Source organism: Funiculus sociatus GB2-C1, assembly GCF_039962115.1.
GTDB classification, from domain to species: domain Bacteria; phylum Cyanobacteriota; class Cyanobacteriia; order Cyanobacteriales; family FACHB-T130; genus Funiculus; species Funiculus sociatus.
In genome coordinates this window covers 1-54,708 of sequence record NZ_JAMPKJ010000041.1, presented here as the reverse complement: position 1 = coordinate 54,708, position 54,708 = coordinate 1, and the positions used below count along the sequence as shown (strand labels likewise).

At 44.6% G+C, this 54,708-nt stretch carries 43 protein-coding genes; 20 read left to right on the top strand and 23 right to left on the bottom strand.

From position 1 onward, the window contains the following. Window positions 1-191: 191 nt before the first annotated feature. Complete coding sequence (locus tag NDI42_RS18425; RefSeq protein WP_190456208.1) at window positions 192-497, bottom strand: hypothetical protein; 306 nt, start codon at window positions 495-497, stop codon at window positions 192-194. A 272-nt stretch (window positions 498-769) separates the two neighbouring features. Between NDI42_RS18425 and NDI42_RS18420 the strand changes: the two genes are divergently transcribed. Beyond that, entirely contained in the window at window positions 770-1,231 is a 462-nt protein-coding gene (locus tag NDI42_RS18420) for a TspO/MBR family protein (protein WP_190456206.1), read from the top strand. Here the strand turns inward: NDI42_RS18420 and NDI42_RS18415 are convergent. After that, entirely contained in the window at window positions 1,212-2,642 is a 1,431-nt protein-coding gene (locus NDI42_RS18415; protein ID WP_190456204.1) for a glycosyltransferase family 4 protein, read from the bottom strand. The two genes, NDI42_RS18420 and NDI42_RS18415, sit on opposite strands and share 20 nt — an antisense overlap. A gap of 446 nt (window positions 2,643-3,088) precedes the next feature. Between NDI42_RS18415 and NDI42_RS18410 the strand changes: the two genes are divergently transcribed. Together NDI42_RS18410 and NDI42_RS18405 are read left to right on the top strand one after the other, a co-directional pair. After that, on the top strand, window positions 3,089-5,383 hold the full coding sequence (locus tag NDI42_RS18410) for a GumC family protein (protein ID WP_190456202.1): 2,295 nt from the start codon (window positions 3,089-3,091) through the stop codon (window positions 5,381-5,383). A gap of 341 nt (window positions 5,384-5,724) precedes the next feature. Continuing rightward, window positions 5,725-7,314 carry a hypothetical protein gene (locus NDI42_RS18405; protein WP_190456200.1) on the top strand — a complete coding sequence of 530 codons (1,590 nt, stop codon included), beginning with the start codon at window positions 5,725-5,727 and terminating at the stop codon, window positions 7,312-7,314. On the opposite strand, the gene NDI42_RS18400 is transcribed toward NDI42_RS18405, so the two are convergent. The 14 genes from NDI42_RS18400 to NDI42_RS18335 all read right to left on the bottom strand — a co-directional run bounded on the left by NDI42_RS18400 (window position 7,281) and on the right by NDI42_RS18335 (window position 22,579). Further along, a complete protein-coding gene (locus tag NDI42_RS18400; RefSeq protein WP_190456198.1) occupies window positions 7,281-7,889 on the bottom strand; it encodes an ElyC/SanA/YdcF family protein in 609 nt (202 codons plus the stop codon). The genes NDI42_RS18405 and NDI42_RS18400 overlap by 34 nt on opposite strands. A gap of 15 nt (window positions 7,890-7,904) precedes the next feature. Then, complete coding sequence (locus NDI42_RS18395; RefSeq protein ID WP_190456196.1) at window positions 7,905-8,753, bottom strand: glycosyltransferase family 2 protein; 849 nt, start codon at window positions 8,751-8,753, stop codon at window positions 7,905-7,907. Between the two features lie 111 nt (window positions 8,754-8,864). Then, complete coding sequence (locus tag NDI42_RS18390) at window positions 8,865-9,692, bottom strand: FkbM family methyltransferase (protein ID WP_190456194.1); 828 nt, start codon at window positions 9,690-9,692, stop codon at window positions 8,865-8,867. A 25-nt stretch (window positions 9,693-9,717) separates the two neighbouring features. Further along, on the bottom strand, window positions 9,718-10,821 hold the full coding sequence (locus tag NDI42_RS18385; RefSeq protein ID WP_190456192.1) for a radical SAM/SPASM domain-containing protein: 1,104 nt from the start codon (window positions 10,819-10,821) through the stop codon (window positions 9,718-9,720). A gap of 11 nt (window positions 10,822-10,832) precedes the next feature. After that, window positions 10,833-12,008 carry a glycosyltransferase gene (locus NDI42_RS18380; RefSeq protein ID WP_190456189.1) on the bottom strand — a complete coding sequence of 392 codons (1,176 nt, stop codon included), beginning with the start codon at window positions 12,006-12,008 and terminating at the stop codon, window positions 10,833-10,835. After that, a complete protein-coding gene (locus NDI42_RS18375; protein ID WP_190456187.1) occupies window positions 12,005-13,543 on the bottom strand; it encodes a hypothetical protein in 1,539 nt (512 codons plus the stop codon). Before NDI42_RS18375 ends, NDI42_RS18380 begins: the two co-directional genes overlap by 4 nt. Window positions 13,544-13,561: 18 nt before the next feature. Beyond that, window positions 13,562-14,698: a glycosyltransferase gene (locus tag NDI42_RS18370; RefSeq protein ID WP_190456185.1), complete on the bottom strand. Its 1,137-nt coding sequence runs from the start codon at window positions 14,696-14,698 to the stop codon at window positions 13,562-13,564. Then, the gene (locus NDI42_RS18365) at window positions 14,695-16,158 is read right to left on the bottom strand and encodes an oligosaccharide flippase family protein (RefSeq protein ID WP_190456184.1); all 1,464 of its coding nucleotides are present in this window, start codon (window positions 16,156-16,158) and stop codon (window positions 14,695-14,697) included. Before NDI42_RS18365 ends, NDI42_RS18370 begins: the two co-directional genes overlap by 4 nt. A gap of 63 nt (window positions 16,159-16,221) precedes the next feature. Continuing rightward, a complete protein-coding gene (locus NDI42_RS18360) occupies window positions 16,222-17,376 on the bottom strand; it encodes a glycosyltransferase family 4 protein (RefSeq protein WP_190456182.1) in 1,155 nt (384 codons plus the stop codon). A gap of 5 nt (window positions 17,377-17,381) precedes the next feature. Further along, window positions 17,382-18,215, bottom strand: a complete 834-nt coding sequence (locus NDI42_RS18355) for a class I SAM-dependent methyltransferase (protein WP_190456179.1) — start codon at window positions 18,213-18,215, stop codon at window positions 17,382-17,384. 12 nt (window positions 18,216-18,227) lie between these two features. Continuing rightward, window positions 18,228-19,112 (bottom strand): class I SAM-dependent methyltransferase, encoded by an 885-nt coding sequence (locus NDI42_RS18350; RefSeq protein ID WP_190456178.1) that lies wholly within the window; start codon window positions 19,110-19,112, stop codon window positions 18,228-18,230. Between the two features lie 59 nt (window positions 19,113-19,171). Then, the gene (locus NDI42_RS18345) at window positions 19,172-20,155 is read right to left on the bottom strand and encodes a glycosyltransferase family 2 protein (protein WP_190456176.1); all 984 of its coding nucleotides are present in this window, start codon (window positions 20,153-20,155) and stop codon (window positions 19,172-19,174) included. 83 nt (window positions 20,156-20,238) lie between these two features. After that, entirely contained in the window at window positions 20,239-20,790 is a 552-nt protein-coding gene (locus NDI42_RS18340) for a hypothetical protein (RefSeq protein ID WP_190456173.1), read from the bottom strand. Between the two features lie 70 nt (window positions 20,791-20,860). Then, the gene (locus NDI42_RS18335; RefSeq protein WP_190456171.1) at window positions 20,861-22,579 is read right to left on the bottom strand and encodes an S-layer homology domain-containing protein; all 1,719 of its coding nucleotides are present in this window, start codon (window positions 22,577-22,579) and stop codon (window positions 20,861-20,863) included. A 216-nt stretch (window positions 22,580-22,795) separates the two neighbouring features. Here NDI42_RS18335 and NDI42_RS18330 point away from each other — a divergent pair, with 216 nt between their 5' ends. Next, the gene (locus NDI42_RS18330) at window positions 22,796-24,286 is read left to right on the top strand and encodes an SLBB domain-containing protein (protein ID WP_190456169.1); all 1,491 of its coding nucleotides are present in this window, start codon (window positions 22,796-22,798) and stop codon (window positions 24,284-24,286) included. Between the two features lie 271 nt (window positions 24,287-24,557). Here the strand turns inward: NDI42_RS18330 and NDI42_RS18325 are convergent, their stop codons facing one another. Beyond that, window positions 24,558-26,711, bottom strand: a complete 2,154-nt coding sequence (locus NDI42_RS18325) for an ArnT family glycosyltransferase (protein ID WP_190456167.1) — start codon at window positions 26,709-26,711, stop codon at window positions 24,558-24,560. A gap of 313 nt (window positions 26,712-27,024) precedes the next feature. Between NDI42_RS18325 and NDI42_RS18320 the strand changes: the two genes are divergently transcribed. Beyond that, complete coding sequence (locus NDI42_RS18320) at window positions 27,025-28,035, top strand: NAD-dependent epimerase (RefSeq protein ID WP_190456165.1); 1,011 nt, start codon at window positions 27,025-27,027, stop codon at window positions 28,033-28,035. A gap of 427 nt (window positions 28,036-28,462) precedes the next feature. On the opposite strand, the gene NDI42_RS18315 is transcribed toward NDI42_RS18320, so the two are convergent. Further along, complete coding sequence (locus tag NDI42_RS18315) at window positions 28,463-30,847, bottom strand: GumC family protein (RefSeq protein WP_190456163.1); 2,385 nt, start codon at window positions 30,845-30,847, stop codon at window positions 28,463-28,465. A gap of 276 nt (window positions 30,848-31,123) precedes the next feature. Continuing rightward, window positions 31,124-32,641: an ArnT family glycosyltransferase gene (locus NDI42_RS18310; protein ID WP_199311206.1), complete on the bottom strand. Its 1,518-nt coding sequence runs from the start codon at window positions 32,639-32,641 to the stop codon at window positions 31,124-31,126. A gap of 310 nt (window positions 32,642-32,951) precedes the next feature. On the opposite strand from NDI42_RS18310, the gene NDI42_RS18305 reads away from it, so the two are divergent. The 3 genes from NDI42_RS18305 (at window position 32,952) to NDI42_RS18295 (ending at window position 44,392) form a co-directional block, all read left to right on the top strand. After that, window positions 32,952-34,484, top strand: a complete 1,533-nt coding sequence (locus tag NDI42_RS18305; RefSeq protein ID WP_199311205.1) for a glycosyltransferase family 39 protein — start codon at window positions 32,952-32,954, stop codon at window positions 34,482-34,484. A gap of 529 nt (window positions 34,485-35,013) precedes the next feature. Further along, a complete protein-coding gene (locus NDI42_RS18300; RefSeq protein WP_190456159.1) occupies window positions 35,014-41,613 on the top strand; it encodes a translocation/assembly module TamB domain-containing protein in 6,600 nt (2,199 codons plus the stop codon). Between the two features lie 304 nt (window positions 41,614-41,917). After that, window positions 41,918-44,392, top strand: a complete 2,475-nt coding sequence (locus NDI42_RS18295) for an ATP-dependent Clp protease ATP-binding subunit (RefSeq protein ID WP_190456157.1) — start codon at window positions 41,918-41,920, stop codon at window positions 44,390-44,392. A 77-nt stretch (window positions 44,393-44,469) separates the two neighbouring features. Here the strand turns inward: NDI42_RS18295 and NDI42_RS18290 are convergent, their stop codons facing one another. After that, window positions 44,470-44,850 (bottom strand): helix-turn-helix domain-containing protein, encoded by a 381-nt coding sequence (locus NDI42_RS18290; RefSeq protein ID WP_199311204.1) that lies wholly within the window; start codon window positions 44,848-44,850, stop codon window positions 44,470-44,472. Between the two features lie 13 nt (window positions 44,851-44,863). Next, window positions 44,864-45,166, bottom strand: a complete 303-nt coding sequence (locus tag NDI42_RS18285) for a type II toxin-antitoxin system HigB family toxin (RefSeq protein WP_190456153.1) — start codon at window positions 45,164-45,166, stop codon at window positions 44,864-44,866. Window positions 45,167-45,384: 218 nt separating this feature from the next. On the opposite strand from NDI42_RS18285, the gene NDI42_RS18280 reads away from it, so the two are divergent. The 3 genes from NDI42_RS18280 (at window position 45,385) to NDI42_RS18270 (ending at window position 46,674) form a co-directional block, all read left to right on the top strand. Further along, window positions 45,385-45,915, top strand: a complete 531-nt coding sequence (locus tag NDI42_RS18280; RefSeq protein WP_277876842.1) for a methylated-DNA--[protein]-cysteine S-methyltransferase — start codon at window positions 45,385-45,387, stop codon at window positions 45,913-45,915. A gap of 119 nt (window positions 45,916-46,034) precedes the next feature. Next, window positions 46,035-46,250, top strand: coding sequence for a hypothetical protein (locus NDI42_RS18275; protein ID WP_190456151.1), 216 nt, complete (start codon window positions 46,035-46,037; stop codon window positions 46,248-46,250). Next, window positions 46,243-46,674, top strand: a complete 432-nt coding sequence (locus NDI42_RS18270; RefSeq protein WP_190456149.1) for an aspartyl protease family protein — start codon at window positions 46,243-46,245, stop codon at window positions 46,672-46,674. Before NDI42_RS18275 ends, NDI42_RS18270 begins: the two co-directional genes overlap by 8 nt. 203 nt (window positions 46,675-46,877) lie before the next feature. On the opposite strand, the gene NDI42_RS18265 is transcribed toward NDI42_RS18270, so the two are convergent. Beyond that, window positions 46,878-47,177, bottom strand: a complete 300-nt coding sequence (locus NDI42_RS18265) for a P-II family nitrogen regulator (protein WP_190419294.1) — start codon at window positions 47,175-47,177, stop codon at window positions 46,878-46,880. A gap of 301 nt (window positions 47,178-47,478) precedes the next feature. Here NDI42_RS18265 and NDI42_RS18260 point away from each other — a divergent pair, with 301 nt between their 5' ends. The 9 genes from NDI42_RS18260 (at window position 47,479) to NDI42_RS18220 (ending at window position 53,991) form a co-directional block, all read left to right on the top strand. Continuing rightward, complete coding sequence (locus NDI42_RS18260; protein ID WP_190456147.1) at window positions 47,479-49,734, top strand: FdhF/YdeP family oxidoreductase; 2,256 nt, start codon at window positions 47,479-47,481, stop codon at window positions 49,732-49,734. Between the two features lie 245 nt (window positions 49,735-49,979). After that, the gene (locus NDI42_RS18255; protein WP_190456145.1) at window positions 49,980-50,675 is read left to right on the top strand and encodes a PASTA domain-containing protein; all 696 of its coding nucleotides are present in this window, start codon (window positions 49,980-49,982) and stop codon (window positions 50,673-50,675) included. Window positions 50,676-50,863: 188 nt separating this feature from the next. Next, a complete protein-coding gene (locus NDI42_RS18250; RefSeq protein ID WP_199311203.1) occupies window positions 50,864-51,673 on the top strand; it encodes a hypothetical protein in 810 nt (269 codons plus the stop codon). A gap of 72 nt (window positions 51,674-51,745) precedes the next feature. Then, window positions 51,746-51,907, top strand: a complete 162-nt coding sequence (locus NDI42_RS18245) for a hypothetical protein (protein WP_190456143.1) — start codon at window positions 51,746-51,748, stop codon at window positions 51,905-51,907. A 45-nt stretch (window positions 51,908-51,952) separates the two neighbouring features. Next, on the top strand, window positions 51,953-52,168 hold the full coding sequence (locus NDI42_RS18240; protein ID WP_431191436.1) for a DUF6887 family protein: 216 nt from the start codon (window positions 51,953-51,955) through the stop codon (window positions 52,166-52,168). A 201-nt stretch (window positions 52,169-52,369) separates the two neighbouring features. Beyond that, window positions 52,370-52,594, top strand: coding sequence for a DUF433 domain-containing protein (locus tag NDI42_RS18235; protein WP_190416124.1), 225 nt, complete (start codon window positions 52,370-52,372; stop codon window positions 52,592-52,594). Continuing rightward, on the top strand, window positions 52,591-52,929 hold the full coding sequence (locus NDI42_RS18230) for a DUF5615 family PIN-like protein (protein WP_190456139.1): 339 nt from the start codon (window positions 52,591-52,593) through the stop codon (window positions 52,927-52,929). The genes NDI42_RS18235 and NDI42_RS18230 overlap by 4 nt, the downstream gene beginning before the upstream one ends. 310 nt (window positions 52,930-53,239) lie before the next feature. Continuing rightward, window positions 53,240-53,872: a glutathione S-transferase N-terminal domain-containing protein gene (locus NDI42_RS18225; protein ID WP_190456210.1), complete on the top strand. Its 633-nt coding sequence runs from the start codon at window positions 53,240-53,242 to the stop codon at window positions 53,870-53,872. Further along, window positions 53,863-53,991, top strand: coding sequence for a hypothetical protein (locus tag NDI42_RS18220; RefSeq protein WP_348231449.1), 129 nt, complete (start codon window positions 53,863-53,865; stop codon window positions 53,989-53,991). The genes NDI42_RS18225 and NDI42_RS18220 overlap by 10 nt, the downstream gene beginning before the upstream one ends. A 330-nt stretch (window positions 53,992-54,321) precedes the next feature. Here NDI42_RS18220 and NDI42_RS18215 read toward each other — a convergent pair whose 3' ends face one another. Beyond that, window positions 54,322-54,573: a catalase-related domain-containing protein gene (locus NDI42_RS18215; protein WP_190456137.1), complete on the bottom strand. Its 252-nt coding sequence runs from the start codon at window positions 54,571-54,573 to the stop codon at window positions 54,322-54,324. Window positions 54,574-54,708 lie beyond the last annotated feature (135 nt).

Here is a 54,708-nt window from a genome sequence, read left to right as displayed (position 1 = left end):
GTATTTCATCAGATATTCTTATGAATCAGACTGCGTGATCGCTCACCCGTTTTTTGCGAGCGCCTTTGTTTAGACCCCATATTACCTCAGCATCGACTTTTGCAAGAGGTCTACAGAAGCGATCGCATTCTCCACTACGACATCACAGAAGTGATCGCATTCTCCACCACGACATCACAGAAGCGATCGCACTAATCCCGTCCTCGTCCGAGTTCTTCAATCAAGTCACGAATAGCATTTTGATTATTTTGAGCCACAATCGCCGCCGCCTCAGCAGCTTGAGCCGCACGCTGTGAAGCAAAGACAGCTTCCCTAGCAGTTTGGCTAAGTTCTGTAATTGCTCTGGCTTGTTCAGCCAAAACATTGACAAATTGCTGAATGGTCTGCTGTTGACGTTCAGCTGTCTGAGCTTGACGTTCAGCTGTCTGAGCTTGTTGCTCAATGACTGTTAACAGCCGCTCTAAGCGAATTTCAATTCGGTCTAGTTGGACGGTCATAGTGTTTTTTGTAGCTACTTTGACTGTAGCACCCAAAGGCTTGTGTCAAAAGTAGTTCTAGCGCGTTAAGATAGCGGCGCGGATGCGCCAGAGCCATAGCGTTGGAACTATGCTCCCTAAAGAAAGCAAAAACAGCAGATTGGGCTTGTGTAGCTGCGACAACAGTCATCAGCAAGCTTAGATTCTGACTAGCGGGTGATTACAATTAGCTTCTCAACTTGACAAAATCGCTACAGATGGCTAGCAGGTTTGGTGTTGCGAAGGGTAGGGGCATGATTAAATCTTGGATGGTGATTGGAGGCGTAACTTTTTTAGTTGCTGGCTTGAGCAACTTAATTACGCCAAATGATGTTAAGTGGTTCAAACGTCTGCAAAGACCGAGATGGTTAACTTTTGAGGCGGCTATTCCTTTGATTTGGATAGTAGTTTTTATTTGTGGTGCTTGGTCAGCTTATGTTGTCTGGGAACGCACCAAAAATTGGTGGCTAATGGGCTTCTACGTGTTACTAGAATTAGTTACAGTTGCCTACAACCCGCTGATGTTGAGGCTCCGCAGTCTCAAAGTCGGCACCATCGTAGGCGGAATTGGTTTCATATTAAGTTTGATTTTGGCACTGACTGTATTACGAATCTCGGCTGTTGCATCTGTGTTGTTAATTCCCTATTTACTCTGGAGTCCGATAGGAACTTACACTACTTGGGTATTGGCTAAACTCAATCCTGATGATGCTTAGAAACTTTTACAACGCCTCCTGACTGGTTCTTGACAAAGCGAGATGAATTGTATCGGCGCAGCCATTTAAAACTAGGTGAACTGAGTGGTTCCATTGGTTCCTTGACTGCCTCTTGCAAGATTTTTGAGTATTGCTGGGCAATAATCTCAGGGGTAAAGTTTGACTCCAGATATTGACGCCCAGCCTGTCCCATCCGAGTCTGCAATTGCGGGGAAGTTGCTAAACAACGAATAAACTTAGCTAGACCACTAGCATCCCCATTGTTGAAGGCAGCACCACAATTAGCTTCAGTCATCAACTGGCGGAGATAGGAGTGTTGTTCGCTAATTACAGCAATGGGACGCCCGGCTGCTAAAGCGGCGTAGAACTTACTGGGGACAACTAATCCTTCCATGCCTGCGCTAATGCTGACTAAGGATAAGTCGCAAGCTGTGAGGGAGTAGGGTAAATTCTGCTTGCTTTGGTATGGCAAGAAGCGACAATTGCTTAAGCCGAGGGTGCTGATTTTATTGATGCAAGTTTGGCGCTTGGCACCGTTGCCAATGAAAACAAACTGAATGGGTTCATTTTCCAGCAGGCTAGCTGCTTCTAAAATTGTCTCCATGTCGTGACAGCGCCCCATGTTACCGGAGTAGAGGACGGTGAAAGTGTCAACTAGATTAAATTCTTGGGCGAACCAATTATCTTGCTTGGCAATGGGTACAATCCAGCCTGGATCTGCCCAGTTATGGATTACGGAAATCTTATTAGTAACTTCTGGGCATTTGGCGACTACTCGCTCTTTCATTGAAGGGCTGAGGACAATAATTCTTTTAGCATTTTTCCAAACACAACTGTTGAGAAAATTCCAAAATCGAACTAATAGGTTTTGGGCAGGAACGACATTGAGTTCGACAGCAACATCGGGATATAGGTCGTAGAGGAGACAAACGTAGGGTAAACCAAAGCATAAGTTAGCTAAGTAGCCGAGAATTGGCAAGAAAGGGGGGGCTGTGGTGAGGAGCAAAATATCGCCGCGACTGCCAGTTTTTATCAGGTGGAGTCCGGATCGCAGGCAGAATAAGAGTCCATTGACGGCTTTACCGCGAATTCGCTGGGGCCAGATCCGAGCAGTGCGCGATCGCTTAACTAAAAGTCGCTCCGATCGCTCAATTGGTGGTGCCGTTTGCTTTCGGAAGGCGTACCCTGGCTGTCCGGTAAAGATTTGCACTGGCAAACCTAAGGAACCCAAGTTAACTGCTAGTTCTTCAATCAGCTGCCCCGTCGCTGCGTAGTCTGGCGGATAATATTGGGTAATGATAGACAGTCTTACGGGCAGGTTAGAAGGAATTAGCGCTTCTGGCTTCAAAGACTGGGTTTCTGGGAACCCGCCCCTACTAATATGCTGTTTTGGAATCTTCCCGTTGCTCATGCAGCCTCGCTGACTTCGTAGGGATAATGTGTAATGGATGTTACTACCGTGTAGAGTTTACCGATAAATTCGGTAGCTGGATAAACAGGTGAAACCGACTCATAACAAGGAATTTTCTAATTTTTGAAATTTACCCACCGTGTAGATACTAAAAAAACTACAGATTTGCCTATAATTATCCGGATCGCATCCAGAATAATCTGGTAAAGACTGATTAGAGACTTCCTGGGTGAACACTGTCGCCCATCTAAGGGAGGAACCTTTATCACTTTTTTACAGCTGATCCCTAAAATATAATCGCAGCAATCTAGTCATGGATTTTATCCTGATAGGCTAGCACAGTGCTGTATCTAGAATTCAGGAGCCACAAGGGAGCCACAATTGGTGAATTGGGCTGGCATTAGGCACTCCTGACTCCTGAATTCTTTACTCGGCATTTTTAAGCTATGGGTTCCGATGGAGATTTTCAGCCGTTGCTGCCACAAAGTACAGGGAACCACAGGAGCGCCATAAAACCGCCCTACGGCGGCGGCGTTCCCCGTTCTACTGGGTTTAACGAGGCTGACGAAGATAAACTGGATCTTCGTCAGCTATTGGCTGTTGTCAGGCGTCGGGCGATCGTGATTACGGGGGTAGCGATCGCTGTAACTTCTGGAGCTGTATCTTGGGTTTTGAGTCGCACTCCCAAGTACGAAGGCAGGTTTCAGCTGTTGGTAGGCTCCGTCACTGGTGAAGATAAGTTTGATGAATTGAACCAAAGTCTAGGCAAAAATGTCAGCATTCAAACTCCCAGCATAGATTACGCTACTCAAATTCAGGTCTTATGGAGTCCCCAAGTAATTTCTCCAATCGTTGAGAAAATTAAAGAGCGATATCCAGAGATTGATTACAGTACGCTGGTGCAAAAACTGGCGATTAATCGGCTGTCTGAAACCAAAATTTTAGAAGTCAGCTACCAGGATTCAGACCCGCAAAAAATTCAATTTATTCTAGAAAAAGTTGCTGATGGCTATGTTGACTACAGTCTCTCTCAGCAGCAAAATAGCCTGCAACAAGGCATTAAATTTGTTGAAAAGCAGCTAGAAAAACAATATGAGCGAGTAGACAAACTTCAGGAAAAACTCCAGGAGTTTCGCCAAAAATACAACCTCATCGATCCGGAAACTCAGGGGCAACTGCTAACTAATCGCGTTAGCGGCATTGTGCAGCAGCGACAGGAAACCCAAAGCAGACTCGGCGAAACGCGATCGCTTTACTCAACTTTGCAAAAACAATTAGGGTTAGAACCGAATCAGGCGTTGGCGATGGCGGCGCTTTCGGAAGCACCCCGCTATCAGCAGTTACTCAATCAACTTTCTGAGGTAGAAAGTAAAATTGCTGCTGAGTCAGCGCGGTTCACGCAAGAAAGCCCTAACATTCAAAAACTGCTGGAACAGCGGGAAAATTTGCTGCCTTTGTTACGACAAGAAGCGGTAGGGGTATTGGGAAGCAATTCTTCTGGTGTGGTTTTAGATGCCGAGAGTGCATCCCCAAATTCGATTCGCCTGTCTCTAACTAAGGAGATGGTGGAGGCGGCTAATCAGATTCGGGTGCTCGAAAGGCGTCAGGAAGCGATCGCTCTTGCCGAAAATCAGATGAGTCAACAGCTAAAACAACTAGCTGTCACTGCTCGTTATTACACAGATTTACAGCGAGAGCTACAGGTCGCAACAGAAAGCTTGAACCGCTTTCTCGGTGTCCGGGAAACCCTACAGATTGAGGCGGCGCGAAAAAATCTTCCTTGGCAAAAGCTTTCTGAACCTAAACAGCCTCAAGAGCCGATTTCACCTAATGCGCCACGCAGTATTTTGCTAGGTGCGGTTGCTGGGTTACTAGCAGGAATGGGAGCGGCGTTGTTAATCGAAAAGTTGGACAACGTGTTTCACTCTCCCGATGAGTTGAAAGATAGCACTGGATTACCGATTTTGGGGCTGATTCCTTTCAATAAACAACTCGCTAATAGTCAGCAGTCAGTTGTTAGTGGTCAGTCGTCAGTCGTGAAGGGACAACTGGCACACTACAATGCTTCTCCGTTTTTGGAAGCGTTCCGCTCTCTTCATGCGAATATTTATTTTCTCAGCCCGGATAAGCCACTGCGATCGCTAGTTATTAGTTCCTCGGTTCCAGCAGAAGGAAAATCAACTCTTTCAACGCACCTGGCGCAAGCCGCAGCTGCTATGGGTCAGCGGGTTTTACTGGTGGATGCGGATCTCAGGCTACCGCAAGTTCATAAATTGACGGATTTGCCTAATGTCTGGGGACTCAGCCATGTCATTTCCACAGACATGAATGTAGATGATATTATCCAGCGATCGCCCTTAGAAGACAATCTCTTTGTGTTAACTGCTGGTCAAATTCCCCCAGACCCCACCAGGCTGCTTTCATCCAAAAAAATGCAGAATTTAATCCAGCGTTTTGAAGAAGCTTTTGACCTGGTTATTTACGACACACCACCACTTTTAGGACTTGCAGACACCAAACTTTTATCTCCTCATACCGATGGTATTGTCCTGGTTGTGGGATTGGGCCGCACAGACCGAGCGGTGCTAAGGCAAGTTTTAGATGGATTAAAAACTTCTCATGCTCCTGTCTTGGGTTTGGTGGCGAATGGAGTTAAAGGGTATACCACTAGCTCCTATGATTACTATCACCGTTACTACACTAAAGTTCCTGGGAAACCCCAGCCTGTGAACAATAGCTGATACTAATTCATTGTGTTTATTTCTCGTTCCCAGTCTCTGACTGGGAATGTTTTTATGAGGTAGAGCCTCTTATTACCTTTGAAATTTATATCCTATGGGGGAGGCTCTGCCTCCCAAACAGCGTTCCTAGTTTTAGGTTAAAAACGAGGATATATTAATTTTCCCGTTCCATCTGTAGGTTGGGTGAGGTTCCAAGGGCCCAACCTACACAAGTTTTGGACTTTTAACTCTAACTAATTCCATTTTTTACAATTTATTGCTGAAACGGTATGATATAGGCGCACTCTACCTGCATTGGGGCGGTACTTCGCCCACTATCAAGACCTGTAGGCTTTTAAAATATGAACTTAGTAATTTTCATACTTACTAGCTTTATTGTCATTTCCATAGCTTTTGGGTTATGGATTTTCAAACGATTATCTAATTGGAAATTGCTAGATAGATGTGTTGCGGCTTTTACTCCAATATTATTCACCATACTTGGGGGCTTAATTCTAAACTCCATACTGTCACAGCCTTTTTGGGATTGGAATGCTAGCCGTCTCACCCCAAGCTTTGCAATAATTCACGGATACAAATTATATTATGAAGCCGACAATGGCCCTGTACTAAGTACGGTATATAATCCTTTAACAGCCTTTGCCTACTTACCTGCTACCCTGGCAAATTCTCCAACTTGGGCAGTTATTTCAGCAGTATTTATTAGTAGTTGTTTTTTCTTATTGCCTATACTTTGGCTACACCTGGGCAAAAATATTAAAAATCCTAAAAGTTTAGTTTACTCGCTTTGCTGTTTTATTATTTTTTCTTTCTTTACCTTCGCATTGCCATCCTTGAGTTACTCAGCTTTTACAGTCCATGCAGATGCGCCTGCACTAGGTCTTAGCGCTGCGGCTTGTGCCGTTCTCTACTATCGCCAGCCCAAAAATAGTAATCTAAGTTTGCTGCTATCTTCTCTATTGGCAGTTTTAGCAGTTGGCACAAAACAGACTGTTGTGCCGCTTCCATTTGCCTTGGCAACTTATATTTTGCTTGTTGATGGTCGCCATAATTTCAAACGTTATGTTATTTATCTAGGTGTTTTTGGGGCATTGTTAGCAACAATATTCTTGGTTATTTTTCAACCTGAGCCTTTATTGTTCAATATAATTACAATCCCTAAACAATATCCTTGGAAAGAAAATATTATAGTTGCTATATCAAGATCGGGGTTTGGACTAATAAAGGAGTGGATATTACCTGGAGCTATAATATTATTCTTAACATACAAACAAAAAATATTTCAAATAAACAATTTTAGTGATATTAAACGTTACTTAAGTGATAATCGCTGGTCAATGTTACTGATGGTCAGCTTATACATGATGCCGCTTTCGGTGCTAAATAGAGCTAAGTTAGGGGGAGATGTTAATGCTTATAGCCTTACAACTTACTTTCTCTGTGCTGCTAGTAGCTTGATGTTACTGAAGTCGGTTGTAGATGCAGATACTAAAAAGTTGCAACAATTTTCAAAATTATTAGTTGCAGCACTATGCCTAGCATTTATTTTCACTAAATCTCTAAATGTTAAAAATCTTGATTATCAATTTAGTAATTTATTAAATAATCCGCAAGAAGTAGCATACAATTATTCAAAAAAACACCCAGGAGAAGGTTATTTTCCCTGGAACCCATTATCAACTCTGATGGCAGAGGGGAAGCTTTATCATTTCGCGTTTGGATTATTGGATAGAGAACGAGCTGGATTTAAAGTAAACGAGGAACATTTTCGGCGTTATATTCCTGCTCAAATTAAGTTAATAGCTTTTCCAAAAACCGCACAGGATAAAGATACGTTGAAGTATTTACCTGAATTTTCGCAGCAAATTATTGTTGACGAATTGCCTGGATGGAATGTTTATACTAGAGAGCGATCGCTTGCCAATAAATGAATTAAAGTTCTCGCGCTAGCACCAGTGCGACCTGTAAACAGCCAAAGAATAGCACGACCAAAATCCCGGAGGATGTGCAACCAAGTTTCGGGGGGATTTTTGGTGGGAATAGAGACAGGGGTGAACGCAATACCTTGACTACCAAAAACGATGGTAGCGATCGCAATGGCGCGACGCATATGAAAATCGGAAGTAACCAGATAAACGTGTTGAATATTTCGACTTTTGAAGTCAGCAACTAAAGAGGTAAAATTAGTCACAGTATCAACTGCACGGCGGTCGAGATTTACGCGCTCATCGGAAATTCCGGCTTCTCGAAAAATTTTGCTAGCTATATCTGGACGAGTGCCGGAACTCACCCAGATTTCCAGTGTAGGATGGTTTTGGGCAAATTGAGCAGTGAATTTTTCTCGATTTGGCCCGCCGCCGAGGGTAAAGATAGCTTGAGGTATGGGTGTTTGAGAGAAAGCGATCGCTATTCGCACCGGAATAATCCCAATTAGCAGTACGATCAAGGTAGAGATTGCTAAACACAAAAAACGGTATTTTTTGCGCTTGTGATGAAAAATATTCATCAATATACTCAAGAGTTAGGCGCTGGGCACTTCTTTTTTTCGTAACTCATAAATTTTGGCATCGACTAAGAAGCGATACCAAAAACCTTGTAGAAAATGAAAGATTAAACCTTCCAAACCATCTAGAAAACCTAAGCCAATAATGTAGCGCATTAGAAAGTAGAGAAAGGCGCGTAAGAAAAGTGGCGATCGCGTGTAGAGGTTTTTCTTGATCCAGCGCCGCCCAATAGCTTGAGAATATTGACTGCTTTTTAACAAATCGTCTTCTTTTTCTGCTACCAAGCTCACCATATCTTTTACTTCCCGATCTGCATAGCGGTTGTGCTTGTCTATCCAGAAGCTCAAGCCTTTTTTGTTTTCGTCAATGATATCGTGCTGAAATTTAGCAATTTTCCCCTGTTTAAGAACAATATGTTCATCCATCCATCGCTGTTCGCAAACGCCAAAATCTGTGCGCCAAATTCGCAGCAACCAAGTCGGATAATAACCGCCATGACGTATCCAACGCCCCATGAAAAACACGCGGCGTTTCACTTGATATCCGGTTATTTTCTCATCTGTATAAGGTAAGATTTGTTTTAATTCTTCAACTAATTCTGGTGTTAGGCGCTCATCAGCATCAAGGCGCATAATCCAGGGAGTTTTTATGGGTAGATTCTGTAAAGCCCAGTTGATTTGAGCTGCATGATTCTCGAAAGGATGCTCGAAGACTTGACAACCTGATTGTTTAGCGATTTCCACTGTGCGATCGCTACTTCCAGAATCAACCACAAAAACTTCTGCACCCAGCTTTTCTAAACTAGCTAAACAATGTGGTAGATTTGCCTGTTCATTTTTCGTGAGAACAATTAACGAAAGCAACATTACCCTGGTTACTGAATTGGTAGATGAAAGCAGAAAAAAATAGAATTTTATTATCTTTCCAGGCATTCTCCGGGCTTACGCTAGGGAACGAGAAACTGGAGAGAATTTAATTCATTTGTAAGCAACCAGATGAGAATAATCTAACCAAAATGTACGAGTAAACCCACATTCTTGAAGATAACGTTCAATTCTAGCGGGAGCTTCAGGCATTCCCCGCGATTCCAGCACAGAAAAATGGATTTCACAAACTACAGTTTTACAATTTGGATGTCGTAAAGTTTCATTTAATCCCGCTAAAACTTCCTCTTCTGCACCCTCCACATCTACTTTAATAGCTGTGGGTACATCAATTTGTTCTTGTTTGCGAAGTTCGTCGCCAGGAATTACATCTACATCTACGGTTGTAGTTGTGCTAACTTCATTTTGAGGGATGACAAGACTATGGGTACCAGAACTGGCGTGCTGAGAAACGCTTAATTTTAGACGAGCGCGATCGCGTCCTAATGCTATCGGAAAAATTCGCACATTTGATAGATTATTAACAGTTACATTTTGCTGCAATCTATTGCCAGCTCTTTCCTCTGGTTCAAAGGCAAAAACTCTCCCACTTTCACCCACAGCTTTTGCTAAAAGTACGCTATACAAGCCGATATTAGCGCCTATATCCCAGTAAGAATCTCCACTGATAACGCGGTTTAACAGGGTTTCGATAATGCGATAATCCTCCTGAAATGAGAGGACGCGAGAATATTCTATGATATCAGCAACCAGCAAATTTGCTGTATATTCTCCTACTTTAACTTCTAATTTTTCTGGCTTTTTTCTTTGATATTCAGCATTACGCAACTGGCTTTTGATAGTTCGCGGCAAAACAAGCAACTTTGTTAAACCTAGATGACGCAGCCAAGAACGTATTGGACTTAGATAAAGTATTTTCAAAACCCTAATCTCCCTACAACTGTAATCAATAATGAAGACGTTCGTGATAACTAGAGTCAATTTTTTCTCCTTTGACTCTAGCTTCATTTTCAGAACCAAATCGTCTTCCTTTGGAACTGCGATAAAAATCTAAATTTCGGTAAGCTGTGCAAGCAGAACAGGTGGGGTTAAGATTACCATCTTTTTCAAACTGGTCAATTAATTTCTGGCGTTGGTATCCTGTCCAAATTTCTCCTAAAGATTCGTTCATAATGTTACCAATACTTAAATCTTCAATAGCATCCATCGCAGCGGCACAGTAGCAAGCCATCACCACGCCTTCAGGCAAAACTATAGGGCCATCATATAGATTTTTGCACGGTTGTGTCTTTTTGTCGGTCGCAACTTGCCGCATTTTCATAGTGCCAAGCAAGTCGGATTCTTTGATTTTGCCGCCAAAATCGTAGAAAGACCAGGTAAAGTCAATTTCCGGTTTATACTTTAAGATAGGTTGAAAGTCGGGATCTTTCATCACTTCTACTAAAGGGCGATCGCTTCTGAGTCCGATGGTAATATCTAATGGTATCCCTAGTCTTTCACGAGTTTCTAGCAAAGCTAGAACGTTGTCTCGCATTCGCTGATAACTATTATTACGATATACCCGTTGATACATTTCTTCTTGAAAGCCAGCGGTACTAATGAAAATCCCATTGATGCCGCTTCGCACTACTTCTTCTATGCCAAATCTATCTAGTAAAATTCCGTTGGTAATCAGGCGAATATCCCTAATTTTTGGCTCTTTTCTAAATGTATATACTCGGTTGAGGAAGTTGGGATCTAGTAGGGAATCTCCCACAATAGGCGTGAGGAAAATATCACCACCTCCTAGCTCGATATAATCGGCAAGTGCTTTATTAAAGACTTGCTCTGACATAATTGATTTAGCCCTTTCTTGGTACTGATACCCACAAAAAACGCATTTAGCATTACAAATATTTGTGAGTTCAAAGTTTAAGGATGGAGGACGGGTGTCAAGTTGTGACAGGGTTTTTTCTAAATCATAGAAATGACCGATGAATTCATCAATTTTATAATTAATGATTTTTGATATTTTTTTTAATTGAATTAGATTAAAGGAATTTATTTTCATAAATTTAGCTGTTATTTAGGTGGAAGAATGTCAGTATAAATTTCAACCATTTTCGTAGCGATACGTTCCCAAGTATATTGCTCGGCAATCAATTTACGAGCGCGATCGCCCATTTCTTTAGCTTGTTGAGGGCAATTGAGGAAATCTTGCACAAACTGCGCGATCGCTTCCACATCCAGTTCTGCTACATAACCAAGTTGATACTGTTTTACTACAGAAGCGAGAGCAACGCCAGAGGTAGCGAGAACTGGCTTCCCCGCCGCCATTGCTTCTAAAACCGCAATGCCAAAGTTTTCCGAGTAGGAAGTCAGCGCAAATAAATCCGCGCCTTGCAGAAACAAGTCTTTCATTTCACCAGACACGAAGCCAGCGCGATAAGTGCGATCGCGAATTCCCGCCGAAACTAAAAGGGTATCAATTGTAGCCTCGTACTCAGGAGAACCACTCCCCGCTACTACGAAAGTAAAGCGACGATTTGCCACTTTTCCCAATGCAGGAATTAGATAATCCAAACCTTTTTTCGGATGCAAGCGAGATAAAAATAAGATGACTGGTTCATCTTCCGAAACCTTCAGCACTTGCCGCAATTTATAACCCGCTTCCGGTATTGGAGGAGGCGTAAATAAGCCATTTTGTAAAACAAAACTGGTTGACTTAAGATTTAGTTTAGAGGTTTCTTTCTGCTCCTGTTCAGATGTGAAGTGAACAGCTCGACTACAGTTTAAATTAGCACGTTGAATTAATGTTATATAAATTTGTTTTTTGAAAGTCCTTTGTTGCAAAGCCCACTCACCGAGTTGTCCCTGCGGTCGTATAATATAAGGAATATGCTTGATGCGCGCGATCGCCATCGCTAACGTAGACACATAAGAAAACATTCCATAGACGTGTATAATATTGTACTCAGCTATATGTCGCCACAACCAAGTTGTTAGCTGACTGGAAAAAACAAAGCCTCGCACTGAAGCAATGGGTGGCGAAAAGCGAGGAAAAAACCAAACAGGAACTTGCTCGTATTCTATACACTTCTGCAATGGGACATCCAGCAAATCGCAGCCATTGTCGTTAGTCGTAACAATCTCAGCCTTTACACCTTGCTCTTGTAAGGCTTTTGCCATTTCTAAGATTGCCCGACTTGCTCCACCATGCACGGGAGCAATTGAAGGTATAACGTGGAGAACTTTCACTGTGTTTTTTTCTGCCCAAGGGAAAGTAGAAAGTAAAACGAAGTGCCTATAATTGTATACCGAATCCCGTTGGCTAAACTGTTAGATAAAGGTAAATCTACGAAAAGGAATTGAATAGCAATGGGAAGATAAATCGCCCATCCATAGAAGAATACATTCGTCCTGATTCTTTTCTGGGGAGATTCATAGATTATTCCCAGCAGCACTCCAACTGCTAAGGCAAAAATTCCACAGGCAATTAATCCACCAATATATTCAAAATTATAATACCATTCAGCAGCTTGGCTAATAGCAATCCCAGTTCTAGACTCTAAAGTTCTATTAAAAAATATAGATGCAAAAAAAACTACTTTTCTAGTAATTTCGCCTTTTTCTGGCAAAATAAACGAAGGTACTAAACTATACAAAGCAGCTATTATCGTGGCTCCTTTCGCAGGTTCTAATTGATTAATAATGATATCAATTGAACGGGCGGCGGTGCGGAATCCATCTGTTCGACTAGATAAAAAACCTACAGAACTGGTAAGATATTCTCCTAAAGTTAAATAATTTTTTGACAGATATTCAGGAATAGTTTCGACCACAAATGGCAAAGCATCCCATAGGCTCAAAGAACGCAGATAAAAAGCATCTAAAGAGCGAATAGCCCGTGTTAGTGGAGCAATAATTAGAGCTGTTGCCATAGTAAACAAAAAGATTTGTAAGAAGGATATCGCTCTACTCACCCATAAAACTAACAAGAGGTTGGTTGTAACTGAAAGTAATGCCAGCTTAGAACCAGAAATTAAGGCAAATAAATACTGTTCGCCAAACATTATGGCAGCTATAGTCAGGCGGGATAAAGTACGGTGTTGAGGCGAGCAAGCCAGAATCAAGCAGTACATCTGGGCCGCAAAAGTTGTGGTAATTGCCAAGTAATTAATCAATGTTCCCCAAACAGAGAGCTTCACATATGCGACCGTACTAAAACTGATATAAGCTCCCGTGGCTATCTGAAAGAGACGGATAGGAATCGTAAATCCTAGATATAAAGCTAATGCTCGATTTATATTGGTAGTAGAAATCGGTAAGGGAAGACCTTTTTTTGTGAAAGTATTTTCACTAAACTTTAACCCCAAATCAAAGGCGAGCAGAGTTACTAAAGTGAAGAAAAATAAATAAGTAGCTGTGTGGTTGGCAATACCTGAATTCCTCACATACATGATGTCAAATCTATCTTTCTGACCGTAGTAACCACCAAAAGCAAATAAAAGTGTGGGAATTCCGTAGTAGATTAAAATGATGGCTCTGTAAAGTAATGGAGGTTGAAAAAGGTCGAGGGTCGGAAGAGGCTGACGCACGAAAGGCCAGAGACATAGAATAAATATTCCTATCCCATTCCCAAAAACCATTAAGCGATCGCCACTAGGAATGGAGCCTGAGAAAAACACTCCCGCAAGTAAAGCCACTGCAAACAACACCAGTGGCGCAATAATTAAATAAGTTTGTCCGAGCTGACGAGATTTAAGTTGCGATCGCGAGTGTTGAGATGGCATAAAAAATTAGTTTAATTGCTACTGGTTAATAGCTTCAGGTAAAGCCAAACGCAAATAAGCTTCGGCAATCTTGTCTACAGAAAAATCAGCGGCTCGTTGTTGACGCATAACTTTGTTTTCAGATTCATCTGCTTCCCAAACTCGTTGGATAGCAGCAGCCATACCATCTACATCTCCTAACTTTACTAATTCCCCTACTTTACCTTGCTGCAAAATTTCTTCTGGGCCAAAAGGGCAATTCATAGATACTACGGGAACGCCTACGGCTAAAGCTTCTGCAACTACAATTCCAAAACCTTCGTAGCGAGAAGATAGTACAAAACACCGAGAGCGTTTCATCCAGCGAAACGGGTTAGTATCAAACCCAACTAAATGCACTCTATCTTCCAAGCTGAGATTTTTGGCTAATTGAGTTAAAGATTCGCGTTCTGGGCCATCTCCTACTAATACTAAATGTATGTCTTGAGGTAGTTGGATTAAAGCTTGAATTAGCCAGTCAAAACCTTTTTGATTGTGATACCGTCCTACGCCAACAATATAGTCAAACTTTACCCAATCTGGTAAAGGAATTTTACTTTGAGCATCAATAGTTTTTAAATCTAGCGGGTTGTAAATGGTTTGCACTTTGAGGTTTTTTGAGAGTCCGCGCAACTCCTCTGCTACACCCTCCGACGCAGCTACTATAGCAGTAGCTTGGGGATAAAACCAGCGCCGCAACCAGCTTACCCTAAGATAATTTTTTCGAGAAAAAGGTAGTGCATTTCCTATGGTAGTTTGTTCGCTAACAATCAGGCGGGTTGTAGTCTGAGGCTGTAGGGTTTTTGCTGCCAGTAAAACAGTATTGCTATTAAATAAAATGGAGATAATCGCATCCATCCGCATCTCACTATTTTTCAAATAGGGAGCAAGTCGAACTGCTTTATTGATAAATGAACCCGTCCTACGCAGGAAGTTTGGGTGATAAACTGTTATTCCTAGCGATTGAACTTTTACGGCTGGATCGATATAGTAATTTGTGGCTTCTTTTTGAAAGAGAAACAGAACAACTTTTATATGCGGATATGCTTGAGCAATTTGGTTGGCAAGTAAAACAGCAACTTGCTGTCCTCCACCAATATCCAAAGTAGGGATGTAGATGCCTAAACGATATTTCATTTGCTACGACTCCCCCAAAGTCGCGATTTTTCTTCTGCATTAAGGATTGACAAGATACCTAAAACAGCGATCACTATCAAGAGAAACAACGTTACCACCCAACTAATCAAAGTTGGCAGATGTAACTGTTCCACTCCATACGCTAAGCTCACACTGGCGACACTCCACAAACACAAAATACCAATTTGCCGCTGCAAAAGTGTTTCGAGTCCTTGCCAGATAGTAGCAAGCATTATTGATAGCTGGAGTCCACTAGCTATCAATAAACCAGAGACGAAAGCCATACCTTTCCACTGCGGGATAAACCCAAATGTAAAGCCGATAAAAACAACTTTTTGAGTTACTGCTGCTACAGCGATCGCTGTCGTATTACCAGCAGTTAAACTGTAAAGATTAACACTCTCTACCACCACAGTCAGCGCCGCCCACCAACTCAAACCCATCACTAGGGGTAATGCTCCTAGATACTCTTTGCCAAACAGCACTCCGATCAAACTTTGTGCTGTAAGATTCAACAGCATCGCCAGTGTAAGGGCAAGTATCCAATTACTCCGCAAATGTAGCGATCGCAACCGCTGAAAATCTTCGCTTTGAGTACCGTGCGCTTCCGATAAAATAGATACAGCCACAGGCGCGATCGCTCCCGGCAAAAAACCTACAATTTGACTTAGAGACTGCCCGATCCTCAGTTCCCCTAGCGTTTCCACTCCCGCCACACGCCCAATTTCTCCCATCATTGGCAAAGACACCAAACCAATTAAAGCGCTCCCAGCGTAAAATGGCACGCCAAATCGCAAAATCTGATAACTTTCTTGCCTGAAATTTTTTAAATTCAGCAAAATGTGATGTTGCTGGATGCTGCGGCGGAAGTAAAAAAATGCGACACTTGCTTGCAACCAAGAACCCACCATTAAACCGACAAAAGCACCAGCCAAACCATAATGCCACGCCAAAACAGGAGATAATAGCAATCGCGACAAAGCGCCAGCGGTTGTGGAGAGAGAGTGATCCTTAAAATTGTGGAGACTCAACAGCCCCGTCATCATAATAGAACTGATGCCCTCTGCAAACAGCGTCAGCGCCGCATAACCAAACCATGCGGCTGCATCTTGGTTCAGTAGCCAATACCCCGCCAAAGGGAGGCGCAACAGCCATACAGCCGCCGTCAAAATCGTAAAACTCAGCCCCATCAAAACGCTACCCACACCTAGCAAACGCCCAGTAGCCACAGGATCGGTGCGGTATATTTGCGCCCCATTGCGGTGCATGGCGATATCAACTCCCAACCGCCCTAAAATACTGCCGCTTTGCACCAGGAAAAACACCAGACTGTAAATTCCCAGTTGATTAGCACCCAGCAACCGCGCTAAGGGAACCAGCACCAAGACACCAGATAGGCGCACTACGACGCTGGCAATGCTTAACAGCAGACTTCCTTTGACGAACGCAACAATTGACAATAACTTTACCCAATGCGGTTCATTTCCTGGTTCCCTAGCGTAAGCCTGGAGAACGAGAAAGTGCTACTTCGCAGCCAAAGCATGAGCGTAAGCAGCAATCATTTTCTCGCCGTAGTCATCCCAAGATAAAGTTTGCTTAGCTTGTTTTAAGGCATTATCGCCCATATGCGATCGCTGTTGAGGATTCTCATAGAAAAACAAGATTTTCTCTTTGAGTGCTTCCACATCTCGAATTGGTATACAAAAACCATCTATCCCATCTCTGACAATATCCTCACCTCCTGTATTAGTAGTATGAATTACAGGCAAGCCGCAAGCCATCGCTTGCGGCTGCACCATTGCTAAGCCTTCCTCAATGGAAGCTAGACAGAATACAGAGCATTGAGAATAAAACCATGCCAGTCGGTTTTGAGGTTGCTTGCCTTTTAGAAGAATGCGATCGCTCTCATATTTCGCAAAAAAAGGCTTCATTTCTGGTGCCACCGTACCCACGAGCCACAACTCGGCATCTGGTAAATTTAGCTCGTAGAAAGCTTGTAATAAATAATGTACGCCTTTACGCAGCGTAATTCCTCCACAGTGTATTACTCGAAATACATTATCTTTTTTGGGTAGTGGATAAAACTCTTTTAAAGAAGTACCGTATGGAACATGAATCAACTTATTTTCTGGTACACCTCGTTCTAAAAACGTGCGCTTTACAAATAAGCTAGGAATGGCAATTTTATCTGCTTCTGCATATTCTTGTAACTCGCGCTCGTACAGCGCTGGATGAATATTAGGAAAATTTATTTTCCACCGTTCGTATTCCTCCTGTAATATTTGCCTCTGGTATTCTCTATGGCTGCTACCTTGATCGACTATGGTTAAAGCTCCTAATTTTTTTGCTTTCCTTAAAGAGTAAAGACACAAACTCGACCAACCCACAAACACATCAGAATCCGATGATATATAATCCTGGACTTTCTTATCAAAATTATCGCGAAACCTGAAGGGCAAATTGTTGCCATCTCTTAAAGTATTGGGTACTCGCCGCCAAGCACGAATCATTATTTCCAAGTACCACAAAGAACAAATTAAAGCACTGTCAATTCCATACTTTGTTATTTCAAAAGTTGGATAAGTAGAAATTAATCTCTTTAAATAACACCTCTTTTGCAGTTTCTGTGCCAGGTAAAAGGCATGGAAACGTCCAAATACAGAGATAGTCACTTTCATAACTGCTAACCTGACTTTTTCGCCGTCAAGATAATAACATTTTGCGAACTTTGCTCTACCTTATGTTCTGGGAACAAGTCCCATGAATCATAAAACCCTGTAATTTGAAAACCATATTTTGGTAGATTTTTTTTAAAAAATTTGCTTGAAAATCCTAGAGGATGTATTGCACCAATGAGAGAGAGAACCTGTTCGCCAAACTGTGCATAATCAAAATTTGGCACTTCAATTATTATGATCCCATCTTTTTTTAGAACCTGGTATAGATCTTTAAATATAGTTGACAAATTTGTAAAATGCTCTAACACATGCGAGGTGTAAACAATATCAAATACTTCTCCGTTCAATTCTCTAATATTTTTTACAATATTGATACCCAGGTATTCGGCACCAAACTGACGACGCGGTTCGCTTATTTCTACTCCTGTAACCTCAAAATCTTGTTGGGTAGCTTGGTACGAAAAATAACCCCAAGACGAACCTATCTCTAGTAATTTTCCACCTGGCTTTAAATATTTAATTGCTTTAATTCTGTCTCCGAAATACTTATCTGAAGATGCAAAACCATTACTTTTTAGGATCTTTAACTCCTCATAGCTAGGGTACGATGTAGTAGAACCATTTCCCGAATAGAAGCGATCGTACAAATTAGAAACGAGCATAGATTCATAAATTGGATCTGTAAAGCAAAGTCCACAATTATCACATTGCTTAATTTTAATTACGGAGTATTTCTTGGCAATTGTGCTTAAACTATTTAACTGGCAATGGGGACAAGTTTTTTGCTTTTTTACCAACGATTGTAAAAGGAATTCTATTCTAGGTAGTAAATTACTCATTTTTATTTATTGCTAAAATGGTTTATCCAGAATAACCAAGTGAGTTTTCAGCGAGAAATCCTCAACTAACAAGTGAGGATTTTTCTCTATTACCTTTTTAAATATCGGTTTAGATTTTACCAACTCCGCCTCTCTACTAAATTCAACAATTAAAGCTTTTAGTTGAAACCCTGCTTCTTCGTATAATTCAAAATACTCCTGACTAGAAAGTTTACTAAATAAATCCAATTCTATATACCTACCGCCATTTTGCAGCTCATATGCAGCATCTCGCAAATATGCACGATAGTAATTTTGGTAGGCTGCTGGCTCCAATATCAAATGATTGTAGCCGTTTTCAAGTCCACCTCGACCGGAAAAGTGGTCACCACCTAAACAATACCAGAGAGGCCCATAGCCAGCGTACATTATCCCTCCTACGCGGAGCAATTTGTACAAGGTTTTTACTACATTTTTAATATCCCGGCAGTGTTCAAAGACGGCATCGCTGCAAATAATGTCAAACTTTCCTAGTACAGTTTTTTCAAGTTTAGCAATATCTGTTTGAATAAAATCGACTTGCGTTGGCAACCCAGCTTTTTTAACATATTCTTGAACCTGTTGCCAGCTACTTGTAAAATTGTATAGGTCTACGCCTACAATTTCTTTGGGTTTAAAGCGTAAATAAGAACCAAAATCCCATGCAGTACCGCAACCAATCACAAGTATGCGCGAGTTTTGCAAAGGCATGTATCGGTTAACCCACAGCCGTCTTGCTAGGGTGGACATTCCCTTTTCTGGAAGCACTAAATCAATTGGATAAGGTTGATGAACAAATTTCTTGCCGTATAGTATTTTATAAAGGGATCGTCTAATTAAAGTGTCGGCAATATCTCTGAGGCGATCGCGTACTCCCAACCCAATATCCGGATCGAACTGAAAATCTGCTGGCGACAAGTCAGTAGTATCAAGCATAATTAATCATGAACAGGCGCAGTAGCAATGAGTTGAGATGGTCTTTTGAAGATAATATCAACTACACTAAAACCTTTCTGCCTATATAGTTTGAAGAACATTGCTAAGTCTAACCATTCTTGACGCGATCGCAACCACTTCTCATACAAAACATATTTGGCATAATGGGCTAAATCTTGCCATCCATGATTAAAATGCACCCACAACCAAAAAACTTGACAAAAAACAGGAATTACTGTTCCGACAACAACTATTCGCCGCAGATGCTTAAACAAGCAACGCAGCAACAGCGCCACCCAAGACTTGTCATAAACAAAGTATAAAGTTCGCAGAGAGGCACGTCCCCGCAGTTGACTTGTAATTTCTGCTGCATCTTCAGGTGTCACTGTGCTAACTTTCAAATTATAGTCAAAACAGATTTTTGCTCCTGTTCGTTCTAAATCGCGGACAAACTTAACATCTTCACCCGCTAAAATTGGCAAAATGTATCCATCCGGGAAGCCATTAGTTTTCAAAAAAGCTTCGCGACGGACAGAAAAACCTTCTGTCCAACCACCTTTTCCGGTGTAGTAAGTTAAGTGCATTGCGTAACGATAGCGTGGGTATGGATGCTGAATATTAGTAACAACTAATTCCACTCCCAAAGCATCGCAATTTTCGTGAGTGTATTTTTGTTTTACTTGTTCACAAAAATTATGTGGCAAGCTGACATCAGCATTTAGAATTACCACTACATCAGATGTGGCACGCTGTACGCCTACATTACGTGCAGAAGATCGCCCTAAAGCGCGATCGCGGTGAATTAATTTTACCCGCTCCCCAAAAGTATCAGCAACTAAGCGATCAGTTCCATCGGATGAGTCATCTACAACGATAACTTCCGTAAACGGAGAACTTTGATTAAAAATGGTTTTGAGCGTATTGACCAAATCTTGTCCCTCGTTATACGAGGGAATTACTATGCCAATACTTAGCTCTTGCGACATGATTAATTACGTGTCCAAGATGGGCTGAAAACTAATTAAGTTAATAGTTAAGAGTTACTAACTCCCAACTATTAACTCGCTTGTTAGGTACCTGAAGCATTAACTAAAGCTTCTAAAACTGCTCGGATAGTCAGCAATTCGTCTGGACGACCGTTCAAAAACTCACCACCACTGCCATTTATCAAAGCATTATAAGCGGCAATTGCTGCCCTCAGCTCACCTGCATTGACCGTACCATTTGATGTTAGTCCTTGCAAGCTGGCAAGCAGATTTCTCACCAGCGCTGGATTGCTGCCTCCAGAAGCATTACCTAGAGTGGTGATAATCTGGCTAGCGTTAGTTGAAACATTTCCACTACCAGTTAATACACTCCCTAAGCTGCTATTTGCTAGCTGAGAATTAATTGAGTCAGCTGCTCGATTAACAGCATCGGAATTTCTAAATGATATTCTGCCAGATGCTCCGCCTCCGCTGGGGATGAAAGCGCCGTTAACAATGTCGCTAGTCGTGGGAATTGGCCCAGTAATATCGGAAGCGTTGCCCACTTGAGCATGAGCTTTTGTGTTTGCCAGCACAAGAGACAAGCCCACAGCCAAACTCAGACCAAGATGTAAAGAAAAACGTTTGAGAACCATACAATTTTTCCCAGTTCTATAAATGAAATACCTACTACACATTGCCTAAGGCAAAAGTTTTTTTTGCCTTTTAGAAGGTGATGCCATAACCTACACCCAGAATAAACCTTCCTCCACCACTACCAGCATTACCCGTCACATCGGCAACACCTGGGGTGATGATCAGCGGTATATTCGGGAATGGAGCGATAGAAGCACCCAAATTCAAATCTTGACCACTCCATTCTGCAATAAGGGAGATGGGTTGAGCCACCCGCACGCCGACGCTACCAAACGGATTCACAGAATCTCTGCCAGCCCTAATATCAGCGAGGGAACGGAAGCGACCGCCGCCCAAGCCCACAGAAGCGGTGACAGAAGGGGTAAAGCCGGATGTTGTCCGAGATGCTAGTGGGAAAACTTTACTGACGACACCATAAACGGTGCTGTAGCCGGGGTCGGGATTTCCAAAGGTATCGAAATTTTCAACTCCTACAGCAACTGCTAAGTCCTCGCCAAACAGACGGTGAACTTTGAAGCTAATGCCGCCATCCTCGAAGCTATCATCGCCGAACAGGTCATAAATTGAGACTGTGCCTTCTACACCAACGGCTTTTCTGGCATCACCAAGACCAATACCAGCTGCAATCACCCCGTCATCCTGATTAGTGCCACGGGTTCTTTCTTGGTAGCCTGCGCCGATATATGCCTGTCCCCGGTCAGCGCCGAAACCTGTGGGTGTACCAATACTGGAGTTACCGCCAATTAAGCGCCGTAGTTCTTCTACTATAGATGGTTCGGGAAGTCGATACTGCTGTCTGAGGGCTGCAACTTGTTCGGCGGTAAGTGGGGGTGTTGATGCTACTGGTGGTTCGTAGCCGACAATGTAACGAGTAGCTACGTTGGTTGCGGGTAGCGGCTGCAATTGCCCCGCGTTAACTAACGCCTGGTAGATAAACGCTGCTACGTCGGCACGAGTTGCTACCTGATTAGGATTAAGCAGAGCAACGTTGGGAAAATTGACAACAAGTTGATTTTCGGTGGCAGCTGCGATCGCAATCCGCGCATAGTCAGGTATGCTGGCAGCATCCTGATAAAAGGTATTTAAAGCTACGTTTTGCGTCGGTTGAAGGTTAAGCCCGGTCGCCAATGAGACTAAAGCTTGGACGCGAGGGATACTTTGATTGGGAAGGAAAACTCGATTAGGATACCCTTCCAAAAATCCAGTCCGGTATGCTTCCTGAATTGCCGTATAAGCCCAGAAATTCGGAGGTACATCTACAAAATCCACTGCTTGGCGAGTGGCAGATGTTTGGAACGCCTTCCGGATCATGGCGGCGAACTGAGCGCGGGTAACGGGTTCATTCGGGCGGAAGGTGCCATCGGGAAAGCCGACGATAACTTCTCTGGCTGCCAGTTCTTCAATAAAAGCTTGCGCCCAGTTTCCCTGAACATCAGGGAAGCTGCTTACTGCTTGAGCCACTCTCGCTGGGGCTTTAATCACCGGGCGTTGCTGTACGCTCTTTCTCTGCCGCGCCGAATTGGATCTGGTGGCGGTTCCTCCAGCAGGCGGGTTCGTTGGTGGACGCAGAGCATCAGCCCCCATAATGGTTTCCATGAGTGCTTCCCCAGTGGCTCCGCTCCCTCTGGGGTTTGATGCCACTATCCTAGAATTTGCTGCCGGGGAAGCCCAACTGTTTACCGCGTAGATTCCCCCACTGCCCACAAAGAAACTCATTAAGATGGGTACTCTGTACCACAGCTTCCTGTTTATTTGATTTAAACGACCCCTACCCTTTGCTGGTGTCATGACCTTACCACTCCTCTACTTGCCGCAATTTCTATTGTCACCTCAAAGTTACACGACTTTGAGAAAATTACGGTTGTCATTCAACTATATATTGCAACTTTTTTGGGATTCTATCCGTCATAGGCGTGACTTTGTGTAACGAAACTCAATAGTTTTTGAATACATAGTGCTAACGTAAGCGCAAAAAAACAATCTGACATAGGCGGTAATTTTTCTATGACTGGTGCTAGTTTTCGTCGATTTCTGCTTCGACCGATTGCGGGTTTCTCTGTGGTAGCGATCGCTTCCACGAACGCTTCCCTTCCGGTAATGGCTCAACTTCCTAATCTCCAGCCGCCTCCCGCTCCGCCAACACAAAACGTTCCAAATGTCAATCGAGCGCCGACAGAAACAGCTTACACATTGGGAGGGGGCGATCGCATTCGTCTGGATATTTTTGACGTTCCCGAATACAGCGGCGAATATCAGGTTTTAGTCGATGGCACCCTCAACCTGCCAATCGTCGGCAGCGTAGAAGTTGAGGGACTGACAATCAGACAAGCAAGCGATAGAATTTCTAACCTTTATGCTCGCTTTGTCAGACGCCCCGTACTCACCGTGAGTCTGCTCTTGCCCCGTCCCGTCAAACTCAGCGTCGCCGGAGAAGTCACTCGTCCCGGTTCCTACACCGTTCCCCTAACTGAAGGTAGAACATTTCCCACAGTTACTCAGGCACTTCAGCTGGCTGGAGGCATTACCCAAGTAGCAAACGTCCGTTCTGTACAGATCCGCCGCCGGGGCGCCCCTGGAAGCCAGCAACAGTTCAACGTCGATCTTTTTGATTTACTCAGGAACGGCGACCTGAGTCAAGACATCTCTCTGCGCGATGGCGATACAATTTTTATCCCCACAACCACGACTCTCAATAGCGCCGAAAACCGTCTACTAGCTGATGCCACCTTTGCATCCCAGCCAAACGTACCGCTGAAAATTATTGTTGTCGGTGAAGTATTGCGTCCCGGCCCCTATACGGTTACGTCAGGAAACGTCGTTCAGAATCCCGCCGGAGTCACTGGACCCAGCGCCCTTCCCGGTGGAGCCGGAAATGTTGTAGGCGATCGCCCCACAGTCACGCGGGCAATTCAACTCGCTGGCGGTATTACACCCTCAGCTGACATTCGCCGCGTCGAAATCCGCCGCCCCACCAGAACAGGTGCCGAACAGTTGATCGCCGTAGACCTCTGGCAACTATTACAAGGCGGGGATCTGGCTCAAGATGCAATTTTGCAAGAGGGAGATACTATTGCAATTCCCACAGCCACTAACATAGACCCAGCAGAAGCACCCCAAATAGCAGCAGCTAGTTTTTCTCCTAATCTCATTAGAGTGAATGTGGTCGGGGAAGTCGCCCGACCTGGGTCTGTGGAGGTGCCACCCAACACCCCTTTAAATCAAGCGCTGCTGGCAGCTGGCGGGTTCAACAATCGCGCCCGCAAGAGCCGGGTTGATCTGATTCGCCTCAACCCCAACGGCACCGTCTCTAAACGAACGGTGGATATAAATTTGGCTCAGGGGATCAACGATCAAAGCAATCCCATTCTGCGGAATAACGATGTAGTTGTTGTAAACCGCTCCGGTCTTGCTAGTGTCTCAGATACTCTAGGCACGATTTTAAGTCCGGTTGGGAGTATTTTCACTTTCTTTAACTTTTTCAGGATCTTTCAGTAAAAACGTGAATTTACCCGAATTCACTTTTTTGATGCAATACATTTGATCCCCCAATCCCCTTAAAAAGGGCAGGGTGGTTTCATACAACCCTTAGAAAATATCGGAAATTGCGAGATTTTGTAGGGGCATGGCAATACCATGCCCCTACCACTAAACAAAATCAACGTTACAGAATTTTCTTTTAATAAATGAAACCACCCTGCAATCCGCCTTTTTAAGCGGGAGTTTGGAGGTTCATGGCACTAACGGAAAAGTATTGCCGTGGGGAGTGTCAATTTACGACCTCGACTTCGCCAATAACTGCCTGGGTTCCTGGGGAATTTCCTGTCGCATCGCGTACTGGCAAGGCTTGTTTGTTGCTATCGGAGAACCACCCCACTTCAAGGCGGTAACGCTGGGGTGGCGTACCGGGGGGTAGTGTTAGCTTGTGGACATCGCGCAATAGTGAGCCTGAGGGTGTTTGAGCTTGGGAAAGATAGCCGTCCAGTGGTTTTCCCTCGCGAGTAGCGATTGGGGCAACGCGATCGCGCAAACTAATATTAATCGTCAAATCTGGCGGCAATGGTGTCAGAAATTCCCAATAAAATGTTACTAAAACCTCTTGACTTAAAGAAGATTTTGATGTTTTAAGATCATAACCGCGCAGGCGTACTTGTTCCCCGAAATACAAGTCGAGAGGAAACTGGATGCGTTTTAAATCTTCAGCTAAGGGAACCGCACCAGGATAGATTTTTGCATAGTCAATATCGTGCAGCCGCACGGTATGTAAAGGTTGCTGCGCCCCAAAGTAAGCTAGCATCTTTGGATCTGGCAACTGACGCTGGAATTGGTTGTAGTACAAGACCACGCGATTAGCCTTTGTCCAAGGCTGTTCAGGTTCGACGAATTTGTATATTGAGATAGTTTGACCTTGAAAATATGCCCCAAAAGCCCTCCCTGACCAACTAGCTGCTACGATTTGTTTAGCGTTAGGTAACTGGTTCAACCATTTAGCGGCAAGGTCAAGACCCTCGCCTTGACCAATCATAAATATATCTTTGGCAACCCGCGAACCACCGAATAACGGGTTATAGTAGCTCAAGTAATAAGGGCAGTAGGGTACAAGGAAGATTAGTTGCAATAAAAACAGCGCGATCGCACTCGTTACGCCTCGATTAATCTTACCCGCGCCAAACCGCAGCCAACGGGCAATTTCTAACCAGCCAACCGCAGCCAAGATCGCCAGCACTGGCAAGAAAAGATTAATGTAACGGTCGATCTTACTATCGCTAGCCGAGAGGATAAGTAGGACACACAAGGGTACTAATGCAAGTGCAATAACTTCCTGCTGGCAAAACTTTTCGGCTAACCTCTGCACGCCAGTCTTTACCACGGGGTTTTTCCCCGCTAGGCGTTGGTCTAACCTCTCCCCCAAATCCGGTTCCCCCAAGAGGGTTAGGTCTGGCTTATCTCTACCACGTCGCAGCCTGGGTATCACCAACACTGCACCCACAGCCAGTAACCCCACTTGCAACACTGGGGAGAGACGATAAGCCAGCACTAGCGGATAAAAAATAACTCCCGGCGAATCAGTAATCTGTCCTAAAAAGAAAAGAAGACCTCTAGCGGACTCATTCAACACGCCTTTGTAAATCTGACTCACAACATAGGAGGGTGACACCCACATTGCAGGCCAAATCGCAATAATTGTAACTAAGATGCTGCCTCCCCACCACCGGAGATCCGCAAATCGACGCTTCCAACCTTTTTGAGGAATTCGCCAAACTCCGAACTCACTCAGTACTACCCAGATAGTAATAGCAGGCAAGAGAAACAGCGCAGTTACTTTTGTAACCGTCGCCAACCCCATGAACGCACCAGAGAGAATGAGTAATTTGCGATCGCGCCGGACATCCCCCCGCAGATAAAGCAGAAACAATAGCAACGCCAAAACGCTAAAGTCAGCCATTAGCGCATCGGTGGTGAGGTAGCGCTGATAAGCTAAAAAGAACGGTTCTAGTAGCAGTAAACTTAGGGTACACAGCGCTACAGATCGCCCCAAAAGCCTTTTGGTGAGTACATATAGGTACACCATACAACCGGAAGCGATCGCTGCCTGTAGCAGGCGAGGCAGCACGTAAAAGGCTATGGGAAACTGAACGGTATCCAAACAAGCATCTAAATTTGCTGGCTGATCTAAACCTGGAAACAGCCTGTGCAGCTGACAATTGAATAACATACTAATGCCAATCAGCCACATATTGGTTACGCCCGGATGATGACGAAGATATGTGCCAGTTAAGTCTCCCTCCAACAAGTGCTTGATAAAGGTGCTGCCGCGAGTCATCCACAACACTTCGTCCGAATTAATGGGAACGGTAATTGCTACAACACGCAGCGCTAGCGAAACCAGAAATATGCCGAGCCAAAGTGGGGGAAATTTCATTTTTGTCAAGTGTATATAAAAAACTAATGAATAATGACTAGCTCTGAGTTTCCCGGTGCAAAAGAATCTGTGGGACTTGCGGAACAGCTTAATAACCGATATGGTCAAGGAGCTTTATCAGTTTGACATTGTACAAGACCGCGCAAGAGCGCGATCGCGTATGATTAGGCAGTTCAAAGTAACTATGGCATCCACTGGGGTTTTTGGGATAGATTAATTAGCTTGGACATCCTCGTGTTGGTGATCTATTCCCACTACCAGGAAATAAACCCGCAGAGATTGTTACTCTCAAAACAGCTAGTAAAGACAAAATATGAGCAAAATTCTTGTTACTGGTGCCGCTGGTTTTATTGGCTTTTTTTTGTGCAAACAGTTGCTAGATCAAGGAGAAGAAGTCATTGGTCTCGACAATCTCAATGATTATTATGATGTCACTTTAAAGCAGGCTCGCTTGGCTCAATTTACGGACAAAAATAATTTTCTGTTTTACCAACTGGATTTAGCTAATCGTCAGGGTATGGCGCAATTATTTGCCGATATTAAACCAGATCGAGTGTTGCACATGGCAGCTCAGGCGGGTGTACGTTACTCGCTCACAAATCCCCATGCCTATGTTGATTGTAATCTGGTGGGGTTTATGAATATCTTAGAAGGTTGTCGGTATTCGGGAGTCAAACATTTAGTATATGCCTCTTCTAGCTCTGTGTATGGCTCTAATAAGAAAATGCCTTTTTCGGTGCATGACAATGTAGACCATCCAGTGAGTTTATATGCAGCAACTAAAAAGGCAAATGAATTGATGGCTCACACCTACAGTCATTTGTATAGTTTACCTACCACTGGACTGCGCTTCTTTACGGTCTATGGGCCTTGGGGTCGTCCAGATATGGCGCTGTTTTTGTTTACTAAAGCCATTTTAGAAGGTCGCGCGATTGATGTTTTCAATTATGGGAAAATGCGGCGCGATTTCACCTATATTGATGATATTACGGAAGGAGTTTTGCGGGTATCTGATAATATTCCCTCACCAAATCCTGACTGGTCGGGATACGATTCAGATCCGGGAATAAGTGCCGCCCCCTACAAAATTTACAATATTGGCAACAATAAGCCTGTTGTATTAGGATATTTCATTGAGGTTTTGGAAGATTGTCTTGGTACTAAAGCTGTAAAAAATTTGTTGCCAATGGAACCGGGTGATGTTCCAGAAACTTATGCCAATATTGATGATTTGCAAAAAGATGTTGGCTTTAAACCCTCAACTTCTATTGAGGTGGGAATTCCCCGTTTTGTTGAGTGGTATCGTTCTTTTTACGGTGCTTAGTCATGATTCGTTTTCTCGTTCCCAGCCTCGTAGTCTGGGAGCGAAAGGTGGATAGATTGCTGCTTCCTGTTTATTGAAAATGGTGCAAAATGTTCGTAATAACTCACATTTTACGCCTCGTAAAATTAAGTGATATATAGCAGTTTTAAATAGATAATGGTGAGTAGAGGCATTCTATAGAACGTCTCGGAAGAAGAAATTTTGACGATTAATAAAGGAATTTCTATACCTATAGGTTAACAACAAATCAGGCGGACTTCTTACCCATGAGTTGACTCATGTACAAGCATGAAGGTAGTTCAATACCAGAGGCGCGAGGCTGACAGACTGATAGAGTCACGCACCTACAATGCTGGGCAACTAGCAAACAAACTTGAGTGCCACACCAATTATTAGGGTGGGCATTTCCCACCCTAATAACTAATGATTAATTACTGCGGACGTTAAATCGTTTCTGCAAGAGTTTTTTGGCATTTTCTACGTCCGAATTTTCAGAAGTGTAGTAGCGGGTGTAGTAATAGTAAGAACCGCTGGTTCCTCTCCTGACACCATTAGCTACCATACCCAACACAGGGGCGCTGGAAATTTTCAACGCATCTATGGCTTGCAGTAGCACGGAACGGTCTGTTTTACCCAGTCTGGCAACCATGATCACGCCATTGGTATGTACAGCCAAAAGTCTGCCATCTGCTAAACCCAGAATAGGCGGCGTGTCATAGATAACCAGGTCAAAAACGGCGTTTAACTGCTCCATTAAATACTGCATTCGCTTAGAGGAAAGCAGCCTGGTGGGATCTGGCGGGATTTGTCCTGCTGTGAGTACGTACAGGTTATCCCAAGAAGGTAATCGCTGAATGGCTTCTCTGGGGGTTAAACCAGTCGCTATGACATTGCTGAGTCCCTGGTTATTTTCTAAACCCAGAACGTGATGAACTTGGGGACGGCGCAAATCTGCATCCACTAGCAGGACTCGCTGACCCATTGCGGCGGCGGCTTGCGCTAGGTGGACGGAAACGGTAGATTTCCCGTCTGCGGGGGAGGCTGAGCTAACTACTAGGGAGTGAATGGGGGTATCAGAACCGAGAAAGCGAACATTCGTATGCAGGGAGCGGAAGGCTTCTAAGAAGGGTGAAGCGTTGTACCAGCTAGCTTTGCGGTTGTTGGCTCGCTCTCTTGCGGTGGTTTCCCTGGCTTGGTTCTGCGCTTTGGTGTGACTACTTTCACCTTGCGTTAAGTTGACTAACTCGACTATTGGCTTGAATAGCTTAAGTTCTTTTTGATGTGGAATAAGTCCGAGAAGTGGCAAGCGGGTGCTGTCTTTGAGTTCTTCAGGGGAGTGGAATACGTTGTCTAGTCGTTCTGCGAGGATGGCGGCTGCTAGCCCTAACATTAAACCAGCGATCGCTCCCAGAATTATATTCCGCTTCGGCTTGGGAAAGATTGGTTGTTCTGGCTTCTGGGGTTTGGAGATCAGCTGCCAAGGTAGAGATTTTTGCGCTGCTTCAATCTGGAGGGTTTCTTTGACACCGAGAAATCGGTTTAAACTCTCGGTGGCTACGTTGAGTTCTCGCTGTAAATCCGTGTATTGACGGGCAATTACAGGCAATAATCTTACTTGTTGATTTAAGATATTTTCGGCTCGTGCGATCGCTTGATAGCGCACCTGCAAAACCTGCATTTGGTTAGCCGCATCAACATATTGCTGAGTTAGTTCTAGGCGAATTGAATTTGGAGAAGCAAGGGAAGGTTCATTAGTAACAGCGGTAGTTCCCAGCACCGCCGCCGCCTCTTTTTGCAATAAAGGCAGCAAATTTTGCCGTTGGTTTTGTAGTGCCTGAATATTGGGGCTTTCTGGCAAAAACCGCGCTGATTCGGTGGCGAGTTTGGTTTCTACTTCCTGTAACTTTTTGAGTAAGTCTTGGTAGCGCGGTGCTTCTGAGAGTGCAGCAGTTGCGATCGCTTGTTGTGGTGGTATGCCTAACTGTTTTTGTAGCGCTGCATACAGCGAACTTGCTTCATTTTGTTTTACACGAGTATCTAATTTCTGTTCCTCTATCTCAGTTACTTGCTGAGCCAGTTGTTTTGCTTGTTCTTCCGGATCGAGGATATTGTAACGTTGGCGAAATGTTTGCAGTTGTCCCTGGAGTTTGTCCACTCTTTCCCGCAAAGCAGGCAATTGACCTTCTACAAACTTAATTCCCTGGTTGAGGTTGCTTTGTCTCTCTTGCAGCGAGTACCTGAGATAAACTTTCGCTAGTTCAAATAAGACATACTTAATTTTGTCCGGATCGGTATCGCGGTAACGGACTTCTAAAATTTTCGTTTTTTCCAGCTGGATAATATTGAGTCGGTTTTCCACAACCAGCGACTCATAGCTGACGTCGGGATAGCGTTTTTTTAGAAATTCGACAATCCCCGCCATTCGTTCCGAACTAAGTAAAACTTTAATTTGGGTTTCGTAATCTAAACTAGACTCTTGTAGATCTTGAGCGACACCAGGCACTTGAGTTAATTTACTTAGCTTATTTTCAGCTGTAACTGGTTCTACCAGTAGCTGGAAGCTGCCTTCATACTTGGGTGTCTGGCTGTATGTCCACGCCCCGACACCGGATGTCACTGCGATCGCCACCCCCAAAATCACCAAGGCGCGGCGACGCACCACCATCAACAGTTGACGCACATTCAATTCCTCGCGATCGCCTTGCGGAAACTGAGTTTCCTCGTTTAGCGACAAACGCGATAAATCGGTGTCTTTACGTTGCTTGCCATTCCCGTTAGACGATGACGGTTGAGAATATTGACCCGCTTCCATCTAGACCCCTGCCCTATCAGTATGCTTTTTTGACCCGACCACCAGGTAAATTTCTGGTTCTTGCCTAATTTTGCACTATGAAAGCCCAATATGCTACACGTCAGCAGTCATATTGTTATACGATGTTGCATTCCTACAGATAATCCTCACACCCGCCACCTACCCCTAATATGTAGGTTCGCCGTTCGGTACTCAACCCAGCGAAGCAGTAAACTGGATGAATTGTTTGGTTTCTACGAACTTCTCTGTTTTGCTAAACTAAGTTTCCTCACCACCCTACTGTCTCATCTTTTCCAGCTCATTTCTTGATAAACGATAAATTTTTGCTACTATCCTTCCATTATTTGAGAAAGTTTTTACTGGTTCATATTGCTCCCAATAACTCGGCTTTTTTCCTAGTATTTTTTCATTCCTAGTTTGGGGATTTTTGATGTGTATTAGATAAGTATATCCCGACAAGTTATTAACTTCAGCTTCTAATTCTACATTTTTAAATTCTGTAGGTACATAATATCTAACAATACTTTTCTTCTCATTCGTTAAGTAATATCCCCGCTCATTTACTGTTTTCATATATGTCCCAATTTCTTCCCAATGCCTATAATAGGGAAAGGCAAATGCACTTTGTTTATGCTTTTTCGGAAGTTCTATCATCAAGAAGTTTTTATCTTCCCAAGCATACTCTTTACTGTGATCTACAAACATTACATGAGCAAGTAAAAAAAGTAACAAACACATTACCACTTTTATCGACAAAAATTTAAAATTAACTTTAGATTTTCTGTTAACTAAAAACTCTAATCTCTCCAATCCATAGGCGATTAAAATACAAAAAGGTAATATATATGTATAAATATGTGTTCCCGGTTGGCTAACTAATACTTCCATAGCGACAAAAGGGAACAAAAACCAAACTATAACTGAAAATGTCTTTTTTATCTTAGACAGAGACAAAGCGCCTAATATGGCATATAGGTATATGACAAAGATTGGATTGTAAATCTTGAATGTACTTGTTGAATCTTCTGGTCTGGTGCTTATTCTATTCGCCCAATATTCTTTAGTAGATTCGGATACCGATAGGAAAAAAGGTACATAAAAACTAGCTATTATTCCTACCAATATAAGTAAACTAAAACTCAAATGTTTAAATTTAACTTCTTTTGACAATATACTTTTATCTGTATACCAGCTATAGAGAACGTAACAAACAAAGGGCGCTATAAAAATTCCATCGAAATGTGCAAGGATAGAAAATCCCCAAAAAGTTATTCCTAAATATAAACCGGAAACTTTCCACTTCTCATTTTCGATATACAGAGATAAAAAATATAAAGCTAAAATTGAAAATAAAATTACCAAAGATTGGTATTGAACTATCCTGGCAAAAGCAACAAACAAACCGTTAGTTGCCATAAAGAACGCCGAGTACAAAGCGATTTTTTGTCCAAAATGGAGTTCAACGAGCTTATAAAAAAAATATACAGCGAGTATTCCTGCTACAGCAAAAGGTAGCCTAACAAAAAACTCATTATCATAATTAGGGTTAAATATTTTAATAATATACGTAACCAAAAATTGTATTGGGCCCTTCCTTTGGCTAAACAAAAATTCAGATATTCCTTGCCCTGCTTCGGGTCGGTACAATGCCTTAATCTCGTCGCCTTGATAATCTGAATATCCTAAATTGATTACTCTTAACCAGAGGGTAGCAAAGATTAGATAAATTAAAGGAAAATCCTTTATAAGCTTTCTCATCTCACCTATACCACTTAAATTTTTAACTTGATTCATGTAATAATAAGATGTTTTTTTATCCGTGACAAGCTAATAACGTCGTTCTTCATCCCGCATTAGTCTGAAAACCCTCGAATCACAACTCTGGGTTCTGGTGGGTTATTGCTGGAGGATTGCTCTTCTCACTCGTGCTGTATGTCCCGTTCTTAGAATTTGTCTGCGGCTCAAATTCAACGAGTGAAGTTTACAACCGCAGATTTAAGCAGTCAAGATGCCAAACAACGCCTGAGCGAGTATAGTATCAATCAAGTGTGTCTTTTCTTTAAGTATGCCCAAGCTTAAAACAATTTTTATTAACGTCTTCATAATGTTTCTTTATATTGGCTTTGTTCTCGCCATCAGACCAGTGAGAGAAACCTTTGAATTTGACTATGATGAGGGACTAAACTTAATTAAAGCGCTTTTATACTCGAAAGGCTTTTCTCTTTATACGCAAATTTGGAGCGATCAACCGCCTCTTTTAACGGTTACTTTATCACATTGGTTCAGTTTATTTGGATATTCAGTTTTTGCGGCACGCTTGCTAATTTTGCTTTTTTCGGCATTATTAGTTTGGTCATTTTATCAAATTATCCGCTACTCTCTGGGGATGATACCAGCTCTCGTAGCGACGCTGTTATTATTGACTTCCTGGTTATTTGTTAGGCTCAGTATTGCTGTGATGATTGGCATTCCCACTTTGTCCCTGGCGATGTTTTCTATTTATTTCCTGGCCCTCTATAAACGCCACCCTCGTAAAATATTTATTATTTTATCAGGAAGCTTGTTTGCTTTATCTTTACAAACGAAACTTTTTACTGTCTTTCTTATCCCTCTGATGCTGCTCTATTTGTGCGATTTTAAAATTATAGATTGTAATGCAAATAATAATCCAGAGGGTAAGGTTTCTTCCAACCCCCTACCGACCAAGAGAGGGGTGTTCAATTTCTCTCTATCTCCTATAAGCGAAGAAGGTCGGGTAGTTAAGCCTGTCTTGTCCAAATATAACTTCTGGTATTCGCCTTTGCTTTGGCTAGGTACTCTTTTAGGAGTTTACGTTACTATTGGCATCTTGTGTAACTCATTAAATTATGAGCAGCTATTTCAAGCTCATTTAGGAGAAAAAACAAAAGCTGGATTTAAAATTTTTAATAATATTGATTATTTGCGCTTCTTAATGATTCAAGACTTGGATTCTCTATTTCTAGCTTTGATAGGTGTTTGGGGAATTTTTATAAATAAACAAAGAGAAGGATTTTTGCCTTTAGCGTGGCTGGGGACAGCTATTTTACTTCTTTTAAACCATAAACCAGTTTGGGATCATCACTACACTTTGTTGGCAATTCCGATTACCTGGCTGGCTGCCTATGGAGTTGCTTTAATTATTGATTTTTTCCCCGCCGGCTGGAACTCTAATCTCAAGTCACTGAAAATAAAAAAGCTGATTTTACCAGGAATTGCAACAGCAATTCTAATTTTGTCAATGATTGCAATTCCTGCTAAGCCTAAAGGCAAACCACCCAAAAATTTTGAAGTTATGAATTTGGTGTTAAAATATAAAGATTCTACTCAATGGCTATTCACAGATCGTCCAATATACGCATTTTATGCAGGGTTACCTGTGCCGCCCGAAATTGCGGTAATATCAGAAAAACGATTTAATTCAGGAAATTTGACCAACGACGATTTACTGACGATATTACAAAAATATCGTCCAGAGCAGATTGTGTTTGCCAGGTGGACAGAGAGATTCAAAAGTGACGGAAAAATCAGCGCTTATATTAAAGAAAATTACTCAAAAACATATGAAGATGAGAAAGGCACTGTGGAACACTATGTATTAAAAGAATTTTCCAGGTAAGATGGGCGCGATCGCTTGCATCTGGCTTCACGTTTTGGTAGCCTGCACTACATCATAAAAATTTACCGAATTAACGCTTGTGGCGCTCGTTGCCCACGCTACCAATAAACTGAAACTACCTAAATTAGAAGATTGTGACTATATTGCGTTCAATCCAAAATCACGCGATGTTTTGGGAAGAACGGGAGGTTGGGGGAAGAACCAGTAATGGTTCAACTCCCTCATCAATCTCCCCAAAAATCACTTCAAAATCCAAAATCCAAAATCCAAAATTGTTATGGCTGATGCTGAAACATATTTGCAGCGAGCAAGTCTGTTTGATTATGCACTGAGTGTAAGATTTTAATGTCACCTACCAAAGTGCAGGCACATCAGTAGACTGATTAATATCACCACTCAAGGTTGTTAGTGCCTAGTGTAAAAAAGAGTAAAACTTGACTCTCACACACGACAAGCCGATAAAATTCATCTCGATAAGTCTGTCAATCAGCCCTAAAGATGCGATCCTTGCCAACTAAGCAAGACTTCTATGACTAACTCCCCAAATCCGGGTAATGAACCAGCTACTACGTCCAATCGACGTGTATGGCTGCTATTGTTAAGCCGTACTGGCATTGCCCTTGGCCTTTTTTTGCTTGTTGGAATTGCCGGCGGCGTTTGGTGGGCGTGGGTTTTTGTCCATCAGCGGCTAGCACCGATAGTACAAGAAAATCTCAGTCAGACGCTGAACCGACCCGTACAACTAGGGCAAGTCGAAGGCTTTTCCCCCAACAGTCTGCGGTTCGGTTCCTCCTCAATACCAGCGACACCTACAGACCCGGATCGCGCTTCGGTAGAGGGGGTAAAAGTAGTATTTGACCCATTAGCGTTGCTCTTTAACCGCACCTTAAAGCTAGACATCACCCTCGTCAAGCCAGATGTCTATATTGAACAAGACGAAAAAGGGCGTTGGGTATCAACGCAACTGGAGTCAAAAGACGCCAGTGGGCCGATTACAACCGAGTTGCAAAGCATACGGGTGCAAAACGCGGACGTATTGCTGTTGCCAAGACAAAAAAAACGCCAGGGAAAGCAGGGGACAAATGCCCAATCTGCAACCCAACAGCGTACACCTCAAAACACACTCCCTGATGTCGGGCAGCTGGTTCCCACGGGAAAGAAGGGGGCAGAAGCGATCGCATTTACTCAAGTCAACGGCGGTGCTAATTTTCTTGACCAAAACCAGCGAATTCGCTTTAATGCCAGTGGTCTACCCGTTGTACCAGTTGCACCACAACAGCAGCCTAATACAACTGCTACCCCCGTACTCGGCAACTTCAAAATTTCCGGCGAATACCGCCCCCCAACTGGACAAACAAACCTGCTAGTTCAAGGGCAGAACCTAAGCGCAGTTGATGTAGATCGCTTAGTCAAACTACCCTTAGATTTACAAGCCGGGCTTCTTGATGGCAACCTAGAAATCCAACTGCGGGATGAACAGCGACCAACATTTAAAGGAACCGCTGGATTAAAAGACGTAACAGCACAAGTTGGCACCGTCCCCCGACCATTCACCAATGCCAACGGCATCCTGAGATTTAACGGGTATCAGATTGGACTGGAGAATGTAACTACACTTTACGGTCAGGTTCCCGCTGTTGCCAATGGAATTATCGATACCAAAACTGACGGTGGTTACAACATCGCAGCCCAAACAAAACCAGTCACTTTAACCAAAGCCCTAGATACCTTAAAAGTAAACTCCCCAGTACCAGTAAGCGGAGAAGTACGCGCCGACTTACAACTCATAGGGTCACTGGAAAAGCCAATCCTGTCGGGAACCGCTGTCACCACAAAACCAACCGAACAGTTACCCCTAAAAATAGACAAAGTAAACTTTCAAGGACTAAGCGGTCAGTTTCAACTAGCGGGTTCAGCTCTCTCCATTACAGACATCCGTGCATTGCCAAGTGTCGGCGGTAAGCTGACTGGTAACGGTCGCATCAAGCTGGGTGAAAAAGGCGGACTCGTGTTTGATGTTCTCGCGCAGCAAGTTCCAGGGGATGCCGTTGCCCAAATTTACGGAGTCAAACCAACAAACATCCAAATTGGCACCGTAACTGCCAAGTCACAAGTTTTTGGCACCCCCGGCAACCTGCAAACAGTGGTGCAATTTCAAGCACCACAAGCCACCTACCCAGGAAGCGGAGAAGTCATCGTTACCAAAGACACCACCTTCTTCCGCAACACCACACTTAACGTGGGAGGAGGCATAGTCAAAGCCAAAGGTCAGCTTAACAACGGTCGCTGGCAAGCTTCCGGTATTGCTAATGATGTCCAACTAGCGCGTCTAGCAGAAGTACCGCCGCAATTGCAGTCTGCACAGATAGATGGCACGTTTAATTTATCGGGAAATTTAGGTTCCTCCGCAACCAATACCATTGACGGCACCGCACAGGGTAGAGTAAATATTGCTGGTGGCACCGTCACAGCATCAAACGTGAAGGTAAACAACGGTCGTTGGCAAGCTTCCGGGCAAGCTTCTGGCGTACAGTTAGCAAAGCTATTTCCCCAACTCCCCCCGCAATTTCAAGGGCAGCTAAATAACGGTTCCTTCAACCTCGCCGGGAATTTGGAAAATGTTAGCGCCCAAACTATAAGCGGCACAGCTTCTGGACGTTTAAATGTGGGTGGTGGCACCGTCAACGCCGCCAATGTGCAGCTAAACAACGGTCGCTGGCAAGCGTCTGGACAAGCTTCTGGCGTACAGTTAGCAAAGCTATTTCCCCAACTCCCCCCACAATTCCAAGGGCAGTTAAATAACGGTTCCTTCAACCTCGCCGGAAATTTAGAAAATGTCAGCGCCGAAACTATTCGCGGCACAGCTTCTGGACGTTTGAATTTAGGTGCGGGAAGTGTCACCGCCACGAATGTGCAACTAAACAACGGTCGCTGGCAAGCATCTGGACAAGCAACTGATGTGCAGTTAGCAAGACTATTTCCCCAAATTCCGCCGCAATTTCAAGGTCGCCTAAGAAATGGTTCCTTTAATCTGTCAGGAAGCCTGGAAAATGTCAGCCCCGAAACTATCAGCGCTACAGCTTCTGGACGTTTAAATTTAGGTGGTGGCACCGTCAACGCCGCCAATGTACAACTAAATAACGGTCGCTGGCAAGCGTCGGGCGAAGCGTCTGGCGTAGAACTTGCAAGAGTCTTTCCCCAACTTCCATCCCAATTCCAAGGGCAGCTAAATAACGGTTCCTTTAATCTGTCAGGAAGTCTGGCAAATGCTAGCCCAGAAACCATCAGCGGTACAGCTTCTGGACGTTTGAATTTAGGTGGTGGCACTGTCAACGCCGCCAATGTGCAACTAAATAACGGTCGCTGGCAAGCGTCGGGCGAAGCGTCTAATGTGCAGTTGGCAAGACTGTTTCCCCAATTCCAAGGCAAGTTAAATAACGGTTCCTTCAACTTGTCGGGCAGTTTGGCGGCTTCGGGCGCGGAAAGTATTACAGGCAAAGCTTCTGGAAGCTTGAATTTGGGCGGTGGCACTGTTAATGCTGCCAATGTGCAACTAAATAACGGTCGCTGGCAAGCGTCGGGCGAAGCATCTAATGTCCAACTGGCAGAGGTGTTTCCTCAACTGCCGTCGCAATTCCAAGGCAGGTTAAATAACGGTTCCTTCAACTTGTCGGGCAGTTTGGCGGCTTCGGGTGCGGAAAGTATCACTGGCACTGCTTCTGGAAGCTTGAATTTGGGCGGTGGCACGGTTAACGCTGCCAATGTGCAACTAAATAACGGTCGCTGGCAAGCTTCTGGACAGGCGGATGGTGTCCAGCTGGCGAGGGTGTTTCCCCAACTGCCGTCGCAATTCCAGGGGCAGCTGAATAATGGTTCCTTCAATTTGTCTGGCAGTCTAACGGCTTTCACTCCTGCAAGCCTTACGGGGACAGCTTCTGGAAGCCTCAACGTTGGCGGTGGCACCATCACTGCTTCTAATATCCAACTGCAAGACGGTCGCTGGCAGGGGACAATTGCTGCTAATGATGTGGCGCTGGAAGAACTTGCAGAAGCCTTACCAGCTTCGTCACCGATACCGGATGTGCGGGGACGTGTAAGTGGGACTTTAAATGCTTCTGGTTCGCTTGTATCCTCCAATCCTGCGTCCATACAAGCAACCGGACAGGTGCGCGTGGAGGATTTGGTTGCTAATGAGCTGGATTTTGATCCAGTTCTCACCGGGCAAGTTAATTTGGTGCCGGGACAGCGTAGTAGTTTTGAGTTGACAGGCAATCAAAATGACCAAATTTCGTTAGTGCTGTCGCCAAACTATCAACCTTTATCGTTTTTGCTGAAGCGTGACGATGTGGTGGCGCAAGGGGACAGGCGGGGCGATTTGTTTGTGCTAGACGTGCAGAATGTACCCCTGGCGTTGTTGAAGGATTTGGCTCCTAAGAATGTTTTGGCACGGTTGCCAGCTGCGATCGCATCTCAACCCGTCGGAGGCAAACTATCGGGAGATATTACCATCAATCTCGAAAACTCTAGCGTAGTCGGGAATGATATCGCGATCGCGCAACCAGTCTTCGGCACCTTTAAAGGCACAGAACTAACCATAGACAGTTTCAGTTATGCCAACGGCAGTGGCACTCTCACCAAAGCCAACTTTACCCAAGGCGAAAGCGAATACTCGCTTGGCGCTAACTTTAACCAAACCCCCAGAGGGCCAGAATTTAAACTTGCCCTCAATGTCGAGCAAGGCAAAATCCAAGATGTACTCCCTTTCCTCCAAATCTTTGATTTACAAGACCTCGCCAGGGGAGGACAACCGCCCACCTATGCCAGAGCCGCCGCTGTCAAACCCCAGCCCGTCGGCTTACCAAATGCCACTCTGCAAAACCAACTGCGCCTATTTTCTGAAATAGAAGCCATACTTGCGGCACAGCAGGAGGAAAGAAACTCTTCTGGAATACCAGAACTAGCAGACCTCACAGGCAACTTCTTCACCGCCGAACCAATCATCATCACAGCTTCCCCCCAAGAAGGGATAGAGGCACGCTTTAACTTGGTCGGGACTGACTGGAAGTGGGGTAAAGAAGAGGAACCAAGTCGTCTCTACAAGGCGGATCAAATCGTTGCCAAAGGCAGCTTCCAAGACGGCGTTCTCACCCTCCTGCCCCTGCGAGTAGAATCTGACAAAACTCTGGTGGCCTTCAACGGCATAATTGGGGGAGACGAACAAAGTGGTCTGTTGCGCGTCGCGAATCTACCCGTTTCACCTTTGCGGCGTTTTGTCAACGTGCCAGTTGATATCGAGGGCGAACTGAATGGAACAGCAGCCATAGCAGGCACCATCACCAATCCCCAAGCTAAAGGCGAACTTAGACTAGCGGACGCAAGACTCAACCAAACCGAAGTCGAAACCGCACGGGGTAGTTTCCAATACAGCAATGCTCGCCTTACCTTCAGCAGCACTATTGACACTGCTCAAGCAGCTGCCGGGACGACCTTGACCGACAATATCACAAGTCCGCAAGCATCCGTAGTAACCCCGCCCCCTTCTGGTTTCCAGTGCTATCGCCAATCAAGTGCGATCGCTAGTTCCCAATCCCCAACCGCAACTCAAATTAGCGGCAGCATTCCCTTTTACAACTTGCCATTCTCTTCCGTCACCCCAGACAACAACTGCATCAGCCTGGATGTGAACGTAAAAAATGAGGGACTTTCCCTGCTGAACTTGCTTAGCCGTTCTGCCGTTTCTTGGAAAGATGGGACTGGACAGGTACAACTCAGAGTTGACGGTGCAGTTGACCCTACCACAGGCAAAATCAACCAACGCCAACTTGTAGCAGCCGGAAGCGCGACAGTCAAGAATGCAACTATCGAAGCGCAAGCCTTATCTGAACCGCTTACTGATGTCAACGGCACAGTCCGGTTTGACTTTAACCGCCTCAACGTAGTGGATCAGCTGCGGGGTAATTTTAGCGGCGGGCAAGTGGTCGTCTCCGGTTCCATTCCCCTCTCAGACGCAGCACAAGGAACAAATGGTGAACAAATCAACGTTAACCTCGAAAAACTAGCCTTGAATTTGAAGGGATTATACAATGGCGGTGTCAACGGCAACGTCCAGATTTCCGGATCGGCGTTGAGTCCACAAATTAGCGGTCAAGTGCTGCTTGCTGATGGTCGAGTGCTGTTAGGAGAAACAAGAGGCGGAGGCGGAAACGGGGCGGCTTCTGCACCGAATGGGGGCGCTGCAACTGAAGCCACCCAACCTCTAAACCCAGGATTCAATAATCTGCTGATAAACCTGGGCGAAGGTGTGGAAATCTCCCGCCCACCGCTTTTGGCTTTTTTGGCAGAGGGTGACTTGAGACTCAATGGGACGCTGGATGACATTGAGCCGAGTGGAACGATTCGACTAAAGCGCGGTCAGGTAAATCTGTTTACCACTCAGTTTAGGTTGGCTTCCGGCTACGAACATACGGCTGTGTTTGTCCCCGGTCAGGGACTAGATCCCAACTTAGATGTGCGTCTGGTGGCATCAGTTCCAGAAGTGACGCGCAGCCGAATTGCTACTATCAGCAACACGGGTATTACTAGCAACGAGATTAGCGATGTTCCGGCTACCAATCTGGGCGCTTTGGGGACTGTTCGCATCCAAGCCAGAGTAACGGGAGCTGCGAGTGAATTGGCAGATAACCTCGATCCTACAAGTAATCAGCCGAGTAACCTGGAACTGACAAGTAATCCGTCCCGCAGCGAAACTGAAATTGTTGCTTTGTTGGGTGGCAGTTTTGTGGATACGCTAGGGGGGGACGCTACTTTGGGACTGGCGAATTTGGCTGGTTCGGCGCTTTTGACACCTTTCCAGAATGTGGTGGGGGATGCTTTGGGATTGAGTGAGTTTCGCTTGTTCCCGACGCAGGTTACTGATGATAAGTCGCGTACTTCTACACTGGGCTTGGCGGCAGAGGTGGGGGTTGATATCACGCCTAAGCTTTCTGGTTCTGTCTCGAAGGTTTTGACGAATAGTCAGGCTCCCCAGTTTAACGTCCGCTACCGGGTGAATGATGAGATTCTGCTGCGGGGCGGTACGGATTTGTCTGGCGACCACCGGGGAGTGGTGGAGTATGAGAAACGCTTCTAGAAGTTATTTCTTGTTCCCAGTCTCCGGCTGGGAACGCATTCCGGGAGTCTAGAGCCTCCCGGAATACGTCAATTAAGATGAGGCAGAGCCTCTAAATAGGCATTCTCAGGCTGCTGGCTGGGAACGAGAATGTCTTCCTTAATCCTCACAGGGGGGCAACTACTGCTTAGTTCTTACGGTTGTTACCACTGCGATCGCATCCTTCGTAACGATACATTATGAATACGAAGTACATAAAAGTTTATGCCTGGGGAAACATTCATTTCCCTGAAGCAGAAAACAGCTCGGTAGAGGATTACCCGCCATGTTTGAACTCTTCACTACAGAAGCCGTTAGAGTAGTCATGTTAGCCCAGGAAGAAACACGTCGCCTGGGACACAGCCTCGTGGGAACCGAGCAAATCCTTCTTGGTTTGATTGCAGAAGGCACGGGAGTAGCTGCTAAAGTGTTGACTGACGCTGGTGTCACTCTTCCAAAAGCACGCAACGAGGTTGTAAAAATTATTGGTCGGGGATCTCGCTTTGTACCAGCTGAAATTCCCTTCACCCCCAAGGCGAACCGCATTTTTGAGCAATCTCTGCAAGAATCTAAGTCTCTGGGACACAACTACATTGGCACAGAACACCTCTTGCTAGGACTGATTCAAGAGGGTGAAGGCGTTGCTGCAAAGGTTTTGGCAAATCTGGGAGTAGATTCCTCGAACCTCCGCACCGCCGTAATTCAGATGCTGGGAGAAGTGGCAGCTGTTCCCGCTGGCGCACGACAAGAGCGCTCGTCTTCCAAGCGTTCCACCCAGACAGCGACATTAGACGAGTTTGGCACTAATCTTACCAAATTAGCCGCAGAAGGTAAACTCGATCCAGTCGTTGGTCGGGAAAAGGAAATTCAACGTGCTATCCAGATTTTAGGTCGCCGCACCAAGAATAATCCAGTATTGATCGGGGAGCCGGGAGTTGGTAAAACTGCGATCGCTGAAGGTTTAGCGCAGCGTATCGTTAATAAAGATATTCCCGATACCCTGGAAGATAAGCAAGTCATCAGCCTAGATATGGGGACGCTTGTCGCTGGAACCAAATTCCGGGGCGAATTTGAAGAACGTCTCAAGAAAATCATTGAGGAAATTCGCGCCTCTGGAAATATCATCTTGGTAGTTGACGAAGTTCACACCTTGATTGGTACTGGTTCGGCTGAAGGTGGCATGGATGCTGCTAATATCATGAAACCTGCTTTGGCGCGTGGTCAGTTGCAGTGCATGGGGATGACGACTCTGGATGAGTACCGCCAGCATATCGAACGGGATGCAGCTTTGGAGCGTCGCTTCCAACCGATTATGGTAGGTGCACCCAGCGTGAGTGAAACTATCGAGATTTTAATTGGTCTGCGCGATCGCTACGAGCAGCACCACAAGGTTAAAATCTCTAATGAAGCTCTAGTTGCAGCCGCTCAGCTGAGCGATCGCTACATCTCAGATCGTTACTTACCAGATAAGGCAATTGACCTGGTTGATGAGGCTGGTTCTCGCGTCCGTCTGCGAAATACTAAACCTTCTGCAAATGGGGAACTCAAGCGCGAACTGCGTCAAGTTACCACAGCAAAAGAGGAAGCAGTCAAGGCGCAAGATTTTGACAAAGCGGGAGTATTGCGCGATCGCGAGTTGGAACTTGAGGCACAATTGAAAGCAACCAAAGACAACAAAAAGTCTGAGGTTATCGCCGCAAACGCCCCTGTTGTTGACGAGGAAGATATCGCTCAAATCGTTGCTTCATGGACTGGCGTACCTGTCAACAAACTCACTGAATCCGAGTCTGAGTTGCTGCTGCACTTGGAAGACACTCTGCACCAGCGTCTCATCGGTCAAGAGGAAGCTGTCACCGCCGCCTCGAAAGCCATTCGCCGCGCACGAGTTGGTCTAAAAGATCCGAATCGTCCCATCGCCAGCTTTATTTTCTCAGGGCCTACCGGAGTTGGTAAGACGGAATTAGCGAAAGCTTTAGCAGCTTACTTCTTCGGTTCTGAAGAAGCCATGATTCGACTCGATATGTCAGAATTCATGGAAAGCCACACCGTCTCTAAGCTGATTGGTTCGCCTCCCGGCTACGTGGGATACGACGAAGGCGGTCAGTTAACCGAAGCTGTGCGTCGCAAGCCTTACACGGTGGTACTATTCGACGAAATCGAAAAAGCTCACCCTGATGTCTTCAATATGTTGCTGCAACTCTTGGATGATGGTCGCTTGACTGATTCCCAAGGACGTACAGTAGACTTCAAAAACACTTTGATCATCATGACCTCGAACATCGGTTCTAGAATCATTGAGAAAGGCGGCGGCGGTCTAGGCTTCGAGTTCTCTGACAACCAAGCCGAGTCTAACTATAATCGGGTTCGCGCTTTAGTGAATGAAGACCTCAAGCAACACTTCCGTCCGGAGTTCCTGAACCGTCTCGACGAGATCATTGTCTTCCGTCAGTTGAGTAAGGAAGAGGTGAAGCAGATTGCAGACATTATGATTCGCGAAATTTCCAGTCGCTTGACCGAACAAGGAATTACTCTGGAAGTAAGCGATCGCTTCAAAGAGCGCGTAGTAGCAGAAGGCTATAGTCCTGCTTATGGTGCGAGAAGTCTCCGCCGTTCCATCATGCGACTCTTAGAAGACAACTTAGCTGAAGCCATGCTATCTGGTCAAATCAAAGATGGAGATACCGCCATCCTTGACGTTGACGATGACAATCAGATTCAGGTAGTCAAATCTGAACAGCGAGAGTTACTTCCTGTAAGCTAACCTCACCAGTTACGCGATTGATTAGCTAAGATTTAACACTTTTATCCCCTGGTATTTCTGCCAGGGGATTTTTTTATTCAGACGCCTTTACTTAAAAAAACGGCTGGCGAAATATGGAAAAAATCAGCCAACTTTTGAATATGTTCTACCGTTAGCTGGCGCTTGCCGTTCAGCACTGCCGAAACAATAGACTCAGTTTTAAAAATTGGAACTAAATCTTTTTGTCGAAGATTCAATTCAACCATGAGTGCTTTAATTAGCTCTATACCCTGAAGAGTGGGTAGAGGATGATGAAGTTCTTCGTAATCGTGGACTAAGCTACCTAACACATTGAGATAGTCCTGTTCGTCTGGTGTTAGATTACCGCGATCTATTAAAGAATCTATCACCTGTTGCGTAGCAATAAAATCCTCTTCTGTCGCGATGGGACGCGGAGGGAAAGCCTTGAGTAGTGACATATACTCGCTAGTGCTACGTGTACCAGGGGTCGTTTTTCCAGTCTTGTGTGTCGTATTCTGCATGAGTAAGAATATTGCGAATAAAGACTTTTTTGTATTTATAGTCAACCAAAGTAATCAGGCGATAGTTATTACCACCGATGTTAAAAATGGTCAGATTTCCAACTTGATCGGCTGAAGGGAATATTTCTCTAAGGTCTACAAAATTTTCCCACTGAGCCGCTTTTGTCCGGTCGTACCACAACTGAAGGCTCGTTTGAGAATTGGGGTGTTTCTCCCAAAACTCGTTGAGTCTTTTGTAGGTGATAATGTGCATAATAGCCTTTTTACAGGCTCATATTAGCAATTTGCGAAGTGGATGTCAAATAAACTGGCGTGGCGATCGCATGAATGGAATGGGTTGCTGATGAGCGATACCTTCGGTAGGCTTCGTCAACGCATTCCCATGTATGCACGGATGTGAATCCATGCCAAAATTCTATCTAGTATTGCAGGCGATCGCGTTCTGGGAAATTTAAGCAAAAAGGAATTTATATGGTTTCTGACTCAATTTTCTATACCTACATGGATAGCCCTCTGGGACGTATCTTAATCGCGCAAAACTCAGTTGGGCTAGTGGCAATAGACTTTCAAGAAGGGCGGGCTGCAAAGTCTCCAGAAGCCGCTTGGCATTTCCAAAAGAAGCTAGACGGTGACGCCGTTGAGCAACTTAGGGCATATTTCAATGGCGAATTGTATCAATTTACGCTACCACTTGCCCCCATAGGTACGGTATTTCAACAACAGGTTTGGAAAGCCCTCCAATCAATTCCTTACGGTCAAACTTTATCTTATGGAGAACTGGCGAGAAAAATAGGATTTCCAACAGCAGCGCGTGCTGTCGGAGCCGCCAACGGTAAAAATCCTCTGTGTATTATTGTGCCTTGCCACCGTGTTATCGGCAGCAACGGCACACTTACAGGTTTTAGAGGTGGAGTCCGTCTTAAAGAAGGTTTACTGTCACTTGAACGTAGACATAGCGCAAAATCTAATCGGCAATTGACAATGGCTTTGGGCAACAATTGAATCCAATCAAGTATTTCCGTCTCCTGTAGTTTGCTCCAATACAATTAAATAATTCAATTGGCTCAGTCGGTTCCAGCGATATGATGAAAAAGCTTTCCTGACCTAGCGGAGTGGTTTACATGGTATCAACAGAATTACTTTCTACTTTACGGGGGCTTAACCGTGCAGATAAGTTATATGTTATGCAGGTTTTGATCTCCGATCTAGCTCAACAAGAAACAGACCTTATTAAACCCGATCTATCCTACCCCGTGTGGTCGCCCTATGATGCGTTTGAAGCAGCAGATACCATGCTAAAAGTCTTACAAGCGGCCAAAACTGAAGACGATGCGTAACGCCCAACGGTATCCGTTTATCTCTGCTGATACTGCATTAGGCGAGGCAGGTTTTCGTCCGTATCTTTCTATCACCTTAGTCAATCAGAAAAGTTCTGTCCCCACATCCGGTTTATTAGATACCGGAGCAACGGTAAACGTGCTACCTTACCCGGTGGGGGTTGAGCTTGGGTATGAGTGGGGGCAGCAAACGACAGCTTTGAGTTTAACAGGTAATTTGGCTCAGTATGAGGCGCGTGTAGTGGTTGTGCAAGCCGTAGTTGGGCGATTTGAACCTGTGCAACTTGTATTCGCATGGACACAGGCTGTAAGTGTGCCATTAATATTAGGGCAAGTGAACTTCTTCATGGAGTTTGATGTCTGTTTCTACCGTTCGCAGCTACAGTTTGAAGTCAGTCCCAAAGCGGGAGTTTCCGACGTTTAGCCGCTTGTTGATGCGGATCGAGAAAGTGTTTTAGTGCTAACCTAACGGGCGATACTAAAGCGATCGCAATCTTGAATATTCCGCAGACAACGCTAGTTTAAGAATAGCGTGTTGAGTATTTGCGATCGCTTACGCTAGTTAATCACTCCTAGAACTCGACAAATTGAAATCTATCGTCCCAGTCAGATTTTAGATTCAACTACTTAATCAAACAAGCCATCTACCTTTTGACGAAAGGCAATCAAGGCATGATTGCTCGACAACTCCTTCAGGTCTTCTAGCAATTGGTCTGATATCTCTTTTGTGACAACGGTTTTGACTTCAATGTTGGTGTTATAGCCAGCGATATCTCCCATGCGTCTACCGTGACTACCAGCGCCCTTGGCGGGAATAATGGTGTAGCCAGAAGCACCTATTGTGCTGAGCAGCTTAACTAGGCGATCTTGCAATACCGATTCGCAGATGATCGTGACGAGATAGCCCTGGCTGTGAGAAGTGGTCATAAAAATTTTAGGAACAGTTGTGTTCCCATTATTTCACAGAGCGGTTGCACGCTAGGGGAAGGCACCTGAAAATCTGCTTGAGGACTGAAATCTCAGAAATCGTTTGAGGATATTTGAGAAGCTAGTTTTCCAGTAAAAAGCTTTCAGCGATCGCACATCCATACAATCGTGCGAGACAAGTTTTGATGAGTTACGCTAATTTCAAGTCCCTCTAGATAGTATTTAGCTCAAGATAAATTCAGAGGGATAGAACGCATTCCAGGCTGACAGATGAGTGGCGCTGCATTCAAGAGGAAGCTGTATGGACGTAGAAATTAAACCAGAAGACGCAACGAAAGCAACCAGCAATGCTCCAGAGATGGGTGGCGGTTTGCCCGTCGTGCAATATTGGGCAGAACATACCCTGTCGCCAGAAGGCCCAAAACTGTGGCAAACGTTGTTGCATAAAAGTGCTTGTTTGTCTTGTGCTTGGGGAACGGGGGGACAAAAGGGCGGCTTCGCGAACGAGTTGGGGGAAACGATGCAACGCTGCGCGAAAAGCGTAGAGGCCATTTCCGCCGAGTTGCAACCTGCTGTCTCGACCCATTTTTTCGACCGCCACAGTATCGCCGAACTCCAGCAGTTAACTTCCTTAGAAGCGGATCGCCTCGGTCGTCTGAGCTTTCCGGTCATTCTGCGCGAGGGAAAATCTCATTACGAGCGGATTTCCTGGGATGAGATTTACGAGATTGCAGAAGCTGGTTTTCGCAAGTCGCCGGAGCGAGTCGCCTCCTATAGTTCCGGGAGATCGTCGAACGAAGCGGCTTATCTGCTGCAACTGATGATGCGATCACTGGGGTCGAATCATTTGGCTGATTGTTCGGATTTGTGCCACGTCCCCTCAACTGTGGGACTGAAGCAGATGTTTGGTTCTGGCACCTCAATGGTCAGTCTGGATAGCCTGAAAAAGGCAGACTGCGTGGTGCTGATCGGGTCGAATGCACCTGCTAACCATCCGCGCTTGATGAACGAACTGATCGAGTTGCGCGATCGCGGTGGCAAAGTTATTGTCGTTAATCCAGTAGTGGAAGTGGGGTTAGTCAAGTTTGCTTCTCCAGCATTTCCCCTCAAGTCGCTATTCACTGGATCGGCAATTTCCTCACTTTATCTGCAACCGATTCCCGGTAGCGATGTGGCGCTATTTATCGGCATCCAAAAAGCGCTAATTGAACGCAACTTAATTCAAATAGATTATCTTTGCGCCCATGCTGAGGGTTGGGAACCGGTTATCGATTATGCTGGCTCTATTTCCTGGGAAGCGATCGCGCAAACTTGCGGTGTTTCCCAACAGGAGATCGAAGTCGCCGCAGAAATAATCGCTTTTTCTAAGGGTGTGGTGTTTGCTTGGGCAATGGGTGCAACGCAGCAAGAAAACGGCGTGGATAACATCTATGCGATCGCTAACACCGCACTGCTGACAGGGAATGCTGGCAAAGAAGGCGGCGGTACGATGCCGATCCGGGGACACTCCAACGTCCAGGGTTTTGGCTCGATGGGAGTCACAGTCCAACTCAAAAAAGAGATTCAAGAAGCGCTAGAGAAATTGCTGGGGCGATCGCTCAACCGCAACCCTGGATATCGCGCCCGCGACTTAATTGATGCGGCTGATGCAGGTAAAGTAGACACGTTGATTTGCCTGGGTGGGAATCTGTATGCGGCGAACCCGGATTTAAATCAAGCAAAGCGAGCTTTAGGCAATATTGAAACCATTATCTACCTCGCCACCAAACCGAATCTAGGACACTTTCACGGTTTAGCGCAGAAAAATACCATCATCATTCCCGTATTTAACCGCTTTGAAAATCCGCACCAAACTACTACGGAATCGGGCAACAATTTTGTGCGGCTAAATGACGTTGGTAAAACCCATCTCAAGGATGTGGCTCTAATTTCGGAGGTAGAATTTCTCACACAATTGGCGCATCGGATTCTTGGCAGCGATCCGGTTGATTGGCGCAAACTGCAAGATACTAAATATGTCCGTCAACTGATTGCTAAAACGATTCCTGGCTTTGAGCAGATGGCGACAATTGATGAAACCCAGGAAGAATTTACCATCGCCGGACGCATTTTCAATGAACCTAAATTTGCTACACCGTCCGGTAAAGCGAATATGTTTGTCACGCCATTACCCCAATTGCATTTACCGGAAGTAGAAGCGTTTGGAATCCCGGAATCTACCCCTAGCATTGTATTAGCATTGATGACGGGGCGTAGCTACTCGCAACACAATACTGTAGTTTACAAACCAGGCGACAAATATCGCGGAATGCCGCACCGAAATTGCATTTTAATGAACCCATGCGATGCAAAACAAGCAGGATGGCAAGAGCATCAACGAGTGACGGTGCAAGGTGATGCAGGCAAATTAGAGAATGTTGAAATTATCTTTGGTGCTGTCCGTCAAGGAGCAGCAATGATGTTTTATCCCGAAGTTAATGTAATCTTTAAAGCGCGTATAGATAAGCAGTCTGGGATACCTGCGTTTAAGCGAGTTCCGGTTGTAGTTTATACCTGATACCGGGAGAGCGATCGCTAATCCGAATCAGCATATCATCGACTGGTGTTTTATCGGATAACGGGAAGATGTAGATGCTTAAGGCGCGATCACAAAGGGAGTTTCAAAGCTTCTGGGTCACTTTCACCCGCGAAATAAACGGAAGCGGAGAAAATTTATCAAATTACAAATTATGAATAAAGCTGTGCTTGAGTTGGTAGTTGCCTAACCACAGTAAAATCATCTAAAGATTAGGCTTGGTAACTATGCGCGATGACTTTCCTGCGGCAACGAAAGAGCTACTGGCAAAGCGTGTGGGCTACCGTTGTTCCAATCCTTCCTGCCGACAGCCAACAAGTGGCCCCCATCAAGACTCAACGAAGACAGTTAACGTCGGTGTCGCTGCACACATCACAGCTGCCTCGCCCAGAGGACCACGTTACAATACATCTCTTTCCGCTGAACAGAGGAAGTCAACAGAAAACGGAATCTGGCTTTGTCAGAAATGCGCCAAGCTTGTAGATAATGATTCAGCACGATATACCTTGGAGGTGCTGCACGAGTGGAAGCGGATAGCTGAAGAAACAGCAGTTCGTGAGCTTGAGGGTGATTTGGCTAGGAAGTGGGATTCCATAAACTCTCCTACAGCTCATACTCCCATTCCTAACCTTTATGGACTCACCTATGACACCGCAAGGGAACGCTTAATAGAGGCTGGATGGCAACCTGATATGAAACATTGGAGTTATGGCGAGAATCCTAATATTCAGAATGGAAACGGTTCTGTATTTTGGGAGAGAGGCTATTGGGAGATTGATTGTTCATCAGGTACTGGTTACGGTTTCTGTAGCTTTGAGTTTGTAGACTTATATGACAATAAACTAAAAGTCATTACCACTGGTGAAGAAAATCCTGATCTAGATATGAAAGTGTCCGTAGTAAAGTTTTTTCTTGAATTGTGAAAGTTAAGTGCTGGAAAGAGATTCGCTAAGCCCAATATTATTGCCAAAGTGAAATAGCTATCTTTACATAAGATAGCTCAAGGCATGAAACCGATTGCAATCGCATGGCTAAAACTACCTTGTAGTGGATGTACGAAAAATATCAGTTATGATGCAAAGTTGTTATCTTTCGCCGATGAGCTATGCCTATGAGCCTCAGTAACATCGAAGAAGAGGTCGTGTTCTTAAGAGCCATCAAGGAACTGATCGACTCGATGGTGAACTTTGAAGTACTCTCTCTGGGTGGGAGTGACCCCGATTCATCAATATTGTTTGAATCAATAACACACCAACGATATTTCAACATTGTTCTTGTTGATTTCTTGTCATGTACTGACAGAAAGGCCCCATTAAAGCAGACCTCGTATCTCAGTGGGTTAAGGTTTATCGTCAGTAACCCTAGTTTCAACGTAGATGACTCTATAAGGTCACTGCGCGAAGCAACCCATGAGTTCAAAGAATGGCTCGATCAGGAAGTTGAAGTTGAGGTGTGGCTACCATCAATTGATACAGAGACCAAGCTACAACTATCGAGGGTTAAATTCCTCAAAATGTGTGGCGATATCTCGAAGCACAATTTTTTAAGATCCGTGGGGGTGGCCGAACAGCTTCAACAAGCCCTCGCCACCAGGGGTGTCTCGGTTGCTCTTGACGATGCCATGCTTGCGCTTGCTGACTTCTATGAACGATTCCACACCGACATTCTAAATTACCACAGCAGCACGATTGCCGAGTTTCTGAACAATATCCGGTGGGGTATATATGAGTACTTGCAGCCTGAATTCCGACACAGCATCGTATGGGAATCTGCCGATTTGCCTATGTACCAATATACCTATCCCACAGGGGTATCGGCGAAATTGTCCAAGACCTGCTACTGGGACTTGATGAATGAGATCCGCAGTCCACCCTATGTACGGCGTTTTAAGGTAACGAAATGGCTGAAACTGAGGTACTAGGGCATAACAAATCAATTCCAAACTGTACCAAAAATATTCCAGCACCTTAACGCTAAGTTTAAAAGCTAATCTATGGGGAAGCCTGTTTTAGCCCGATTCTTCGAGCATTACATAGGTCAACTTAGTAGAAATGATGAAATTTTAGTAACACTACTCAAAGGGCATCTCATCGTTGAGGCTTTACTGGTTGAAATTATTCAACTCAAACCTTCCAATGATCAGCCGTGGAAATAGAGTTTTCCTAATGACTGAGAGGCGTGGAAATTCTAATTTTTTCCGATGGTCAAGGTAGCTTTAATGATAAAGCCTGACTTTAGCAAAATGACCCGTCAAGAACTGAGAACTTATGTATTGGCTCACCGAGAGGATGATGAAGCAATTGAGGCTCTGATTAAACGCGGGAATCCTAATATCCCAAAATATCGGTTGCCTAAGACTGAAGAAGATTTGAGGGAAATGGAAGAGATTCTCAAGGGGAAATTAGGTAGCAGTTGAGAAGCCAGTCTAACACTTGCTTTCAAATTGAATATTTTGATTTTATTGAGTTTTTGACCAAACAAAAAGGAAGCAAAAACCAGTTAGAAAGGAGTGAGGCTGAAGCAGAAATGAGCGATCGCATCTTCAGATTTTTTGAATTTGCAACTTAGGCAAACTCGATCCACACTGAGATAAGGATTTATTTCGGAGCAAAATCGAATGCCAAATTTGCTTGAGAGAATTACAGTTAATCCAAAACAGTGTGGAGGTCGTCCCTGCATTCGGGGTATGAGAATTCGGGTATCAGATGTGCTGGACTTGTTTGCGGCTGGTTTAAGTGCCGAAGAAATATTGGAGGAAATGCCCGATCTGGAAATGGAGGATCTGAAAGCAGCACTCACCTACGCGGCGCGTAAAGTCGATCATCCAGTTCTGGTGGCATGACGATTTGGGTAGATGCACAACTGTCGCCTGGAATTGCACCCTGGATCGCGAATACATTTGGGGTGACAGCAGTAGCCTTGCGCGATATTGGTCTGAGAGATGCTGAAGATTATGAGATTTTTGAAGCAGCAAAAGCGCCAGGAGCGATCGTTATGACCAAGGACAGAGATTTCGTTGATTTGGTCGCTCGCTACGGAGTACCGCCACAAATTATCTGGCTGACGTGTGGCAATACATCAAATACGCGATTGCGAGAGATTTTGAGTGCAACATTGCCGGAAGCTTTGGAGCTTTTGCGCTCAGGCGAGATGTTAGTGGAGATTAGGGGCGATTAGTGGCAGCACCCTAACATCTATATCAACCCAAATCGCATTATATTTTTAATTTTGTCGCTCTATTAATCTGGTAGAAAGGATGCAACAAATCAGCTATAACGCAGTTAGCCTTAAGCAGAAATGAGCGATCGCATTTCAATTATTTTTGCCCAATAGACAGCTTAACGTGGGGTTTTCACTCATCTGACCGCCCATTTGTATCCCTCAAACAGCTCGTTCGCCAGTTCTCCCCCTACTAGCTGAGGCGATCGCAGTTAGTCAGCTAGTATTATTGTCACTGTCGAACAAAAGGATTGGAGATTTACAGATAATGCCAGCGATCGCTGTTTACGGCATTCCTCTCAGCACTTACGTTCGTACTGTCCGGTTGTTGCTTGAGGAAGCAGGTGCAGACTATGACCTCAAAGAAGTCGGGATTTTCAACGGTGAAAACACCTCAGCCGAGTACCTAGCTAAAAATCCGTTTGGTAAAGTCCCGACTCTCGAAGTGGATGGGGAAGTGCTTTATGAGACGGCTGCCATTACCGACTATCTCGATACTGTCGTCGCAAGTAACAAGTTTAGCCCGTCTAATCCGCTGTCTAAGGCTCGGATGCGCCAGATTATGGCAATTATTGATAGCTATTTCTACCCATCTGCAATCAGGACAATTGTCATCCAGCATCTAATTGTGCCAAGTCAGGGCGGCAAAACAGATGAGGACGCGGTGAAAAATGCGATCGCGCCTGCAAAAACAGCAGCAGAGGCGATTGAGTCGCTGGCTGTTGGTAGCCCATACCTGCTAGGTAATGAATTGAGCATTGCCGATTTCTACCTAATTCCCATCTTCATCTACCTCTCGAAAACGCCAGAGTTTGAGGCAATTACCGCTCAAACTCCTAAACTGAAGAGTTGGTGGGATGAAGTGAATAAGCTCAAGAGTGTGAATAAAGTGTGCGCGTAACTTCGCTCTCCTTGCGCCCGTTCGCGTATGGCTTCGTTTGGAGCATCAACAGAAAGACAGGCGATCGCACGGGCGCGCCACCATTGCTCAAGGTTAGTGAAAATGCCGAAATTCGTTGACTAATGTTGTGTACACAACAGATTCTTCTGAAATAAAATGCTTAAGCAGAAACAGTGAAACTTCGTCCAAACTATATTTAACCGCAGCTAATAGCAGCACTATTCCAATAATTTGTAATATGCTAAGTTGCTTAGGTTTGCATGGCTTATTGGCAGAATCCATAAATTTTCCCTACAATTTTTTAGGAGAACTGCTGAGAGTAACTTGATAAGTAATTCCAAATACAAAATTGTCGTTAACCCGGAAAGCCTTTGGGTAGGGGCGTTATTGATGCGCCCCTGTTAAAAACAGGTTCACCTACCCAAAGGAGAAAACAGACAGCTAATAATTTAGGCTGTTACAGGCTGAGGATTGTTTTGTTGATTTTGTTGCAGCATACCGGGGTCAATGTCAATGCTCAACGCCTTGGCAACACGCATACCGTAATCCATGTCAGCGAGGAAGAAGTGACACAGTTGTCGCATTTGGATATCTTGCCGCGTGCCGCTTAATGCTCCTGCGATCGCTCCATCTGTCAGGGAGTTCTGGTTATCAGCAATTGGGCAACCTGTCGCTGTGGTCAATTTTTCGCGATCGCTCATAGATATCCTTACTTAGGGCTTGCTGAATAAATAATGGAAGACCCAGAGAAGGCTTGATTAGTGATTCAAGCCGACAATAATATAAGTTTTTGTTTTTCCTCATTTATCGAGCCATAGCTTTTGATGATGGACAGA

Coding starts and splice junctions, on each gene's coding strand:
- NDI42_RS18425 (WP_190456208.1), bottom strand. CDS start 497: ATGACCGTCCAACTAGACCGAATTGAAATTCGCTTAGAGCGGCTGTTA.
- NDI42_RS18420 (WP_190456206.1), top strand. CDS start 770: ATGATTAAATCTTGGATGGTGATTGGAGGCGTAACTTTTTTAGTTGCT.
- NDI42_RS18415 (WP_190456204.1), bottom strand. CDS start 2,642: ATGAGCAACGGGAAGATTCCAAAACAGCATATTAGTAGGGGCGGGTTC.
- NDI42_RS18410 (WP_190456202.1), top strand. CDS start 3,089: ATGGGTTCCGATGGAGATTTTCAGCCGTTGCTGCCACAAAGTACAGGG.
- NDI42_RS18405 (WP_190456200.1), top strand. CDS start 5,725: ATGAACTTAGTAATTTTCATACTTACTAGCTTTATTGTCATTTCCATA.
- NDI42_RS18400 (WP_190456198.1), bottom strand. CDS start 7,889: ATGAATATTTTTCATCACAAGCGCAAAAAATACCGTTTTTTGTGTTTA.
- NDI42_RS18395 (WP_190456196.1), bottom strand. CDS start 8,753: ATGTTGCTTTCGTTAATTGTTCTCACGAAAAATGAACAGGCAAATCTA.
- NDI42_RS18385 (WP_190456192.1), bottom strand. CDS start 10,821: ATGAAAATAAATTCCTTTAATCTAATTCAATTAAAAAAAATATCAAAA.
- NDI42_RS18375 (WP_190456187.1), bottom strand. CDS start 13,543: ATGCCATCTCAACACTCGCGATCGCAACTTAAATCTCGTCAGCTCGGA.
- NDI42_RS18370 (WP_190456185.1), bottom strand. CDS start 14,698: ATGAAATATCGTTTAGGCATCTACATCCCTACTTTGGATATTGGTGGA.
- NDI42_RS18360 (WP_190456182.1), bottom strand. CDS start 17,376: ATGAAAGTGACTATCTCTGTATTTGGACGTTTCCATGCCTTTTACCTG.
- NDI42_RS18355 (WP_190456179.1), bottom strand. CDS start 18,215: ATGAGTAATTTACTACCTAGAATAGAATTCCTTTTACAATCGTTGGTA.
- NDI42_RS18345 (WP_190456176.1), bottom strand. CDS start 20,155: ATGTCGCAAGAGCTAAGTATTGGCATAGTAATTCCCTCGTATAACGAG.
- NDI42_RS18340 (WP_190456173.1), bottom strand. CDS start 20,790: ATGGTTCTCAAACGTTTTTCTTTACATCTTGGTCTGAGTTTGGCTGTG.
- NDI42_RS18335 (WP_190456171.1), bottom strand. CDS start 22,579: ATGACACCAGCAAAGGGTAGGGGTCGTTTAAATCAAATAAACAGGAAG.
- NDI42_RS18330 (WP_190456169.1), top strand. CDS start 22,796: ATGACTGGTGCTAGTTTTCGTCGATTTCTGCTTCGACCGATTGCGGGT.
- NDI42_RS18325 (WP_190456167.1), bottom strand. CDS start 26,711: ATGAAATTTCCCCCACTTTGGCTCGGCATATTTCTGGTTTCGCTAGCG.
- NDI42_RS18320 (WP_190456165.1), top strand. CDS start 27,025: ATGAGCAAAATTCTTGTTACTGGTGCCGCTGGTTTTATTGGCTTTTTT.
- NDI42_RS18315 (WP_190456163.1), bottom strand. CDS start 30,847: ATGGAAGCGGGTCAATATTCTCAACCGTCATCGTCTAACGGGAATGGC.
- NDI42_RS18310 (WP_199311206.1), bottom strand. CDS start 32,641: ATGAATCAAGTTAAAAATTTAAGTGGTATAGGTGAGATGAGAAAGCTT.
- NDI42_RS18305 (WP_199311205.1), top strand. CDS start 32,952: ATGTTTCTTTATATTGGCTTTGTTCTCGCCATCAGACCAGTGAGAGAA.
- NDI42_RS18300 (WP_190456159.1), top strand. CDS start 35,014: ATGACTAACTCCCCAAATCCGGGTAATGAACCAGCTACTACGTCCAAT.
- NDI42_RS18295 (WP_190456157.1), top strand. CDS start 41,918: ATGTTTGAACTCTTCACTACAGAAGCCGTTAGAGTAGTCATGTTAGCC.
- NDI42_RS18290 (WP_199311204.1), bottom strand. CDS start 44,850: ATGTCACTACTCAAGGCTTTCCCTCCGCGTCCCATCGCGACAGAAGAG.
- NDI42_RS18285 (WP_190456153.1), bottom strand. CDS start 45,166: ATGCACATTATCACCTACAAAAGACTCAACGAGTTTTGGGAGAAACAC.
- NDI42_RS18280 (WP_277876842.1), top strand. CDS start 45,385: ATGGTTTCTGACTCAATTTTCTATACCTACATGGATAGCCCTCTGGGA.
- NDI42_RS18275 (WP_190456151.1), top strand. CDS start 46,035: ATGGTATCAACAGAATTACTTTCTACTTTACGGGGGCTTAACCGTGCA.
- NDI42_RS18270 (WP_190456149.1), top strand. CDS start 46,243: ATGCGTAACGCCCAACGGTATCCGTTTATCTCTGCTGATACTGCATTA.
- NDI42_RS18265 (WP_190419294.1), bottom strand. CDS start 47,177: ATGACCACTTCTCACAGCCAGGGCTATCTCGTCACGATCATCTGCGAA.
- NDI42_RS18260 (WP_190456147.1), top strand. CDS start 47,479: ATGGACGTAGAAATTAAACCAGAAGACGCAACGAAAGCAACCAGCAAT.
- NDI42_RS18255 (WP_190456145.1), top strand. CDS start 49,980: ATGCGCGATGACTTTCCTGCGGCAACGAAAGAGCTACTGGCAAAGCGT.
- NDI42_RS18250 (WP_199311203.1), top strand. CDS start 50,864: ATGAGCCTCAGTAACATCGAAGAAGAGGTCGTGTTCTTAAGAGCCATC.
- NDI42_RS18245 (WP_190456143.1), top strand. CDS start 51,746: ATGGGGAAGCCTGTTTTAGCCCGATTCTTCGAGCATTACATAGGTCAA.
- NDI42_RS18240 (WP_431191436.1), top strand. CDS start 51,953: ATGGTCAAGGTAGCTTTAATGATAAAGCCTGACTTTAGCAAAATGACC.
- NDI42_RS18235 (WP_190416124.1), top strand. CDS start 52,370: ATGCCAAATTTGCTTGAGAGAATTACAGTTAATCCAAAACAGTGTGGA.
- NDI42_RS18230 (WP_190456139.1), top strand. CDS start 52,591: ATGACGATTTGGGTAGATGCACAACTGTCGCCTGGAATTGCACCCTGG.
- NDI42_RS18225 (WP_190456210.1), top strand. CDS start 53,240: ATGCCAGCGATCGCTGTTTACGGCATTCCTCTCAGCACTTACGTTCGT.
- NDI42_RS18215 (WP_190456137.1), bottom strand. CDS start 54,573: ATGAGCGATCGCGAAAAATTGACCACAGCGACAGGTTGCCCAATTGCT.